The following is a 56,744-nucleotide window of genomic DNA, read 5'->3' as shown; positions in this document are numbered from 1 at the left end:
ATCGGGATCTTCGACGAACGGGGGACGGAACTCGGCGGGGAGGGGTTCCGCGGCTGGTCGGGCGGGTTCCGGACGGCGTTCAGCATCGCGCGGGACCAGGCGACGCCCGGGTACCTGCCCGGGCCGGTCAACGCCGGGACGTGGCACGTGGTGCTCGGCCCCTACCAGGTCGCGCCGCAGGGCCTGGACTACAGCGTGCAGGTCACCCTCCGGTTCGGCGCGCCGGGCCCGGCATTCACGCCGAGCTACCCGGCGGAGCGGGCCAAGGGCCGCGGCCGGGCCTGGTACCGCGGCGACTGCCACCTGCACACCGTGCACTCCGACGGCCGCCGCCTGCCGGAGGAGGTGGCCGCGGGCGCCCGGGCCGCCGGGCTGGACTTCATCGTGTCGACGGACCACAACACCAGCTCCTCGCACGGGGTGTGGGGCCCGCTGGCCGGACCCGACCTGCTGATCGTCACCGGTGAGGAGATCACCACCCGCAACGGACACTGGCTGGCGCTCGGCCTGGAGCCCGGGCAGTTCGTCGACTGGCGCTACCGCTCGCGGGACGACCAGTTCCCGCGCTTCGCCCGCCAGGTGCACCGCGCCGGCGGCCTGGTGGTGCCCGCGCACCCGTACTGCCCGTACGTGGCCTGCCAGTGGAAGTTCGGCTACGACGACGCCGACGCCGTCGAGGTGTGGAACGGCCCCTGGACGTACGACGACGAGTCGACCGTCGACACCTGGGACGGGCGGCTGGCGGTCGCGCTGCGCGAGAACCGCAGGTGGCTGCCGGCAATGGGCAACAGCGACGCGCACAGCGTGCCGCAGGTGATCGGCTCGCCGCACAACGTCGTGTACGCGGAGGACCTGACCCGGGACGCGGTGCTCGCCGGCCTGCGCGCCGGGCGCAGCTGGCTGGCCGAATCGTCCTCCGTGCAACTGGAGTTGACCGCGACCGGGCACGGGCGGCAGGTCGGGATCGGCGAGGAGCTGAGCGTCCCGGCGGATGCGCCGGTGGACGTGCGGCTGACGGTCTCCGGGGTGCCGGGCGGCACGGTGCGGCTGATCACCGACGAGGGCCAGATGCACCAGGAGTCGCTGCCCGCCGACGGCACCGGGACGGTGGTGTGGCGCACCACCGCCTCGCTCGCCGCGTACGTCCGGGCCGAGGTGCGCCACCCGAAGGCGGACGGCGCGCCGGGCAAGGGCAACGCGATGGGCCCAGACCTGCCGTGGGGCCCGATGGCCGCGCTCACCAACCCGATCGTCCTGCGGACGCGCTAACGGCAGCGGACGAGCCTACCGGCGGTTCCCGGAGCGCAACGGGAGCCGCCGGTCAGCGGCCTGACGGTCCGTCACCGGCGAAGAGGGTGTCCAGGGCGCGGTCGACCCGGTCGCGTACGGTCTCGCTGCCGGGCGGGACCAGGCGCAGGGTCCGGTGCAGCCACGGTGCGAGGGCGGCGGCGGGGGCCTGGAGGAAGGCGTCGCCGCCGGGGGAGCAGAGCATCAGGGTGACCACACGGCGGCCGGCCGAGGTGGTGGGCCAGATCCGGACGTCGCCGAAGCCGGTCGGCCGGAGCAGGCCCTGGACCAGGAGGTCGCGGGCGAAGAACCAGCCGACCGGCTGGGCCGAGTCGACGTGGAAGGAGACGTGCAGGGCGTAGGGGTCGTCGGCGGAGTAGACCAGCCGGGCCGGGAGGGGGAAGAACTCCTCGGGGGACAGCAGCAGTTCCATCACCAGGTCGAGGCGCAGCTCGGCGGGGCTCTCCATCGCGGTGTCTCTCCACTCGGTCCGCCGCGGCGGTTCCGGGCGGCTCTGCGCAGGAGGGTAGGGCCGCCCGGAGTGCGCGGCGGCGCCGTTGACCACCGATGCCACCAACGCTGTCGCCACGGACAGCCGGGCACCGCCCCGGCCTGTCGGGCCGGACAAACGCGTCCCCCGACCGCCGGACACGGCGTCAACCGGACCGGCACCGCTCACTCGTGGAACGTCCGTACGGCGCAGGCGGGCGCGGGCGCGATCACGGCGCGGAGCCGACGGGCGGGCAGGTCGGCGCGGTCACGTCCACCCGGTACGTGCTGCCTAGGCTCGCCGCATGGGCACCCCACGGACCGCACCGCACCCCGACCGGCCAGTGGACGAGGCACCGCGGTCTGACTCGGCCGGGCGGCTGGCCGCGCACCTGCTGGCGCGCCTCGCGTCGCTGACCGAGGAAACGGTCCGGCGGATCCGCGAGAGCATGAGCGTGTACCGCTCCGCCGGGCCGCTGCCCGCCGGGGACCTCGCCGAGTCGGTGCGCAGCAACATCGAGTTCACGCTGCGCCGGCTGGCCCGCGAGGACGCGCCGTGCCTGGACGCGCCGCGCCGCACCGGCCGGCTGCGCGCCGAGCAGGGCGTGCCGCTGGCGACCGTGCAGTCGGCGTTCCGGGTCGGCTTCGCCCACCTGTGGGAGACCATGGCCGCCGAGGCGCTGCGCCACGGGCTGGCCTCCGACGCGGAGTTGGTGCAGATGGCCACCGACGTCTGGCGGTTCAACGAGGAGTCGACCACCGCCATGATGAACTCCTTCACCGCGACCGCGGCGCAGCTGATGGTCCGCCGCGACCAGGAGCGCTCCGCCCTGGTGGACGTGGTGCTGCGCGGCGGCATGGGCAACCCCGGCTCGGTGCTGGAGGCCGCCGACATGCTCACCCTCCCGTACGACGGCACCTTCGCGGTGGTGGTCGCCCACGCGCCGGGTCTCGCCCGGCAGGCGCTGCCGGACATCGAACCCACGCTGCGGGAGCAGGACATGGGCTCGGCCTGGCGGCTGACCCCGGACGCGCACATCGGCATCGTCTCGATGCGGGCCGCCGGGGCGATCGACCTGCTGGTGGACACGCTGCGCCGGCAGACCGTCCGCCGGGCCGGGGTCAGCCCCTGCTACACCCGGCTGGACCAGACGCCGCAGGCGCTGCACCTGGCCCAGGTGGCGCTCGCGAGTTCGGCCCGGCCGGAGGAGACGGTGACCCTGTTCGACGCCAATCCGCTGCCGATGCTGGTGGCGAGCGCGCCGTCCACCGCGTCCCGGATCGGCAACCAGGTGCTCGGCCCGCTGCTGGACCTGCCCGCCAACCAGCGGGACCAGCTGCTCACCACCATGTCGACCTTCTTCACGGTGGACGGCTCCGCCGACAAGGCCGCCAAGCTGCTGTTCTGCCACCCGAACACGATCCGCTACCGGCTGCGCCGGATCGAGCAGCTCTCCGGCCGCTCGTTCGAACGCCGGCTGGACTCCGCGGAGTTGTACATCGCATTGCAGGCCGTCCTGCACCTGCCGGACGTGGTGCGCGACCCGCTGGAGTGACGCCGCGTCAACTCCCGTGGTGGGAGGAGTCGTTCGAGAGCCTCCGCGGCGGCTTCGGCGCGTGGCTCGCCGCCGCGGGTGGCGTCGTAGGCGCGGGCCTCCTGGTCGTAGTCGATCACGTGTCCCCCCGGGTGTGCGGCTGCCTCGGGCGGAGCGTAGCGGGTGGGTCGGCCGGCCGGGGGCGGGGAGTGGGGAGTGGAGAGCGGCCTGTGGGTCAGCCGAAGTCGGGGATGGGGTGGTCGGGTTCGAGGGCGGCGGCGATCCGCTGGGTGATCACGTGGGCGTTGTGGGTGGCGGGGGCGTTCGGGCCGTTGGTGGTGGAGACCGCGATGGCCAGGTGGTCGCAGGGGAGGTAGGCCTGGGCGGCGGAGTAGCCGAAGAACAGCGGGTGTTGGGCGATCCAGTCGCCGAGGACGACGACGCCCATGCCGTAGTGGGTGGCCTCGCTGTTGTGCAGGCAGATGTCCGCCGGGCAGCGGTCGGTGGCGTGGCCGAGGCCGACCGTGCCCGGGTCGAGCAGTTGCCGGTAGCCGGCGGGGGAGAGTAGTTCGCCGGAGCCGATCCCGGAGGCGGACCGGGCCAGGTCGCAGATGTCGGTGGTCTGGACGGCGCCGGGGGCGGTGGTCCAGGACGGGTTCCAGAAGGTGGACTCCTCGTACGTGCCGCGTTCGGCGGTGAACGCGTGCAGGACGGGGGTGGGGATGTCCGGGGTGAAGCTGTTGCTGGTCTCGGTCAGGCCGAGCGGGCCCAGCACCTTCTGCTGGAGCAGCACCTCCAGCGGAGTGTGGGTGATCTTCTCCAGGGCGGCGCCGAGCAGGACGAAGTTGGCGTGCGAGTAGCTCCAGTTGGTGCCCGGGTCGTACAGCAGGTCCTGGCGCAGCGAGATGTCGAGCAGCTCGTCGGCCGTCCACTGGCGGAACGGGTTCGCGTAGACGGACGGTCCGAAGTTCGGGTCCTTGACGTAGTCGATCAGCCCGGTGGTGGAGTTGCCGAGCATCCGCAGGGTGAACCGGTCGCCCCAGCCGTGCGGGAGGTCGGGCAGCCAGCGGCCGACGGTGTCGTCGAGGTCGACCACCCCCTCGTCGGCCAGCCGCAGCAGTGCGGTGCCCATGTAGGCGATCGCGATGTTGCCGTTGCGGAAGTGCATGTCGGGCTCGGCCGGGACGGCGGTCATCGACTCGCCGAGGGCGGCGGTGGTGATCTCCTGGCCGTCGCGGGTGACCCGCAGGATCACGGACTTGAGGTCGAACTCCTCCTTGGCCTGCTCGGCGATCCGGCGGATCTCGGCGGCCGGACCGCTCCCGGGGACCGGGGAGCTGACGCAGTGTCGGCGGTGGGCGTGGGCGTCGTCGCCCGGCGCGCCGGTGGCGGTGCCGACCGGGGCGCCGACGGTGAGGAGGGCGACGACGGCGCAGAGGCGCAGCAGGGTGTTCGGCCGAGAGGGTCTCATGGCCGCAGTATCGGCCGGTCCCTGACGGTCCCTCAGACACGCCCGGGCGGCGCGCAGGGAAGGTCACCCGTCAGGCGGGGGGGTTGACGTGTTGCGGAAATTTCTTGCGTACGGTGTCCGGACTTCGCCCGATGAATGCGCTATCCGGCGGCGTCATGAAGTCTTTACAGGCCGGTCATGGCTCAGTAATCTCCCTGGAAGTTCTTGCAGCTTCTTGCGCAAACTCCCCCACCCACTTCTGCCGCGAGGCAGTCCCCACCGCCCGCGGCCTGACCGAGGGACACTCCCTTGACCAGAAGAGCTCGGCACCGGCGGCGCCCCATCGCCGCCGTCCTGACAGCCGTCACGGCGCTCACCGCCGGACTGCTGACGACCACTCAACTCGGCCTCTCCGCAGGCGCGGTGACCGCGACCACGGCGGCGAGCAGCAACACCGCCACCGTCTTCTACTACACCAAGACCCGCAACTGGTCGACGTACAACCTGCATTGGGCGCCCGATGGGGGCAGCTGGACGACCGTCCCCGGCACCGCGATGGAGCCCGCCTGCACGGACTGGGTGAAGAGGACCGTGGACCTCGGCACCGCCACCGGTCTGCAGGCGACCTTCAACAACGGCACGGGCACCTGGGACAACAACGGCGGGAAGAACTACGCCCTGGGCACCGGCACCGTGGTGGTCAAGGACGGTGTGGTCGCCCACAGCGATCCGTGCGGCACCGACAACGGCGGTACCGCGTCGCCGAGTCCGAGCCCGAGCGCGTCGACTGGTGCGGCCGGGACGACGGTCTACTACTACACCAGGACCCGCAACTGGTCGGCCTACGACCTGCACTACGCCCCCAACGGCGGGACGTGGACCACGGTGCCCGGCGTGGCGATGGCCGCGGCCTGCACGGACTGGGTGAAGAGGACCGTGGACCTCGGCACCGCCACCGGCCTGCAGGCGACCTTCAACAACGGCACGGGCACCTGGGACAACAACGGCGGAAAGAACTACGCGCTCGGCACCGGGACGGTGACGGTGAAGGACGGGGTGATCGACGCCACCGACCCCTGCGGCACCACCGCCAGCCCGAGCCCGAGCCCGTCCGCGTCCGCCAGCGTGAGCCCGAGCGCCAGCCCGAGCCCGTCCGCGTCGGCCAGCCCCAGCACCAGCCCTAGTCCGTCCGGGAACAGCGCCACGGTCTTCTACTCGACCGCCGTGGTGGGGTGGAGCATCGTCAACCTGCACTACGCGCCGGCCGGCGGGGCGTGGACGGCGGTGCCGGGCGTCGGCATGACGCTCGCCTGCCCGGGCTGGTACAAGCGGACCGTCCCGCTCGGCAGCGCCGCGACGATGGCCGCCACGTTCAACAACGGCAACGGCACCTGGGACAACAACAACGGCGCCAACTACGTCGTCCCGGCGGGCTTGAGCACCGTGCAGAACGGCAGGGTCACCGCCAACGCGGCCGACCCGTGCGCCGCGGTGGTGCCGGACACCACCGCGCCGAGCGTGCCCGGCTCGGTGAACGCCAGTGCCACCGACACCTCGATCGTGCTGACCTGGGAGCCGTCCACCGACGACACCGGGGTGACGGGCTATCAGGTCACCCGCAGCGGCGGCACCAAGGGCAGCTCGGTGATCAACGTCGGCTCGACGGTGTACTCGGACAGCGGGCTGGAGGCGCGCACCGTCTACACGTACACGGTGAAGGCGCTGGACGCGGCCGGCAACGTGTCCGCCGCCTCCGCCGCCGCGGTCGCCACCACCGGTGACGCCCCGCCGGCCGCCAAGCCCGGCGAGATGATCGGCACCGACCCGCGCAAGGACCCGATCTACTTCGTGCTCACCGCCCGCTTCTACGACGGCGACACCTCCAACGACCGCGGCGGCAACCAGGACGTGAAGTCCGGCAACGCCGCCAACAACGACCCGATGTTCCGCAGCGACTTCAAGGGCCTGGTGCAGAAGCTCGACTACATCAAGGGCCTCGGCTTCTCGGCGGTCTGGATCACCCCGGTGGTGCTCAACCGCTCCGACTACGACTACCACGGCTACCACGGCTGGGACTTCTACCAGGTCGACCCGCGCCTTGAGTCGGCTGGCGCCTCGTACCAGGACCTGATCAACGCCGCGCACGCCAAGGGCATCAAGATCTACCAGGACGTGGTCTACAACCACAGCTCCCGGTGGGGCGCGAAGGGCCTGTTCGTGCCGACCGTGTACGGCGTCCGGGACGCGCAGTGGTCCTGGTACTACGACGAGAAGCAGCCCGGCTTCGAGTACGACGGCCTGACCGTCGAGCCGAAGAGCGGCAAGTCGTACTACAACGGCGACCTGTGGTCGACCACCCAGCCGTCCGGCCAGACCTGCGTCGGCTGGGGCAACCCCACCCAGTACAAGAGCCCCGAGGGCTACACCATCTACAACTGCCAGTGGCCGAGCCCGACGTCGGGCATGTTCCCGGCTCGCTACTTTCATAGCTGCTGGATCGGGAACTGGGAGGGCGAGGACTCGCGCTCCTGCTGGCTGGCCGACGACCTGGCGGACTTCAACACCGAGAACGCCGAGGTGCAGAACTACCTGATCGGCGCGTACGACAAGTACATCGACATGGGCGTGGACGGCTTCCGGGTCGACACCGCCGTGCACATCCCGCGGGTCACCTGGAACCGCCGGTTCCTGCCCGCGATCCAGCAGCGCGTCACCCAGGACTGGGGGCCGACGAAGGGTCAGAACTTCTTCGTCTTCGGCGAGGTCGCCGCGTTCGTCAACGACAAGTGGAACCGCGGCTCGGTCAACCACTCCGCGCAGTTCTACACCTGGAAGGAGCGCAAGGACTACACCGCCGACGACGTGCAGGCCGCGCTCGACCAGTACACCTACGAGGAGCAGCTCGGCACCGGCAACCAGCCGACGTCCACCAACGCGTTCCTGAACGGCAACGCCTACCACGCGCCCGACCACTCGAAGTTCTCCGGCATGAACATCATCGACATGCGGATGCACATGAACTTCGGTGACGCGCACAACGCCTTCAGCAACGGCAAGGACTCCGACGACTCCACCAACGACGCCACCTACAACGTGGTGTACGTGGACAGCCACGACTACGGGCCGAACAAGTCGTCCGTCCGCTACACCGGGGGCACCGACGCCTGGGCCGAGAACATGGCGTTGATGTGGACCTTCCGCGGCATCCCGACGCTGTACTACGGCTCGGAGATCGAGTTCCAGGCCGGGAAGACCATCGACTGCGGGCCGTCCTGCCCGCTGGCCACCACCGGTCGCGCCTACTACGGCGACCACGTCGAAGGCACCGTCGTCGCCTCCGACTTCTCCGTGGTCTCCGGCGCGAGCGGCCCCGTCGCCACCACGCTGCAGCAGCCGCTGGTCCAGCAGGTGCAGCGGCTCAACCAGATCCGGCGGGCGATCCCGGCGCTCCAGATGGGCCAGTACTCCACCGAGGGGGTGAACGGCGGCATGGCCTTCAAGCGCCGCTACACCGACGCCGCGAGCGGCGTCGACTCCTTCGCGCTGGTCACCGTCACCGACGCGGCCGCGTTCACCGGCATCCCCAACGGCACCTACCGGGACGCGGTTTCGGGCGACGTGCGGACGGTCACCGACGGCACGCTGTCCATCGCCGCACCCGGCAAGGGCAACCTGCGGGTCTACGTCCTCGATCTCCCGGGCAACCCCGCGCCCGGGAAGATCGGGACAGCAGGTCCGTACCTGAAGTAGTTTTTCTTCTCCAGCGGTCGGCGGGCGCGCTCAGGGGGCGGGCCCGCCGACCCCTGCTAGCGTGTGGTTCCGTGGCCGCAGCACGGGAGTTGACCGACGACGAGGGCACGCCCGTCCGGCTCGGACCGGTGCGCCGGGTGGTCTCGCTGGTGCCCTCGCTCACCGAGGCGGTCACGGTGACCGCGCCCGGACTGCTGGTCGGCGCCACCGACTGGTGCACCCACCCCGCCGGGCTCGACGCCGCCCGGATCGGCGGCACCAAGAACCCCGACGTGGCGCGGGTGCTGGCGCTCGCGCCCGACCTGGTGATCGCCAACGAGGAGGAGAACCGGGCCCCGGACCTGGCCGAACTCCGCGCAGCCGGGGCACCGGTGTGGACCACCCGGATCCGCGACCTGGACTCCGCGCTCGCCTCGCTCCGCCGCCTGCTCGTCGACGCCCTGCAGGCCCCGCCTCCCGACTGGCTGGCGACGGCGGACGCGGCGTGGCAGTCGGTGCCGCGACTGGACGGCGTGCCGGCCGTGGTGCCGATCTGGTGCCGCCCCTGGATGGTGCTTGGCCGCGACACCTTCGCCGGCGACCTGCTGCAGCGCCTCGGCGTCACCCTCGTCCACGCCGACCACCCCGAGCGCTACCCGCGCGTTCCCATCGACGAACTGCGCTCCTGCGGCGCCGAGTTGGTGATCCTGCCGGACGAGCCCTACCGCTTCACCGCCACCGACGGCCCGGAGGCGTTCCCCGGCCTGCCGCACGCCCTGGTGAGCGGGCGTCATCTCACCTGGTACGGACCGTCGTTGGCCGAGGCGCCCACGCTGCTCGCGGCGAGCCTGCGGAGCGGTTTCCCGCCACTGTCTTGAACCAGCGTTCATCCGGCCGTTGCCCGCGGCGGTGCGCGTCGCCAGCACAATGCACCAGCACACGGCGAACACACCGGGAGACAGCATGAACAGACGCCTCTACGCAGCCGCCAGCCTGGCCCTCGCGATGACCGTGATACCGGCCACCGCCGCCTCGGCGGACCAGGACGGTCCGGCCCGCGGCGCCCGCGCGCCGTTCACGCTCGCGGTCTACGGCGACGCCCCGTACGGCACCAGCCCGACCGACACCGCCGAGTTCCAGGCCACCCCGGCGTTCATCGCCTCGGTCAACGCCGACCCGGACGTCAGCACGGTCATCCACGTGGGCGACATCCACTCCGGCAAGCAGTACTGCACCGAGGCGTACGACCAGTCCATCGCCGCGCTGTGGAAGACCTTCGCCGACCCGCTGGTCTACACCCCCGGCGACAACGAGTGGGCCGACTGCCACAAGGCCGGCGAGGGCGGCGGCAAGTACAACGCGGCCACCGGCCAGATCGACCCGGTCCTCGACCCGGCCACCGGCCAGCCCGTCGACTACGCCGCCGGCAACCCGGCCAAGAACCTCGACCTGATCCGCAAGACGTTCTTCGCCCGGCCCGGCCACACCCTCGGCAGCGACTCGCTGCGCGTCCTCTCCCAGGCGCAGCTGCCGAACTGGCTGCACCCCGAGGACGCCACGTACGTCGAGAACGTGCTGTGGGTCAAGAACGGCACCCTGTTCGTCACGATCAACGTGCCCGGCGGCTCCAACAACGACGCCGACCCCTGGTACGGCGCGCCGACCGCCTCCCAGGAGCAGCTCGACGAGGCCGCCAAGCGCACCGCCGCCGACCTGCGCTGGCTGAACACCGCCTTCACCCTGGCCCACCTCGGCGGCGTCTCCTCCGTCGTGGTCACCACCCAGGCCGACATGTGGGACCTGGACGGCAAGACCGCCGCGCACGTGGCGAACTACGAGCCGATCATCTCCAGCCTGGCCTCGCACACCACCGCCTTCGGCAAGCCGGTGCTGCTGCTGATGGGCGACTCGCACGTCTACCGCTCGGACGACCCGCTGACCCAGGGCTCGGCCTGCACCGGCGACGCCGGCGTCTGCGCCGAGGACGCCTGGACGAGTCACCCGAGCTACAACGTCCCGAACTTCCACCGCATCGTGGTCCACGGCAGCACCGTGCCGCTGGAGTGGCTGAAGCTGACCGTCACCCCGGGCGCGCACAACCCGACCACCGCCACCTCCTTCGGTCCGTTCAGCTGGACCCGCATCACCAAGGGCTGATCCCCCCGCCCGCCCGGCCGGACCACCCCGCGCAGCGGCGGCGGTCCGGCCGGGCGGCGGCGCTTCCGGGTACGCCCCGTGACGCTCCGTCAGCGCGGGCGGGCCGGTGGGCGGGTGAAGACGCAGTCGCCGCAGAGGCCGCCGGCGGGGGTGCGGTAGTAGAGGCAGCAGGAGGTGCGGCGGAAGGCGAGCGGACGACCGGGCGGGGTGAGGGTGCCGGTGGGGGCGAGGGCCGGGTGGCTGAGGAGCTGCCTGGCGAGGACGGCGGCGACCGGCAGGGCGGTGAGCTGGCGTGCGGTGCCGACCAGCGCGGAGGCGGTGTTGCCCGCGAGCAGGCCCGGGGCGACGGGGGCGACCGTGCGGACGGCCTCGGCGAGCGGGGTGAGGTGGGCGTCCAGGACGGCGGCGGCGAGGGTGTCGGCCGTCGCGGGCTCGGGGCCGGCGGGCTCGGACAGCCAGAGGTCGAGCGGGCCCTGCGGCGGGAGGGTGAAGCGCGCGGCGTCCAGGGCGGGGGTGCGGCCGGTGAGCGCGGCGACGCCGAGGCCGACCGACCAGAGCCGGGCGGCCAGCCCCAGGTGGGCGGTGGAGGCGGCGACCCGGGGCTCGCGGGTCCGCAGGATCCGGCCGACCTCGGCGATCCGCGCGGCGAGCGGGCCGTCCGCGGCGGAGAGCTCGCGCAACGGGCGGGCGGCGGCCGGTGGTGGGTCCGTGCGGACGGCGAAGTACGGACCGAGCGCGGTGAGTCGGGCGGCCGTCAGGTGGTGCGGGTCGGGGGTCATGGCCGTCTCTCCGGTGCGGGTGCTGCCTGCGCCGTCGATGCTAGCCGCACGGCTGCCCGGTGCCCGAGCCGCCGTACCGGCCGGTAGCGCCGGCGCCGGGCAATGTGCCCTGGCGGCCGGCGGCCTGACGATCTATCGTCACGGGCGGCGCAGTCTGCCGGTCGGTCGTGACGCGAGGAGGATGCCGGGTGCGGTACCGGGAGTTGGGACGCAGCGGGGTTTCGGTGTCGGAGGTCGGCTACGGCGCGTGGGGCATCGGCGCCTCGGGCTGGATCGGGGCCGAGGAGGACGAGTCGCTGCGGGCGCTGCACCGCGCCGTCGACCTCGGCGTCAATTTCATCGACACCGCCCGTGGTTACGGTGAGAGCGAACGGCTGGTCGGCCGGGTGGTGCGGGAGCGCGCCGCCAACGGCGAGCGGGTGGTGGTGGCCACCAAGGTGCCGCCGCTGAACCGCCAGTGGCCCGCCGGCCGCGGCGTCGACCCGGCGGAGACCTTCCCCGGCGCGCACATCCGGCAGAGCGTCGAGACCAGCCTGCGGGCCAGCGGCCTGGAGCGGTTCGACCTGGTGCAGTTCCACGTGTGGAGCGACGAGTGGACCGGCCGCGGCGACTGGCTGGAGACCGTCACCGACCTCAAGGCGTCCGGCGCCATCGGGCTGTTCGGCGTCTCCATCAACGACCACGAGCCGCACAACGCCCTGGAGTTGGTGCGCAGCGGCGTGGTCGACGCGGTCCAGGTGATCTTCAACGTCTTCGACCAGTCCCCGCTGGACGAACTCCTCCCCGCCTGCCAGGAGCACGGCGTCGGCGTCATCGTCCGGGTCGCCCTCGACGAGGGCGGCCTGACCGGGCAGCTCGCCCCCGGCACGGTCTTCCCCGAGGGTGACTTCCGCCGCCGCTACTTCCGCGACGACCGCCTCGCCGAGGTCGATCGCCGGGTGAAGGCGATCACCGCCGACCTCGGCATCGACCGCTCCCAACTAGCCGAGACCGCGCTGCGCTTCGTGCTCAGCGCACCGGCCGTCTCCACGGTGATCCCCGGGATGCGCTCGGTCCGCAACGTCGAGCGCAACGTGCCCGTCGGCGACGGCGTCCCGCTCGGTGCCGAGCAGCTCGCCGTGCTGGCCGGGCACCGCTGGGTGCGCAACTACTACTCCTGACGGGCGGGACCGCCGAGGTGCGTGCGGCGGGCGGGGTTCGGTGGCAAGGTGGGGACCATGTGCGGTCGGTTCGTCTCCACCACTGATCCCAACGACCTCGTCGCGCTGCTGTCCGTGGCGCGGTGGAATCCCACCGAGGCGCTGGCGCCGAGCTGGAACGTGGCGCCCACCGATCCGGTGCCCGCGGTGCTGGAGCGGGTGGACCCCGAGAGCGGCGAGGTGGTGCGCCAACTGCGGGCGCTGCGCTGGGGGTTGGTCCCGTCCTGGGCGAAGGACCCGTCCGGCGGGGCTCGGATGATCAACGCCCGGTCGGAGACCGTCGACCAGAAGCCGTCCTTCCGCAAGGCGTTCACCGCCCGGCGCTGCGTGATCCCGGCGGACGGGTACTACGAGTGGAAGCAGGTCCCGGCCGGGGACGGCCGCAAAGCGTTCAAGCAGCCGTACTACCTCAGCACGGGCGAGGTGATGCTGATGGCCGGGCTGTACGAGTTCTGGCGGGACGCCACGCTCCCCGACGACAACCCGGCCGCCTGGCTGACCACCGCGACGATCATCACCCAGGACGCCACCGACAGCGCGGGCCGGGTCCACGACCGGATGCCGCTGACCGTCACCCGGGACGACCTCGGGGACTGGCTCGACCCCGCCAACACCGACCGCGCCGACCTGCACCACCTGCTGCACCGCCCCGCCGACGGCAACCTCCGCGTCCGCGCCGTCCCCACCACCGTCAACCGCGTCGCCAACAACGGCCCCGACCTGCTCGCCGACGCCCCGGACCCGCTGGGCCTGGCCGACTGACGCCCCGTCGCCTGCGGGCGGCTACGCTCCCGGACATGGACGAGCACGGGGGATTCGGGGCGATGCTGGCCCGACTGCTGGAGTACCGGGGGCCGGGCGCGGGGGAGTGGGCGGCGGGTCCGGAGTTCGACGGGGTCCTGGCGGGCGCGGAGCCGACGGAGGCATGGCTGCGACACCTCGCCCCGCTGCTGGGGCTGCACGAGGCGGATCTGCTGATCCTCGCGGGCCGGCCCGTCCCGGACGAGCTGGCGCCGGGTGATCCGGGGGCGGCGAGCTCGGTGGCGAGGCTGGTGCAGGACGCCGTGCACCTGACGCCGGAGCGGCGCGGCGAGGTGCTGCGCTTCGTCCGCGCCTTCCCTGCGGCGCCGCACACCGGCGGCGGGGAGTGGGACTGGACCGCCGGCGACCGGTCGGGGCCGGGCCATCGGCTGATGCGGATGGTCGCCTGCCGGAACCTGGCGCGGGCGGGCACGGCGTACGTCATGGCCGTGCTGACGCCCAGTTACCTGTCGGCGACCACCTGGGTCGGGATCGCCCGCGGCGCGGTGGAACTGACTTCGCGTCTGGTCACCGACATCGCGACGGTGCTGGGCATCGACCCGGGCGCGTTGGCCGCCCTGGTCGGCGTCGTCCTTCCCGAACCGCCGCCCGCCCGCGAGCCGGAGGCGGCGGACGGCGCCGCGCTGCTCTGGGCGGCGCGCCGGCTGTCCGCGGAACAGGCGCTGGAGGCGGCCGAGTTGGCGAAGCGGCTGCGCGGCGCCAACAGCAGCTACTACCAGGTCGACCTGCCGGGCACCCGCGCGGCTCAGCGCCTTCGGCGTTCCTGACGATCCGTCAGTCGGTGTCGCCCGAGCTGCGGTCGGAGCCCAGCCCGCGGCGGCGGCGCTGGGCGTGGCGGACCAGGGCGCCGGCCGCCAGGGTGGCGCGGGCGACGGGGCGGGTCCAGGTCGGGCCGCCGCGCTCGGCCCAGATCACGCAGGCGCAGCCGCCCAGGGTGAGCAGCAGGACGCCGATCAGGAGGGTGCCGATCATGGGATCCCCGTTTTCGTGGTGGTGTGTGTACCGTGCGGTTCGATGATCGCAGGTCGGGTCGGGCGGGGTGGTGGACGTCGGCCGGATTGCCGACGGCGCGGTGGCGCTCCGTCAGGGGCGGGTAGGGTGGGGAGTTCCGGCCGGAGCCGGGTCGGGTCGTGGGAGGGGTGCGGGATGGTCATCGAGGCGGTGCTGCTGGACCTCGACGGGACGCTGCTGGATCACGACGGCGCTTCCTCGGCGGCCCTGCTGGCGGCCGTCGCCGCCGAGTTCCCCGGGCGGTCGTTCGAGCGGTCCGAGGTGCTGGAGCACTGGCGCGAGCTGCAGGAGACCTTCTACGAGCGCTACGTGGCGCGGGAGTTGACGCAGCAGGAGCAGCGCCGCGCGCGGGCCGTGGGGCTGGCGGCGCGGCTCGGGCTCGGCGAGTGGACCGACGAGCGGGCCGACGCCTGGTTCGCGGGGTACCTGCGGCGCTACGAGCGGTCCTGGCGCGCGTACCCGGAGGTGCCCAGGGCGGTGCGGGCACTGGCGGCCGGCCGGCAGCTGGGCGTGGTCACCAACGGCGACGGCCCGCGCCAGCGTCGCAAGCTGCACGCGATGGGCCTGGGCGAGCTCGCCGAGCGGACCGTCGCGTCGTCGGAGGAGGGCATCGCCAAGCCGGATCCGGCCATCTTCCGACTGGCCTGCGAGCGGCTCGGCGCCGCCCCCGAGCGCACCGCGTACGTCGGCGACCGACTGGAAACCGACGCCCTGGGCGCGACCGACGCCGGCCTGCTCGGCATCTGGCTGGACCGCCACGACCTGGGCACCGACCGCCAGGTGCCGCGAGTCCGGGACCTGACCGAGGTCGCGGGCCTGCTCACCTGACGATCCGTCGGAGCGGCGGCGTGCGGCCTGACGGCTCGTCGGGGTGAGCCTGACTGCTCGTCGGCTTGGGCGGGCCTGACGGCGTGGGTCAGCCGGCGGCCGGGGAGTAGCCGCGGGCGACGATGCGCTTGGCGCCCTCCTCGTAGTAGCCGGGGTCGGCGGGCAGTTCGGTGTCGAGGCAGGTGACGTAGCGGTTGTAGAGGCAGAACGCCGCCGCGATCAGCACGGTGTCGTGGATCTGCTCGTCGTCGGCGCCGGCCGCCCTCGCCTCGGCCACCAGCTCCGGCGGCAGTGCCCGGACCGGCCCGCGGACGGCGGCGGCGATGCGCAGCAGGGCCCGCAGCTTGGGGGAGATGGGCGCCTCGTCGAGCCCGTGCAGCACCGCCTTCACCAGCTCCGGGCCGCCGTCGAGTTGCGCCGCGGCGAAAGCGCTGTGCGATCCCGAGCAGAACTCCGTCTCGTTGAGTTCCGAGGTGTACGCCGCGATCAGCTCGCGCTCGCCTCGGCTCAGCGCCAGGGACTGCGGGCTGCGCAGCAGCGTCTCGGCGAGCTGGTTCAACGGGGCGGCGGTGTCGGGGCGCTGGGCCATCAGGCCGCTGATGCCCGGGAGGTCGTTGGTGATGCTGATGTGGGGCATGGCTGTGGTCTCCGCAGGGTCGGCCGGACGGAACGGACGGTCCATGCTGAGGCCCCGGCCGACCGGATGCCCACTCCCGGCTTGCTCTCCTGGCCCGACCTCACCTCGTGCTGCTCGTGCCACCGCCCGCCACGCCCCGGCGACCGAACAGCCGGGACAGCCAGGAGCCGGAGCCGGAGCCCGAGCCGGTCGCGGCGGTGTCGGCGGCGCAGCTGCAGCGCTGGGCCTTCGGGACGCCGGACAGGACCTGGTCGACGTGCATGCCGCAGCCGGCGTAGGTGGCCTTGCCGCAGGACTTGCAGGTGACGCGTCGGCACATGGGTGGGGTTCCTCTCGAAGCGGGGCGCGGGGGTCGGGCGGTGAGGGAGGGGGCCCAACCTCACCCGCCGATACCCCCATGGGTATATCGTACGTCGGGTTCAACCGGGTGGACGACCACCGTCATTCCCCGGCGCGCCGTGCGCCGGGGTGAGTTGGATCGCACGCGAGGGAACCCGGCACCGGCGCGTCGGCGTCGTCGCAGGGTCGGGCCCGACCGGGCCGGGCACCGACGACCGAGTGGGGGAGCCCGGTGGCAGCCAGCGCGCGCAGGAGCGGCGGCGGGACGGACGTGCGGCGGCGCAATCTCGAACTGGGGCTGCTCCTGGTGGCCGTGGCGGTCTGCCTGGCCGGCTACACCAGCGCCAACCTGGCGCTGAACGACGCCCTGCCCGCGGGCCTGCTCCCGTACGGGCTCGGCCTGACCGCGCTCGCCCTCGCCCTGCACCTGGCGGTGCGGCGGTTCGCCGGCCACGCGGACCCGCTGATCCTGCCGCTGGCGGTCTTCCTCACCGGCTTCGGCCTGGTGCTGCTGGACCGGCTCGACCAGTCGTACGCGCTGTGGCACGCGCAGAAGGGCGACTGGCAGAAGCTGCCCGCCGCGCCCTCCCAGGTGCAGTGGACGGTGCTCGGCGCCGTGGTGGCGGTCGGGGTGCTGGTGGTGGTGCGCCACCACCGGGTGTTCCAGAAGTACGTCTACCTGCTCATGACGGGCGCGCTGGTGCTGCTGGCCGCACCCGCCTTCTTCCCCGGCGACAACTTCGGCGCCAAGCGCTGGATCGACCTCGGCGGACTCTCCTTCGAGCCCGGCGAGTTCGTCAAGGTCGCCATCACCGTGTTCTTCGCGGGCTACCTGACGGCCAATCGGGACGCGCTCTCCCTGGTCGGCCGCAAGGTGTGGGGCCTGAGCCTGCCGCGCGGCCGCAACCTCGGGCCGGTGCTGGCGATCTGGGTGGTCAGCCTGCTGGTGCTGATCTTCGAACGCGACCTCGGCACCTCGCTGATCTTCTTCGGCGTCTTCGTGGTGCTGCTGTACGTCGCCACCGAGCGCACCAGCTGGATCCTGCTCGGCCTGCTGATGGCCGTCGGCGGGGCGGCCGTGGTCGGCTCGCTGGAGCCGCACGTGCACGGCCGGGTGGAGGCCTGGCTGCACCCGCTCGACTACTACCTGCCGGTGCACGACAAGTCGCTGATCTCCGACCAGCCCGCGCAGGCGCTGTTCAGCCTCGGCAGCGGGGGCGTGCTGGGCACCGGACTCGGCCAGGGCCGGCCGTTCCTGATCGGGTTCGCCGGGCGCAGCGACTTCATCTTCACCACCATCGGGGAGGAACTCGGCCTGGCCGGGGCGATGGCCGTGCTGCTGGTCTACACGCTGTTCGTGCAGCGCGGCCTGCGCACCGCCGTCGGGCTCTCCGACCCGTTCGGCAAGCTGCTGGCCACCGGGCTCTCCGCCGCCGTCGCCCTGCAGGTGTTCGTGGTCGTCGGCGGCGTCACCGGACTGATCCCGCTGACCGGCAAGGCGCTGCCGTTCCTCGCCGCGGGCGGCTCCTCGCTGACCGCCAACTGGCTGCTCACCGCCGTCCTGATCAAGCTCTCCGACGCCGCCGGCCGCGCTCGGGCGGACGCCCGCCCGGCGTGACCCCGACGACGCCCACGCGGCTTGACCCGCACGGCCGTTCGCATGCGAGACTCCGCCCATGAGTGAGCAGACGACGATCGACGCGGCGGCCGCCGGGCAGTGGAAGCTGGGCGACCTGACGGTCCACCGGATGGGGTACGGGGCGATGCGGACCACCGGCAGCGGCGGTTTCGACCGCGGCACGGTGCGGCCCCGGGAGCAGTCGATCGCGGTGCTGCGGGAGGCGGTCGAGCGCGGGGTGAACCACATCGACACCGCCGCCTTCTACTTCTCGGCGCTGCGCTCCGCCAACGAGCTGATCAACAGCGCGCTCGCACCGTACTCCGAGGAGCTGGTGATCACCACCAAGGTCGGTCCCGGCCGGGACAGTTGGGGCGAGTGGCACTGGGCGGAGCCGGCCCAGCTGCGCGGCCAGGTCGAGGAGAACCTGCGCCAGCTCGGCCGCGACCACCTCGACGTGGTCAACCTGCGGCTGCCCAACCGGCCCGTCGACGTCGCCGAACACTTCGGCGCCCTCGCCGAGTTGCGCACCGCCGGACTGATCCGCCAGCTCGGCCTGTCGAACGCCTCGATCGAGCAGCTCGACGCGGCGCTCACCGTCGCCCCGGTGGTCTGCGTGCAGAACCGCTACGGGCTGGGCAGCCGCGACTCGGACGAACTGCTGCGCCGCTGCGGCGAGTCGGGCATCGCCTTCGTGCCGTTCTTCGCCATCGCGGGCGACCGGCGGGAGGGCGCCCTGGCCGAGCAGGCGGCCGGCGAGCACCCCGAGGTCGAGGCCGTCGCCGCGGCGCACGGCATCACCCCCGCCCAGCTGCGCCTCGCCTGGACCCTGCACCAGGGCCCGCACGTCCTCGCCATACCCGGCACCGGCAACCCCGCCCACCTGCGCGAGAACCTCGCCGCGGCCGCGGTCCGGCTCACCCCGGAGGACCTCGCCCGCCTGGACGCGGCGGGCTGACCGACCGTCAGGTGACGGGGCGCCGCGGGGCGCCCCGTCGACGGCTACTCGGCGGTCGGGCGCCGGTCCGCGGCGCGGTCGCTCGCGGAGGCGTCGAGCATGGCGACCCGGTCGACCACCTTGACGCGTTCGCGGCCCTCGGCGGCGCCCAGCTGCCGCTCGTGGGCGTCGAGGCGGTGCCAGCCCTCCCAGGTGGTGAAGTCGACGCCGCGCGAGCGCAGGAAGTCGGTGACGGCCTCCTCGGCGGGGTCGGCGGCGGGGCGCAGGCGGCCCGCGGAGTGGTCCTCGACCAGGCAGGCGACGGTCTCGTTGGCGTCGCCCTTGGTGTGGCCGATCAGGCCGATCGGGCCGCGCTTGATCCAGCCGGTGACGTACACCGACGGGAGCGGGGAGCCGTTCTCCTGGACCCGGCCGGCCTCGTGCGGGACGGTCGCGGAGAGCGCGTCGAAGGGCAGCTTGGGCAGCTCGTCGGAGCGGTAGCCGACCGCGCGGTAGACCGCCTGGACCGGCCACTCGCGGAACTCGCCGGTGCCCACCGTGTTGCCGGTGCCGTCGAGGCGGGTGCGCTCGGTGCGCAGCGCGACCACCCGGCCGTCGGCGCCGAGCACCTCGACCGGGTTCTCGAAGAAGTGCAGGTGGAGGCGGTGCGGGCGGTCGCCGATGTCGCGGATCGCCCAGTTCTCCAGGGTGGCGGCGACCATGTCGGCCTGCTTGTTGCCGCGCCGGGTGGCGATCGAGCCGTCGTCGTAGTCGATGTCCTCGGGGTCGACGACGACCTCGATGGTGGGGGAGTGGTCGAGCTCGCGCAGCTCCATCGGCGAGAACTTGGCCTGCGCCGGGCCGCGGCGGCCGAAGACGTGCACCTCGACGGCGCGGTTGGCGGCCAGGCCGGCGTGCACGTTCGGCGGGATCTCGGTGGGCAGCAGCTCGTCGGCGGTCTTGGCGAGGATCCGGGCCACGTCGAGGGCGACGTTGCCGACGCCGAGCACGGCGACCTGCTCGGCCTCCAGCGGCCACTCGCGCGGGACCTCGGGGTGGCCGTCGTACCAGGAGACGAACTCGGCGGCGCCGTACGAGCCGTCCAGCTCTATGCCGGGGATGGTGAGGTCGCGGTCGGCCTCCGCGCCGGTCGCGAAGACCAGGGCGTCGTAGAAGCGGTGGAGCTCGTCCAGCGACAGGTCGCCCGGGTAGTCCACGTTGCCGAGCAGGCGGACCTGCGGCTTGTCGAGCACCTGGTGCAGCGCGGTGATGATGCCCTTGATCCGCGGATGGTCCGGGGCGACGCCGTAGCGGATCAGGCCGAAGGGGGCGGGCAGCCGCTCGATCAGGTCGATGGAGACGCCGGGGGCGGTGGCCAGCTCGGACTTCAGCAGCGCGTCGGCGGCGTAGATCCCGGCGGGGCCGGCACCGACGATGGCCACCCGGACGGGGCGGGTCATGGGCGGGTTCTCCAATTCGCTTCGGGTTCGCTTCGGGGCGCGTGCCGCCAGCCTTCCGGCCGGCGGGCCGTCCCGGTACGGAGGTCCGGCTTATGTGGTCATAAGCCGGACCTATGGCCCCCCAAAGATCCGCCTATGCGGCGGTCCTTCAAGGATGCACCAGAGTGCACGGAAGCCGGCCGGAGCGGGTTCACCGGCCACACCGCCCGGGGTCACTCGTAGCGCAGCCGCAGCGACTCCTCCTCGGCCGCCAGGATGTGATCCAGCGTCAGGGCCGGGTCGTTCAGGTGGGAGAGGGTGATCTCCGCCGAGCTCGGCACCGCGTCGGGGGCGAGCCACTGCTCGGGGCGCCAGGCGGAACCGCGCAGCAGCGCCTTCGGGCAGTGCTGGTACACCTCGTCGGCGGCCACCACGATCGCCGTGCGCGGCGGCTTGCCCACGGCGGTGAGCTGCTCCAGCAGTCGCGGGTCGGTGCTGACGCAGGCCCGGCCGTTGACCCGCAGCGTGGACTCCCGGCCGGGCACCGTGAACACCAGGCCGGCCTTCCCGGTGGCGATGATGTTGTGCAGGCTGTCCAGCCGCCGGTTGCCGGTGGCGTCGGGGATGGCCAGGGTGCGGTCGTCGAGGACCGAGACGAAGCCGGGCGGGCCGCCGCGCGGGGTGGCGTCGCAGTTGCCGTCGGCGTCGTGGGTGGCGAGGAAGAGCAGCGACGAGCAGCCGATGAACCGGCGGGCCGCGTCGTGCAGGTGGTCCACCTGCTTGCGGCGCACCAGTTCGCTCGGCTGCTCGTAGACGGCCCGGAGTCGGGCGGGGTCGCGGATCGCGTCCGCGGCGAGGGCATCGAAGATCACGTCGGGCGACGCTACGCCGCCCGATCGTGCTCCGACACCCCGTCGGTGCCTCAGACGTGCAGCGGGACGGGGTGCACCTCGTCCGCGCGGTGCCCGGTGCGCTCGTGGACGCGCTGCACCGCTTCGGCGTCGGGTGCCGACGACAGGCAGTACACGGTGCCGGACTCCGGGTCGGCCCACGCCTGTTCGAAGCTGACGCCCTCCTCGCCCTGGACCGCCAGGTCCGCCTCGTGCGCGGCCTTCAACTGCTCGGCGGTGATGCCCGCCATTCCGTGGTGGACGTCCATGAACATCGCCATCGCGCTCAACTCCTCGAGCGGCCGAGTCCTCCACCGCGGAGGACTATTCCCTCCAAGACTCCTGCGGCGACGTGAACCAGGCCACACGGCGCATCCTTGCGGACCGGGCAAGGGGGCGTGGCAGAATACTCAGTGCAGTAGCAGTGACGTTCAGCGCACTCCGGGGTCGGTGAAAATCCGAACCGGCGGTTACAGTCCGCGACCCGTCCGCAGCCAGCGGCCGGTTGACCAGGTGAAACTCCTGGACCGACGGTTAAAGTCCGGATGGGAGGCGTGCGCGGCGGACGATTTGCAGTGACCACGGCCCACCCGAGGGCCGGGGTGTGCAGGTGCACGGAGTCGAACCCGTGCCATGGCGACGACGCCCTGGCAACCGGGTGCGTTCCGGCATCCCCGTCCGCAGTCAACTCCCTCGAGCCGCCCCGGAGTCCGCGCCCCAAGCGCGAGGAGAACCCGGGTGTTCACCGGCATCATCGAAGAGCTCGGCGAGGTCGTCTCCATCGAGGAGATCGGCGAATCCTCGCGAATCCGCCTGCGCGGTCCGGTCGTCACGGCCGACGCCCGGCACGGCGACTCCATCGCGGTCAACGGCGTCTGCCTGACCGTCCTCGAGAACAACGAGCAACTGGCCGCGCAGCCCGGCGAGTTCAGCGCCGACGTGATGGCCGAGACGCTGCACCGCTCCAGCCTCGGCGCGCTCCGCCCCGGCTCCCGGGTCAACCTGGAGCGGGCGATGTCGCTCGGCGCCCGGCTCGGCGGCCACCTGGTGCAGGGCCACGTCGACGCCACCGGCGCCCTGATCTCCCGCAGCCCCGGCGACCTCGACGCGGACGGCACCCCCCGCTGGGAGGTGCTGCGCTTCTCCCTGCCGCAGCCGATCGCGCGGTACCTGGTCGAGAAGGGGTCGATCACCGTGGACGGAGTGAGCCTCACCGTCGTCGAGGCGGCGCAGGACTCCTTCACCGTCTCGCTGATCCCCGCCACGCTGGAGATGACCACGCTCGGCGCCAAGGCCGTCGGCGACCCGGTCAACCTCGAGGTGGACGTGCTCGCCAAGTACGTCGAGCGGCTGCTCACCGCGGGCGCCCTGCCGGCCGGCCTCGCCGCGGGTGTGCGGGAGGACGCCAAGTGAGCGGCCTCGGAGAACTCACCTTCACCGCCTTCGGCGAGCAGGTGAAGTGGGCCGACATGATCGGCAACCTGATCGGCCTCGGCGCGCTCGCCCTCGGCTGGCGCCGCTCGGTGCTCACCTGGCCGGCGCAGCTGCTGGCCGGCGCCGTCCTGATCACCGCCTTCCTCGGCGGGCAGGTGCCCGGCCTGATAGGCAAGCAGGTGATCGTCGTGGTCACCGCCGTCTGGGGCTGGACGCAGTGGAACCGCGGCCGCGGCGACGCCGGTGACATCGCGGTGCGCTTCGCCACCTGGCGCGAGCGGGCCCTGCTGGTCGTCGCCACCGCGGCCGGCACCGCCGCCGTCACCGCGCTGTTCCACGCCGTCCCGAAGCTGTCCTGGGCCCCGCTGTTCGACGCCTACATCTTCGTCGGCACGCTCGCCGCGATGTACGCCCAGGCCCGCGGCTGGGTCGAGTTCTGGTTCGCCTGGCTCGCCGTCGACCTGATCGGCGTGCCGTACGCCTACAACCACGGCTACACCTTCACCGCCCTCACCTTCAGCATCTACTTCGTCCTGGTGCTGGCCGGCCTGGTCAGCTGGTGGACGAAGGCCCGCACCGCCCCCACCGCCTCGATCGCCAAGGGAGTCGCCGCATGAGCGCCCAGCACAGCGAACAGCTCGCCCTCGACCCGGTCGAGCGCGCCGTCGCCGACATCGCCCTCGGCCGCCCGGTGATCGTGGTGGACGACGAGGACCGCGAGAACGAGGGCGACATCGTCTTCGCCGCCTCCGCCGCCACCCCCGAGCTGATGGCCTTCACCATCCGCTACAGCTCCGGCGTGATCTGCGTGCCGATGACGGGCGACGAGCTCGACCGGCTCAAGCTGCCGCCGATGACCCAGGTCAACGAGGACCGCAAGGGCACCGCGTACGCCGTGTCGGTGGACGCCCGCGACGGCGTCTCCACCGGCATCTCGGCCGCCGACCGGGCCCGCACCGTCAAGCTGCTCGCCTCGGCCGGCACCGAGCCCGCCGACCTCACCCGGCCCGGCCACGTCTTCCCGCTGCGCGCGGTCGAGGGCGGCGTGCTGGTCCGCCCCGGCCACACCGAGGCCGCAGTCGACCTGGCCCGGCTCGCCGGCCTGCCCGCGGCCGGCGCCATCGCCGAGGTGGTCAACGACGACGGCACCATGTCCCGGCTGCCCGAACTGCACGCCTTCGCCCGCGAGCACGGCCTGGCGATCATCTCGATCGAGGACCTGATCGCCTACCGGCGCCGCACCGAACTGCACGTCGACCGCGCCGCCGTCACCGCACTGCCCACCGAGCACGGCGAGTTCACCGCCGTCGGCTACCGCGGGACGATCGACGGGGTCGAGCACCTGGCGCTGGTCGCCGGCGGCCTGGACGCCGACGGACGCCTCCCCGACGGCGAGGACGTGCTGGTCCGGCTGCACTCCGAGTGCCTCACCGGCGACGTGTTCGGCTCGCTGCGCTGCGACTGCGGCCCGCAGCTGGAGGCCTCGCTGGCCGCCGTCGCCGAGGCCGGCCGCGGCGTGGTGCTCTACCTGCGCGGCCACGAGGGCCGCGGCATCGGCCTGGCCCACAAGCTGCGCGCCTACCAGCTCCAGGAGGAGGGCCGCGACACCGTCGACGCCAACCTCGACCAGGGCCTGCCCGCCGACGCCCGCGACTACTCGATCGGCGCGCAGATGCTCGCCGACCTCGGGGTCCGCTCGCTCACCCTGCTCAGCAACAACCCGGCCAAGCAGACCGCGCTCACCGAGTACGGCCTCAAGGTCGCCGCCCGCCGCGCGCTGCCCACCGCGACCGGCGAGCACAACCTGCGCTACCTGCGCACCAAGCGCGACCGGATGGGCCACGACCTGCCGTGGCTCGACGACGACCAGAAGTAAGACCACCAGAGCAACCCCGCACCACCACCTGAGCAACCCCGCACCACCACCTGACGCACCATCGGAAAGCAGAGGAACACCCCATGGCCGGCCACGGAGCCCCCGTCCTGTCCCCGAAGAACTGCGCCGACCTGCGGGTCGCGGTGATCGCCGCGCAGTGGCACGAGCAGGTGATGAACGGACTGCTGGACGGCGCGCACCGCGCCCTGAAGGAGCTCGGGATCGACGAGCCGACCGTGGTCCGCGTCCCCGGCACCTTCGAACTCCCGGTCGCCGCGAAGCAGTTGGCCGAGCGCGGGTACGACGCCGTGGTGGCGCTCGGCGTGGTGATCCGCGGCGGCACCCCGCACTTCGACTACGTCTGCCAGGGCGCCACCCTCGGCCTGACCCAGGTCTCGGTGGACACCGGCGTCCCGGTCGGCTTCGGGGTGCTCACCTGCGACACCGAGCAGCAGGCGCTGGACCGGGCCGGGCTGCCGGACTCCGCCGAGGACAAGGGCCACGAGGCGGTCACCGCCGCGGTCGCCACCGCCGCCGCGCTGCGCTCGGTCTCCGAGCCCTGGCGCTGAGCCGACGTCCGCCCGCTGTCCACCGGACTGTCCACGGTGCGGGACCGTTTACCGTCCGTCAGCCCTGAACCCGTAAGGTGAGCTCATCATGGCTTCGAAGACATTCGAGGAGCTCTTCACCGAGCTCCAGCAGAAGGCCGCCACCGGCGACCCCGCGACCTCCCGTACCGCCGAGCTGGTGCGGGCGGGCGTCCACACGATCGGCAAGAAGGTCGTGGAGGAGGCCGCCGAGGTCTGGATGGCCGCCGAGTACCAGGGCGACGAGGCGGCGGCGGAGGAGATCTCCCAGCTGCTGTACCACCTTCAGGTGATGATGATCGCCCGCGGGCTGACGCTCGAAGACGTGTACAAGTACCTCTAGATCCACCCCATTTCAGTCAACGCGAAGGGTCCGCTCTCATGCTCCGCATCGCCGTCCCCAACAAGGGTTCGCTCTCGGGTCCCGCGGCGGAGATGCTCCATGAGGCCGGCTACCGGCAGCGCAAGGACGCCAAGGAACTCGTCCTGGTCGACCCGGACAACCAGGTCGAGTTCTTCTTCCTGCGCCCCCGCGACATCGCCGTCTACGTCGGCTCCGGCCGGCTCGACGTCGGCCTGACCGGGCGCGACCTGCTGCTGGACTCCGCCTCGGACGCCGAGGAGGTGCTGGCGCTCGGCTTCGCCGGGTCGACCTTCCGGTTCGCCAAGCCGGTCGGCACCGACTTCGCCGACGTGCAGCAGCTCGACGGGCTGCGGATCGCCACCTCGTACACCGGGCTGGTCGAGCAGCACCTCGCCGAGCACGGCGTGAAGGCCACCGTCACCAAGCTGGACGGCGCGGTGGAGACCGCCGTGCACCTGGGCGTCGCCGACGTGATCGCCGACGTGGTGGAGACCGGCACCAGCCTGCGCAACGCGGGCCTGGAGGTGTTCGGCGACCCGATCCTGATCTCCGACGCGGTGATCATCCGGCCCAAGGGCGCCGGCGAGGACGCCCGGGTCGAGCAGTTCCTGCGCCGGCTGCAGGGCGTGCTGGTGGCCCGCCGCTACGTGCTGATGGACTACGACATCCGCGCCGAGAAGGTCAGCGAGGCGGTCGCGCTCACCCCGGGCCTGGAGTCGCCGACCGTCTCCCCGCTGCACACCGAGGGCTGGGTGGCGGTCCGCTCGATGGTGCTCCGCAAGGAGGCCCAGCGGATCATGGACGACCTGTGGGCGATCGGCGCCCGTGCCATCCTGGTCACCAACATCCACGCCTGCCGGCTCTGACCCGCCGATCGCCGACCCGATCTGATCCGCCATCAGGCGGGGCCGCCCGCCGGCCCCGCCTGTCCTTGGAGCCACCCGTGACCGCCCCCGCCGCCGACACCCTGCCCGTCACCTGGGCCCCCCGCCGCAACCGTGCCGTGCTGCTGACGCTGTGCGCGGTGATGGTGCTGCTGTTCTCCGCGCTCGCCGTCGCGCTGCCGGAGAACTGGCAGTTCAACGACCGGGTGATGATGGTCTGCAGCGGGCTGCTGTTCGCCGCGGTCGCCCTGATGCTGGCCCGCCCCAAGGTGGTCGCCGACGCGGACGGCCTGACCGTGGTCAACTTCGTCCGCAGCCGCCGGCTGGCCTGGGCCGAGGTGGTCCGGGTCAACTTCCGGGCCGGCGACCCCTGGGTGGTGCTCGACCTCGCCGACGGCACCGCGCTCGCCGCGGTCGGCATCCAGCCCGCGGGCGGCCGCGAGCAGGCGATCCGGGCCGCCCGGACGCTGCGCGACCTGGTCGAGCAGCACGCCGCCGCGGCGCGCTGACCGCGGCGCGGCACGCCCCCGGACGGGCGGGTCGAACAAGATCCCGGAGCCGTTCGGGTATGGTCTACGCTGGTAAAACCGCGGCAAAGGCACCCGAATCCGCCCCGCCGCGATCACCCGCGACCAGAGGAGTGACACCTCCCCTCGATGGACGATCCGTCCGGTAGTACCCGCGCCGCCATGCAGCTTCCACGCCAGGGAAGGCGGGCGGCCCAGTGACCACCGCCTGGCTCCTGCTGCTCGCGGCCTTCCTGCTGATCCTCGCCAACGGCCTGTTCGTGGCCGCCGAGTTCGCGTTCGTGACCGCCGACCGGGGCGCCGTGGAGCGCGCCGCGTCCGCCGGCGACCGGCGCGCCAAGAGCCTCCTGCGGGCCCTGCACAAGTTGTCGTTCCAGCTCTCCGGCGCCCAGCTCGGCATCACCATCACCTCGCTGGTGGTCGGCATGCTCGCCGAACCGGCGCTCTCCACCCTGCTGCAGCCGGTCTTCACCGCCCTCGGCCTGCCGTCCTCGGCGGCGCGCGGCACCGCGCTGATCGTCGGCCTGGTGCTGGCCACCGTGATCCAGATGGTGATCGGCGAACTGGTGCCCAAGAACTGGGCGATCTCCCGCCCGATGCAGGTCGCCTACGCCGTGGTCGGCCCGCAGCGGGTGTTCTCCGCCGTCTGCCGCCCGCTGATCGCCTTCCTCAACGGCTCCGCCGACCGGATCGTCCGGGCCCTCGGCGTCGAACCGCAGGAGGAGCTCGGCCACGCCCGCACCCCCGACGAACTGGTCGCCCTCGCCCGGCACTCGTACCAGGCCGGCGCGATGGACGAGGAGTCGGCGACGCTGTTCGTCCGCACCCTGGGCCTGCGCGAACTCACCGCCGAGTCGGTGATGACCCCGCGGATCGACGTCGCCGCGCTCCAGCAGGACGCCACCGCCACCGACGTGCTCAACCTGACCCGGGCCACCGGCCTGAGCCGCTTCCCGGTCTACGCCGAGAGCCTGGACGAGGTCACCGGCACCGTCACCCTCAAGGACGCCCTCGCGGTGCCCGCCGAGCGCCGCGACCACACCCGGATCCGGCACCTCGCCGCCCCGCCGCTGCTGGTCCCCGAGACCATGCCCGCCGAGCGGCTGCTGGACCTGCTGCGCCGCCGCGAGCCGATGGCCGTGGTGATCGACGAGTACGGCGGCACCGCCGGCGTCGCCACCATCGAGGACATCGTCGAGGAGGTGGTCGGCGAGGTGCAGGACGAGCACGACCCCGCCGACACCCCCGAACTGCGCGCGCTCAGCCCGCGCGACGGCCTGCCGGTGTGGGACGCCGACGGCCGGGCCCGGCTCGACCAGCTCGCCAAGATCGGCCTGCAGGCGCCCGACGGCCCGTACGAGACCCTCGGCGGCCTGCTCGCCGACCGGCTCGGCAAGCTGCCCGCGGTCGGCGAGACGGCCGAACTCCCCGGCTGGGAGTTCACCGTCACCGCGGTCGACCGGCACCGCACCAGCCGGGTCGAGGTGCGCCGCACCCGCTCCGAGCACGACCGGGACGACGAGGACGGCCACCGATGAGCGCCCTGCAACTCGCCTTCTCGCTGCTCCTGCTGCTCGGCAACGCCTTCTTCGTCGGCGCCGAGTTCGCCGTCATCACGGTTCGCCGCAGCCAGATCGAACCGCTCGCCGAGGCCGGCGACAAGCGCGCCCGCACCGTGCTGCACGCGCTGTCCAACGTCTCCGCGATGCTGGCCGCCGCCCAACTCGGCATCACCGTCTGCTCGCTGCTGCTCGGCGCGCTGGCCGAACCGACCATCGCGCACCTGCTGGAGCCGGTCTTCCACGCGCTCGGCGTGCCCGACTCGGCGATGCACGTGCTCAGCTACGCCATCGCGCTGAGCCTCGTGGTCTTCCTGCACATGGTGATCGGCGAGATGGTGCCGAAGAACCTGGCGCTGGCCGGACCGGAGAAGGCCGCGCTGTGGCTCGGCCCGCCGCTCGACCGGCTGGCCCGCTGGCTGACCCCGGTGATCGCGTTCCTGAACGCCTTCGCCAACTCGGTGCTGCGGCTGTTCCGGGTCGAACCGAAGGACGAGGTGGACTCGGTCTTCACCAGCGGCCAGCTGCTGCTCCTGCTGGCCGACTCCGGCGAGGCCGGGCTGCTCGACGACAGCCGCCGCGAACGCCTGGAGGACGCCCTGGAGATGGGCGAGCGGCCGGTCACCGAGGTGATGCTGCCCGCCGCCGAACTGGTCACGGTGACCGGCGAGGTGACCGGCGAGCAGGTCCAGCAGCTCGCCGTGCGCACCGGCTTCTCGCGCTTCCCGGTGCTCGACGACACCGGCACCGTCCTGGGCTACCTGCACGTCAAGGACACCCTGGAGGCCGACGACCTCACCGTGCCCGTCCCGGCCCGGCTGTGGCGGCCGATCACCGTGCTGCGCGCCACCCTGCCGCTGGACGACGCCGTCGCGGTGATGCGCCGGGCCGCCGCCCACCTGGCGGCGGTGGTCGACGCCGACGGCCGCCAGCTCGGCCTGGTCGCCCTGGAGGACGTGCTGGAGGAACTGGTCGGCGAGGTCCACGACCCCGACCACCGCCCGCCCGCGGCGGCCTCGCGCTGACCCCGCCCGCGGTGCCGCGCCCGCCGGGGCGCGGCACCGCACCGGCTACGGGGTGACCGTCACCGTCACCGAGGTGAACCCGAGCGAGGTCAGCAGGTTCTGCAGCATCTGCTTGGTGTTCGTCTCGGCGGTGGTGATCAGCCCGGTCTCCTTCGCCGCGGTCTGGATCTTGTCGACCGCCAGCAGCTCCACCTTGTGCTGGTCCTCGGCGGTGTCCGAGGAGAAGAAGTCGCCGATCCGGTCGAACAGCCCGCGCTGCTGGGAGACCACGTACGAGCGCTTCACGTCCAGTGCGGCGTCCGCGAGTTGGGCGTGCGGTATGACGATGGTGGCGCTGAGGCGGTCGGCGGAGACCTTCACCGAGTCCGGGCCGAGCTTGCCGAGGTCCACGTAGGAGTCGACGGTGCCGCCGCCGACGTACAGGGTGCGCGAGCCGAGCAGCGCCGACGGCAGGAACCGGGCCTCCTTGTCCAGGTCGATCACCACCTGGAAGTTGCCGGTCGCCGCGTTGTAACGGCTCATGTTCTGCACGGACTTGAGCAGCACCGGACCGCTCCGGTCGATGGTCTTCTCCTCGAACGGGTTGACCAGACCCGGCAGCCAGCCGAGCTTCCCGGCGCCCAGGAACAGCGCCGCGATCACCGCCAGCGTGATCGGCAGGGAAAGGTACCAGGGCACACGACGCAGCACAGCCGCTCCTCCTCGAGGGGCCGGGTCCTCCACCCGACCCTCGCGCGGCACCTTAGTCCCCGTCACTGACGGCCGTCGATCAGTTCGCCGTACGCCTGGAGGAGATCCGGCAGCCGGAGTGTGGCGAGATCGTCCCGGGTGGGGACGGAGAGCTGGCCGGAGAGGCGCAAGTCCCGGTAGGCGCAGGACTTCTCGTACAGGGTGCGGATGAACCGGCCGTTGCCGAGCTCGTCGATCCAGCCCTCGCCGACCACGTGGCCGCAGATCGAGGCCAGCTCCTCGGCCGCGTCGACGTCCCAGGCGTCGCCGTCGGCGAGCGCCAACTGCGCGCCGATGTCCGCGAGTTCGGCGGGACGGTAGGACGGGAAGTCGACCCGGGTGGTGAACCGCGAGTTCAGGCCCGGGTTGGCGGCCAGCAGCCGGTTCATCCCCTCCGGGTAGCCGGCCAGGATCACCACCAGCCGGTCCCGGTTGTCCTCGGCCCGCTTCAGCAGCACCTGCAGCGCCTCGTCGCCGTACGCGTCGCCCTTGCTGTAGCCGGAGTTGGCCAGCGAGTAGGCCTCGTCTATGAACAGCACCCCGTCCAGCGCCGAGTCGATCAGCTCGTTCGCCTTCACCGCGGTCTGGCCGAGGAACTCGCCCACCAGGTCGGCACGCTGAGCCTCCACCAGGTGGTCGCCGGAGAGCAGGCCGAGGGCGTGGAAGACCCGGCCGAGGATCCGCGCCACGGTGGTCTTGCCGGTCCCGGAGGGCCCGGAGAAGACGAAGTGCCGCTTCGGCGGCTGCACCGGCAGGCCGCGGTCGGCGCGCAGCCGCGCCATCCGCAACTGTGCGGACAGCGCCCGGACCTGACGCTTCACCGGGTCCAGGCCGACCATCGCCTCCAGTTCGGCCAGCGCCTGGTCCAGCTCCATCCGGGCGGCCGGCCGCGGGTTCGGCCCGGCGGGCGGAATTGCCGCCGCCGCGGGCCAGTTGCCCAACCGCTGGGGTAACTGCGGGGCCTCGGTGACCCGTTCGGCGAGCTGGCCGCCGCGCGGCTCCCCGGCCGGCTGGGCCCGCTCCGGCTCGCCGCCCTCCGGCTCGGCCGCCGCGAGCTGCTCCGGCTCGGCGAGGTCGAGCGGCTGGTAGTCGCCGCTCTCCAGCAGCCCGTCCTCGGTGGCGATGGCGGCGAGCCGCTGCGCGGTGTCCATGAACGACGGGTCGGCCCGGTGCACCGCCCGGTACAGCGGCAGCGCCGCCGCGCTGCGCCCGGCCCCCTCGTACGCCCGGCCCAGCCAGTAGCGCAGCTCCTTGCGCTGCGGCTGCTCGGACCGGCAGCGGGCCAGCGAGGCGGCCAGCGGGCGCTGCGCCTGCGCGCACATGTCGAGGCGGACCCGGGCCATCCCGGCGAACAGGCCGGCCTCGATGCCCAGCACCGGGTCGTCCAGCAGCCGGTCGGTGTCCCGGATCAGCTGCTCCCAGTCCTTCAGCAGGTAGGCGCGGCAGGCGTGCAGGAAGCGCACCGCGGGGTCCCGCTCGGGCGGCGGGCAGTCGGTGAGCGCCTGGTCGAGCTCGGCGAGGTGGCGGCCGTCCAGCCAGTGCGAGGCGTGCGCCAGGGCCAGGTCGTGCTCGGTCTCCAGCACCGGCTGCACCCACCAGCCCAGCCAGTACCAGGAGCTGAGCGGCCGCCGGTGCCGGTCGCGCTGCTCGCCGAACCGGTCGCGGTGCCGCTGCATCGCCAGCAGCGCGCCCGCGGTGTCGCTGCGCAGCGCGTGCAGGCCCAGCCAGGCGTCGGCCATGCCCGGGTCCAGCTGCACCGCGGCCCGGAACTCCTCCTCCGCGCGGGCGTACGAGCCGGCCGCGTAGGCGTCCATGGCGCGCGTCCAGGCGCGGTCGGCCTCCGGCTCGGGCCCCGCCTCGGCGGGCCCCTTGCCGCCGGAACTCTCCACCGTCACTGACGCCCCCCGCCAGACCTCGGGACGCATACGCGCCTGCGTGGCATGGTACCGGCGCAGCGGAGATCCGGAAGGGTGCCGCACCGTTCAAATGGCGAGAGACAGCCGGGTGTTGGCGCGGCGGAGGGTGCCGGAGAAGGGAGAACGGCGCCTCCGGCTCACGGGGGAACAAGCCGGAGACGCCGTGTCTGTGGTTGCGGAATCAACTAATCTCCGCGACACGCAGAACTTAGATCCTCACGACGTCGCAGGTCAAGGCGGGTTCTACCGGTTCACTCAGGGTGCTCCCGGCGATTCGGCCGGTGACCCCGTCGACCCGCAGCGCGGCGTACGGACGGCTCGGGTCGGCGGCGAAGTGCGCCCGCTCGGCGCGTACCCAGCCCGCCCAGAACTCGGCCAGTTCCGGCCCGTCCCGGCGCTCCCCGCGGGCCTGCGCGGCCGCCTGGTCCAGCTCCATCCACAGCAGCGCGGCCAGGTGCGGCCGGACCGCCCGGCGGCCCGCGCCCACGCCCTCCAGCAGCACCACCGGGGCCGGCGGCACCGCGCGGGTGTCCGCGAAGCGCCGCCGGGTCCAGTCGTAGACGCCGTGCCGGGCGGTCTCGCCGCGGGCCAGCGGGTCCAGCAGCTGGGCGCGCAGCCGCTCCACCCAGCCGAACGGCTCGGCGTGCGTGGCCAGGTCGTCCAGGTGCACCACGGGGGCGCCGCCCAGCTCGGCGGCCAGCCGTTCGGCGAAGGTGGTCTTCCCCGACCCGGCGTGCCCGTCCACCGCGACCAGTCGCACCGGCCCGAGCGAGGACGGCAGCGCGCGCAGCCCGGCGGCGAGCGCGGGCAGGTCGGGGAAGGCGTCGGGGGTGCTCATACCGGCCAGCCTACGGGTTGGCATGAACCGGTTCAGTAGAGCCGTGGGTGATCCCGGAGGGCACCGGCGGTGCGGCGCCCTCGCCGAGACGTCGGACTCAGGCCGCGCGGCGGTCGCGCTGCACGGGCAGGAACGCCCGCACCGCGCGGTGGGCCCCGGCGTGCGAGAACGGCTGGGTGCGCCAGTCCAGCGCGGTGGGCAGCGCCACCAGCGACTCGAAGCCGTCCTGCGCCTCGTGCTCCTCGCACTCGGGCAGGTCCGCGGTGGGCGCGCCGGTGCCCCGGCAGATGGCGGGGGAGAAGGGGTGCCACGCGGAGGGCAGCACCGCGTGCTGGGGGAGGCTCTCCTCGTCCCCGATCAGGGCGATCGGGCGGTCGCACTCCGGGCAGTGCACCCGGACGATGTCCCAGGTGTCGGCCGCGCCCGGGTCCGCCCCGAAGGCGGGCTCGGGCGCGCTGCGTTCGTCCTCGACGTCGGGACGCTGGTCGGTGGAAGGCATCGGATCCCCCTCGGATCGGGCCGGAGTCTCTCGTTAGTCCGGGCCACCACCAGCACTTCCCTGTGACGGGGGGTCATAACCCTGCACTCCGGCGCACGATGATGCATCGTCTGTGTCCTTGGCCACATTCCGTTGGCATGTGCCCCCCGAATGCGCCCCCCGTGAGCTGTCTGCACAGCCCCCGCCGCATCGAGTAGGTTGACGCCTTGTGGAGGAACTCGACCAGCGCATCGTCCAGCTGCTGCTGCAGGACGGACGGATGAGCTACACCGACCTGGGCAAGGCCACCGGCCTGTCCACCTCGGCCGTGCACCAGCGGGTGCGCAGGCTCGAGCAGCGCGGCGTGATCCGCGGCTACACCGCGATCGTCGACCCCGAAGCGGTCAACCTGGCGCTCACCGCGTTCATCTCGGTCAAGCCCTTCGACCCCAGCGCCCCCGACGACACCCCCGAGCGCCTGGAGGGCCTGCCCGAGATCGAGGCCTGCCACAGCGTCGCCGGCGACGAGAACTACATCCTCAAGGTCCGGGTCCCCGGCCCCGGCGACCTGGAGGACCTGCTGGCCCGGATCCGTACCGCCGCCGGCGTCTCCACCCGCACCACGGTCGTCCTCTCCACCCCGTACGAGGCGCGCCCCCCGAAGCTCTGACCCCGCTGTCCGGAGTGCGAGACTGGTCGCCATGACCGAACGCACCGTCCGGACCGTGCTGCTGCGCGGCGGAAACGTCTACAGCCCCGCCGACCCGTTCGCCACCGCCATGCTGGTCGAGGGCGAGCACATCGCCTGGGTGGGCAGCGACGGAGCCGCCGAGGCGTACGCCGACACCGCCGACGAGATCGTCGAGCTGGACGGCGCGCTGGTCACCCCCGCCTTCGTCGACGCCCACGTGCACGCCACCGCCACCGGCCTGGCGCTCACCGGCCTCGACCTCACCGGCACCCCCACGCTCGCCGAGGCCCTGCACCGGATCGGCCGGTTCACCGCCGACTACCCCGGCGGCGTGCTGATCGGCCACGGCTGGGACGAGACCCGCTGGCCCGAGCGCCGCGCCCCCTCGCTCGCCGAACTCGACGCCGCGGCCGGCGGCGCCGCGCTCTACCTCTCGCGCACCGACGTGCACTCCGCGCTCGCCACCACCGCGCTGCGCGCCCTGGTCCCGGCGCTGACCGCCGCGCCCGGCTTCGACGCCGACGGCCCGCTCACCCGCGACGCCCACCACGCCGTCCGCCGCGCCGCGCTGGCCCACCTCACCCCCGAGCAGCGCCGCACCGCGCAACTCGCCACCCTGCGGCGGGCCGCCGAACTCGGCATCGGCGCGCTGCACGAGTGCGCCGGCCCGGACATCTCCTCCGAGGACGACCTCACCGCCCTGCTCGACCTCGCCGCCCGGACCCCCGGCCCCGAGGTGTACGGCTACTGGGGCGAGCTCGGCGCCGTCGACACCGCCAAGCGGCTCGGCGCGGTCGGCGCCGGCGGCGACCTGTTCGCCGACGGCGCCCTCGGCTCGCACACCGCCTGCCTGCACGACGCGTACGCCGACGCCCCGCACACCGGCACCGCCTACCTGACGGCCGCTCAGATCGCCGACCACGTCACCGCCTGCACCGAGGCGGGCCTGCAGGCCGGGTTCCACGCCATCGGCGACGCCGCGATCACCGCGGTCCTCGAGGGCGTCCGGGAGGCCGGGACGCGGCTCGGCGCGGCCCGGGTGAAGGCCCTGCGGCACCGCGTCGAGCACGCCGAGGCGCTCTCCTACGAGACCGTCGCCGCGTTCGCCGAACTCGGCCTCACCGCCTCCGTCCAGCCCGCGTTCGACGCCGCGTGGGGCGGACCGTCCGGCATGTACGCCGAGCGGCTCGGCGCGGAGCGGGCCGCGGCGCTGAACCCGTTCGCGGCGATGCTGCGGGCCGGCATCCCGCTGGCCTTCGGCTCCGACGCCCCCGTCACCCCGCTCGACCCGTGGGGCACGGTGCGGGCCGCCGCCTTCCACCGCACCCCCGAGCACCGGATCTCGGTCCGCGCCGCCTTCACCGCCCACACCCGCGGCGGCTGGCGCGCCCTCGGCCACGACCAGGACGGCGTGCTGGTCCCCGGCGCCGTCGCCTCCTACGCGATCTGGGCCACCAGCGACCTGGTCGTCCAGGCCCCCGACACCCGCATCGCCGGCTGGTCCACCGACCCCCGCTCCGGCACCCCCGGCCTCCCCGACCTCACCCCCGGCGAGCCCCTCCCCACCTGTCTGTGCACGGTGGTCCGCGGCGAGACGGTGTACACGCGTCCCTAGGACGCACCACCCGGGGCCCTGCGGGGTGCGCGAGGGGCAGTCCCCCGTTTGGCTTATCCTCGGTGGACGTCGTCCGAGGTAGAGAGGTCGTGCGCAGGTGGCACTGCCCGTTTCGCAGGAGCGCCCGGGGGCCCGGGGGTGGTGGGTCCGGACGGGGCTCGCCGCGGGGAGCGGGCTGGCCATGGCGCTGGCGTTCCCGCCGTACGACCTGTGGCCGTTGTCGATCGTCGGGGTGGCGGGGCTCGCGCTGCTGACCCGGGGGCGGCGGGCCCGGCACGGGGCGTGGCTGGGCTTCGCGTTCGGGGTGCCGTTCTTCGTGGTGCTGCTGTCGTGGCTGCGGGTGATCGGCTGGGACGGCACGGTCGGCCTGTCGGTGATCGAGGCGGGCTTCGTGGCGCTGATGGGCGCCGGGCTGGCGCTGACCTCGAGGCTCAAGGGCTGGCCGCTGTGGGGCGCGATGCTCTGGGTGACCCAGGAGTGGGCGCGCGACCGGCTGCCGTTCGGCGGGTTCCCGTGGGGCCGGCTGGCGTTCGCCAACACGGCCAGCCCGTACACGCCGCTGGCGGCGCTCGGCGGCGCCCCGCTGGTGACCTTCGCGGTGGCCCTGACCGGCACCCTGCTCGCCTGGGCGGCGCTGCGCCTGCGTTCGGCTCGTAGGACGGCCACCGTGCCGCCGGTGCGCGCGGCGGCGTTCGGCTCGCTCGGCGCGGTCGCGCTGGTGCTGGTCGGCTACCTGGTGCCGGTGCCGACCGGGGCGGCCGACACCGTGAAGGTGTCGATCGTCCAGGGCAACGTGGACCGCCCCGGCATGGACTTCCTGGGCCGCCCGATGGAGGTGCTCAACAACCACGCCTCCGCCACCGAGCAGCTCGCCGCGGACATCGCGGCCGGCAAGGTCGCCAAGCCGGACGTGGTGATCTGGCCGGAGAACGCCTCCGACCTCGACCCGTTCACCGACCCCGCCGCGCGGGCCCGGATCGACGAGGCCGTGCAGTCGGTCGGCGTGCCGACCCTGGTCGGCGCGCTGGTGGACGGCCCCGACGCGCAGCACGTGCAGAACGAGGGCATCGTCTGGGACCCGGTGACCGGCCCCGGCGACTCGTACACCAAGCAGCACCCGGTGCCGTTCGGCGAGTACGTGCCGTTCCGCTCCGAGCTGTCCCAGGTGATCACCCGCCTGCAGCGGGTCGCCCGGGACTTCTACCCCGGCAAGGGCAGCGGCGTGATGCAGCTCGGCCCGGCCAGGATCGGCGACGTGATCTGCTTCGAGGTGGCGTACGACGAGATCGTCCGCGACACCGTCAACCAGGGCGGGCGGGTGCTGGTCGTGCAGACCAACAACGCCACCTACGCCAGGACCGGGCAGACCGAGCAGCAGCTGGCGATGTCCCGGCTGCGGGCGGTGGAGCACGGCCGCGCGGTGCTGATCGCGGCGACCAGCGGCGTCAGCGCGGTGATCACGCCGGACGGCTCGGTGGTGATGCGCAGTCAGGAGCTCGACCAGGAGGTGCTGAACGCGGTGGTCCCGCTGCGCGACGGCACCACGGTGGCCGACCGGGTGGGCGCGGTCCCGGAGTGGGTGCTGGCCCTCGGCGGGCTGCTGGCCTGCGGCGTCGCGGTGGCGGCCGGGGTACGGCGGCGCCGCGCGGTCGGAACACCGCAGGACGCCGACACGTTGTCCACGGTGGCGCCGTAGACGCGGCCGGAGACTCCGGCCGGTGCGGAAGAGCGGCACCGCGATGGAGTGGATTCGTACCGTGACCCAGCAAGCAACCCCGTCCCGTCCGGCGCGCCGCGGGCGGCTCGCCAGGATCATGCCGCTGCTGATCGCCGCCTGGGTGGTGCTGGAGATCTGGCTGGTCACGGTGGTGGCCGGCGCGATCGGCTGGTTCCTGACGCTGGTGCTGCTGCTCGCCGGGGTGTTCCTCGGCGGCGCGGTGATCAAGCGGGCCGGGGCGCGCGCCTTCCGCGCCGCGGTCGAGCAGTCCCGCGACCCGCAGTCCGCGCAGCCGCAGACCGGCACCAGCATGACGGTGCTGGGCGGCCTGCTGCTGATCCTGCCGGGCTTCCTGTCCGACCTGGTGGCGGTGACCTTCCTGCTGCCGCCGACCCGCGCGCTGTGGCGCACCCTCGGCCGCCGGGTCACCGGCGCCGCGCTGCGCTCCACCGCCCCGCTCGGCACCGACACCTTCGCCGACGCCGCGCGCCTGCAGGAGCAGCTGCGCATCCACCGCCCGGACGGCAAGGTCATCCAGGGCGAGGTCGTCGACCCGCCGACCGGCCCGCAGGGCCCGGACACCGCCTACCGCCCGCCGATCACCCCGTGAGTCTCGCCGCCTGAGACGTGGGAAAGGTCTGAGACGTGGGAAAGCCGAAGGGCCCCGGAATCCGGGGCCCTTCGGCAGTGGTGCGGTGTTCGCGCTTGCTGTGTTCGCGCTTCTCGGGGACCTGCTACGCGGACTTGCGCGAGTCGCGCGGGTGGACGGCGAGGTTCATGCCGCCCGAGCGGAGCACGGCCAGCCGTTCGGCCAGCACCTCCTCCAGCTCCTCGCGGGTCCGACGCTCCATCAGCATGTCCCAGTGGGTGCGGGTGGGCTTGGTCTTCTTCTCCTCCGGCTCCTCGCCGTCGAGGAGCATGGCCTCCTGGCCACAGAACCGGCACTCCCACACCGAGGGGATCTCCGCTTCCACGGAGAACGGGACCTCGAAGCGGTGTCCGTTCTGACATGCGTATTCGACGGTCTGGCGCGGCGCCAGATCAATACCGCGGTCGGTCTCGTAGCTCGTCGCCCCGAGTCGCGTGCCGCGGAGAGCTCGCTCGCTCATGAATCGTGCCTCCCGGGCTTCTTGCCCACAGGACTAGTGGTCGCTGTCTTCGTCGGTGGGTCCAACGTTCGGCCTTCGACGAAGATTCCCGTCCCGGGACATGCGTCGCCTGTCGTGCCGCCCCTGTTTGTACCCATGGTCGCCCGATTTGTCACATCTGAGCGGTGATATCACCCGGCGTGTCACATTTTGTACACACTCTGACCGGAACAGGGAAGCGACACGGCGGCACCTTTCCCGGGTTGCTTCACCACACCGGACGGGGCTGCCCCGGCGCGCCGTCCTTGGACAGCTCCACCGACAGGTCCACCCCGACCGGCTCGACCACCACCTCGGCCGGCACCGGGTCGGGCGCGGCCGCCTCGGTGCGGGTGTCGCGGTGCGGGAGCAGGGCGATCACCGCGTCGCGCAGCCGGGCGGGGGCCTCCTCGTCCAGCGGGTCGACGGTGACCGGGACCTGGACGCGGACCGGGGCGGCGGTGCCGATCCGGGCGTAGCCGCGGCCGGGCGGGGTCTGCGCGGCGGGCGCGATGTCCAGGGCCACGCCGAGTGCGGCGGAGCCGGAGTCGGCGGTCACCGGGCCGAGCACCACCCGGGCGCGGGTGCAGGTGCGCACGGTGGGAGAGATCCGGTCGCGGGCCTCCAGGTCGTCGACGAAGACCACCGTGACCCGCGCCGCCCGGCCATGGCGCAGCGGGACCTCCAGCAGCTCCTGCGGGTCGGTGCGGCCCTCGGCGTGGGCCAGTTCGGACAGCTCGGTCGGGTGGTCCAGCAGGATCCACAGCGGACGGGTGACGTCCTCCGGCGCGGCCACCCCGTGGTGGCGGGCCGCGTTCAGCGCGACCAGCCGGCGCTCGGTCTCCTGCGCCACCCACTCCAGCGCGGCCAGCGCCCCGTGCAGGCTGGTCTCCACGGTGTGCACGCCCGGGCGGTTGACCAGGCAGGCGTGCTCGCCGGTGCCCGCGCCGTCCACCACCACCAGGTCGCCGTGCGGCAGCGCCTGCAGCGCGATCGAGCGCAGCAGCGTGGAGGTGCCGAACCCGGCCGCGCCGAGCGCCAGCAGGTGCGGCTCGGCGGAACGCGGCCCGACCCGCCAGACCACCGGCGGCTGCTGCTCGGTGACCAGCCCGTCCTGGCTGATCGGAATGCTGCGGTGGCTGCCCGAGCCGTCGGTGAAGCCGAGGACGATCTCGCCCGGCGCGGTGACGAAGCGCTGCGCGACGATGTCGGCGGGCAGCGGTGCCAGCGCCGTCACCCGCAGCCGGTTGGACTCCTCGTCCCAGTCGAAGCGGTACTCCCGGGTGCGGCCCGCCTTGCCCTGCACCACCTGCTCGATCCGGGCCCGGGCGGCCGGCTCGGTGTCCGTGAAGTACGGCGGGTAGGCCAGCTCCAGCGCGGCGAGCTTGCCGTCCGCGTCGAACTCCCAGCTGCCGAACGCCTGCTTGTAGCTGCCGTCCAGGCTGTACATCGGGCAGACGTCGTCCAGCCCGCCGAGGTACGGGGTGAGCGCGGCGTACAGCGCGGTCAGCTTCACGTCCGCGACGTCCGGCTCGGGCGTGCGCGGCGCCCTGGGACTGCGGCCGACCCAGGCGGCGGAGGCGACCAGCGCGACGACCGCCAGCAGCGGGCCGTGCGGCAGCAGGAAGACGCCGACCAGCACGGCCACGGCGACCAGCAGCGTCGGGCCGCGCCGCTCCTTCGGGGTGGCCGCCCAGCGGGCCTTCGCCCAGTCGGCGTGGCGGCGCAGGCCGCGCCCGATCAGCGCGAGCGGGGCGAACATGTCGGCGGCGTGGTCGCCGGCGGTGCGGGCGAGGTCGCGGCCCCGGGTGAGGTGGCGGTTGAGGGGCATGGGGGGCTCCGAGGACGGGTGGGACGGGGGGACGGCCGGCCGGGGCCGGATGTGGCGAAAGGCCCGGGCGGTGGGATCCGCGCCCGGGCCGGGAAGAGCTGGGCCCGTCAGAACTTCAGGCCGCCGATCAGACTGGCCAGGCTCGCACCGCCCGCCTGGATGCTCGGCGCGATCGAGGAGCCCGCGACGTAGAACCCGAACAGCGCACACACCAGGGCGTGGGAGATCTTCAGCCCGTCCCGGCGGAAGAACAGGAAGGCGATGACGCCGAACAGAACGATGCCGGAGATGGAGAGAATCACGGGATGCTCCTCACGAGGGGCGGGGACAGTGTGACGGAAAGTCTCTTTATCGTGACAAGAAGTAACGGCTGATGCGGTGCGGCAAACGGGTGGATCTGTCCGGACCGACCGGATCGGCGGTATACGTCCAGCGGGCCGGACCCGGCGCACTCAGGCGTCCCCACGCCGGGCGCCACTCCTCCCGGCGTGCTCGGTTTTCGCTCGAACGGCCGTCTGGAACCACACTCGGGTGGCGTCCGATAGCGTTCTCGATTGGCACGACCACGACGCCGGAAGCCCCCGCGGGGCCCCGAACTGAGAGGCAGCACGCCATGACCGAGTCCACCCCGTCCACCGCAGGCCAGCCCGACGCCGAGGTGATCGCCCTGGCCGGCAAGCTGTTCGACGCCGCCCGCGCGGGCGACGCCCAGCTGCTCGCCGCCTACCTGGACGGCGGCGCCCCGGCCAACCTCTCCAACGAGGGCGGCGACTCCCTGCTGATGCTCGCCGCCTACAACCAGCAGGCCGCCGCGGTCTCCGTGCTGCTGGAGCGCGGCGCCGACCCCAACCGGGCCAACGACCGCGGCCAGACCCCGCTGGCCGGCGCCGTCTTCAAGGGCTCGGTGGAGATCGTCGACGCCCTGCTCGCGGCCGGCGCCGACCCGCACGGCGGCGTCCCGTCCGCCCTCGACGCGGCCCGGATGTTCGGCAAGCACGAGCTGATCGCCAAGCTCACCGCCCCCGCCGCGGGAGCCTGAACCCGGCTCGTACCCTAGGTACCCATGGAGATCCGCACCACCGGCTTCGGACACCCCGACGCCCAGCAACTCGCCGCCGAGGTCCAGCAGGAGTACGTCCGCCGCTACGGCGAGGGCGACCTGACCGTCATGGCCACCGACCACTTCGACCCGCCCGCCGGGCTGTTCGTGGTCGGCTACCTGGACGGCCGGCCGGTGGCCTGCGGCGGCTGGCGGGCCAAGGAGTCCGACGCCGACGGACTGCGCGCGGGCGACGCCGAGCTGAAGCGGATGTACGTGGTGCCCGCCGCCCGCGGCAAGGGCTACGCCCGCGCCGTGCTGCGCCACCTGGAGCGGACCGCGGTGAGCGCCGGCCGCACCCGCCTGGTGCTGGAGACCGGCGACCAGCAGCCCGAGGCGATCGCGCTGTACGACTCCGAGGGGTACCTGCCGATCCGGAAGTTCGGCTACTACAAGGACTACGAGAGCAGCGTCTGCATGGGCAAGGAGCTCGCCGACGTGCTGTAACTTTCGCTCCGCGCACGGCAGTCGCAGCGGCCGCGACCCCGCCTGACGGGGCCGCGGCCGCTGCGCGTCCGCCCGCTGCGCCGCAGGTCGGGGCGGGGGCGTCGAAGCACCGTCGAACCGGTGTCGAATCCGGGCCGTCCGACGGTCCGCCGGGTGCCGTGCGGGGTCCGTTGCCGGGGCCGGAGCGGGGACCGTACGTTCCGGATCCCACCCACCCCCGGAAGGACGAACCCATGGCTGCAGCAGTGCGCCGCCCCGGACCGGAACGGCGGCCCGAGCGCCGCGAGACGCCCCGCCCCGGCCGCCGCGCCCTCGCCGCGCTGGCCCTCGCCGCGGCCGGCGGCCTGCTGGCCGCCGCCGTCGGCAGCTCGGCCACCGCGGCCGGGCCCACCCTGCGTGACCTCGCCGAGGCCAAGAGCCGGTACGTCGGCACCGCCCTCGCCGTGTCCAACCTCTCCAACTCCACCGTCGCCGGCCTCGCCGGCACCCAGTTCGACATGGTCACCCCCACCAACGAGATGAAGTGGGACACCACCGAGGCCTCCGACAACAACTTCAACTTCGGCCCCGGCGACCAGATCGTCTCCTTCGCCAAGGCCCACAGCATGCGGGTCCGCGGCCACACCCTGGTCTGGCACAGCCAGCTCCCGTCCTGGGTCTCCAACCTGCCCGCCGCCCAGGTCCAGGCCGCGATGGAGGACCACGTCACCACCGAGGCCACCCACTACAAGGGCCAGGTCTACTCCTGGGACGTCGTCAACGAGCCCTTCAACGAAGACGGTTCGCTGCGGTCCAGCCCGTTCACCAACGCGATGGGCGTCGGCTTCATCGCGGACGCGCTGCGCACCGCGCACGCCGCCGACCCGAACGCCAAGCTCTACCTGAACGACTACAACATCGAGGGCCTGGGCGCGAAGAGCGACGCCATGTACCAGCTGGTCTCCTCGCTCAAGTCGCAGGGCGTGCCGATCGACGGGGTCGGCTTCGAGAGCCACTTCATCACCGGTCAGGTCCCCAGCAGCCTGAAGGCCAACATGCAGCGCTTCACCGCGCTGGGCGTGAACGTCGCCGTCACCGAGCTCGACGACCGGATGCCCGTCCCCGCCAGCTCCGCCAACCTCGCCCAGCAGGCCACCGACTACGCCAACGTCTTCAACGCCTGCCTGGCCGTCACCGGCTGCGTCGGCGTCTCCCAGTGGGCCGTCGGCGACCCCGACTCGTGGATCCCCGGCTTCTTCTCCGGCTACGGCGCGGCCACCATGTACGACGACAACTACCAGCCGAAGCCCGCGTACAACGCCGTGGCCACCGCGCTCGGCGGCTCGGTCAGCGCCAGCCCGTCGCCCTCCGGCTCGCCGTCCTCCTCCGCGTCGCCCTCGCCCTCGTCGTCACTCTCTTCCTCGCCTTCGTCCTCGCCGTCCGGTGGGGCCGGGTGCAAGGTGAGCGCGGTGGTGAACGGCTGGAACACCGGGCTGACCGAGAACCTCACCGTCACCAACACCGGCTCCACCGCGGTGAACGGCTGGGCGCTGACGTTCACCCTGCCCGGCGGACAGGCCGTCACCAACTCCTGGAACGCGACCATCGCTCCGGCCTCCGGGCAGGTCACCGCCACCAACCTGAGCTACAACGCGGCCATCGCCCCCGGCGGCACCGCGAGCTTCGGCTTCCAGGCCAACCACACCGGCAACGCCGCGGCCGCCACCGGCTTCACCCTGAACGGGGTGGCCTGCACGACCGGCTGACACCGGTCCGTACCACGGGTGCGCGGCAGGAGCGGGTCGGCGCTCCCGCCGCGCACCCGTCCGCGCGCCGCGGGGAAATTGCCTGGCGGGGCGGGGGCGGGTCCGGCAGGGTGGCTGGCGATGAGCACTTCACGAACGACCGGTGGGGCGGACGCCGCTGCTGCCACGGGCGGCGAGCTGGCCGACGGCGAGCTGCGGCGGATCGCCGCGCGGCTGGTGCGGGTCCGCGGTGTGGTGGGCGTCTGCCTCGGCGGCAGCCGCGCGCGGGGCGCGGCGGCGCCCGGGTCCGACTACGACCTGGGCCTCTACTACCGGCCGGGCACGCTCGACACCGAGGCGCTGCGCCGGCTGGCCGCCGAGCTCTGCGGTGCCCCCGTCGAGGTCGCCGAACCCGGCGGCTGGGGTCCGTGGGTGGACGGCGGGGCCTGGCTGGAGATCGCCGGCGCCCGCGTCGACTGGATCTACCGCGACCTCGCCCGGGTCCGCCACTACGCCGCCGAGGCCCGGGCCGGCCGCTACGAGACCGGCGTGCAGCCCGGGCACCCGTACGGGGTGCCGTCCTACGCCTACGTCGGCGAACTCGCGCTCGGCCGGGTGCTCGCCGACACCGACACCGAACTGACCCTCCTGCAAGCCGAACTCGCCCCCTTCCCACCCGCGTTGGCCGCCCGCCTGGAAGCCGACGCCGCCTGGGAGGCTCCCTTCCTGCTGGCGAACGCCCGCAAGGGCGCGAAGCGCGGCGACGCCGCCTACGTGTCCGGCTGCCTGTTCCGCACCGTCGGCCTGCTCGCCCACGCCCTGCACGGCCGAGCCGGCCGCTGGCTGATCAACGAGAAGGGCGCCATCACCGCCACCGCCCGACTCTCCTGTGCCCCACCGGACTTCGCCCACCGCGCGCAGTGCCTCTTCACCCCCGCCGCCACCGACCCGACCGCCCTCGCCGCCCTCCTGGACGCCGCGGACGCGCTGACGGCGGACGTGCTGGGAGGTGGGGTCGCATGAGCGCTGCGGTCGAACTGACCACCGCGCGGCTGCGGTTGAGGCAGTGGCGGGAGGACGACCTGGAGCCGTGGGCGGCGATGAACGCCGATCCGGAGGTGCGGCGGCATCTCGGGCCGGTGCTGACGGGGGAGCAGGCGGTGGCGTCGATGGCGGGGTTTCAAAGGGAGTTGGGGGAACGGGGCTGGGGCTGGTGGGCGGTGGAGGCGGTCGACGGCGGGGAGTTCCTGGGCTTCGCCGGGCTCGACCCGGTCGATGAGGAGATGCCGTTCGACGGGGTGGAGATCGGCTGGCGGCTCAAGCGCGCCGCCTGGGGCCACGGCTACGCCACCGAGGCGGCACGCGCCGTCCTGCGGTACGGCTTCGAGGAGTTGGGCCTGCCGGAGATCCTCGCGGTCACCGTGCAGGACAACCTCCGCTCCCGCGCGGTGATGGAGCGGCTCGGCATGACGTACGACCCGGCCGACGACTTCCTCGACCCGACCGTCCCGCCCGGACCCCTCCAGCGCGGCGTGCTCTACCGCCTCGCGAGGCCGAGTAGCTGACGGTACGTCAACCGCCCGAGGAATCACGGTGATCGACTTCGGCTCGGGGCCGCCGATGATTATCCTCTCTGCTGACGACGGAACGACCGTCGCACGGGGCGGGGGAGCAGTGGTGGACGAGCCGGGGCGTGCGGAGCTGGACTCGCTGGTGTTCTGGGTCACCGACGGCGAGGAGCCAGACGGCGAGGGCGGTGCGGAGACCATGGGCGTCTTCGGCCGCGGCCGGGAGGCGGTGCTGCGCCGGGTGCCGCTCGGTCCGCTGCGCAGGAACCTGGACGAGACGGTCGGTGCGTTGCAGGAGCTGTTCGAGCGGATCGCCGAGAAGGGCGGACCGCTGCCGCTGAAGGAAGTGCAGCTCAGCTTCGAGGTGTCGGCCGCCGGCGGGATCCAACTGGTCGGCACCGGCCAGGTGCAGGGCACCCGGGGGATCACCTTCGTCTTCGGTCGCTGAGACCGCCCGGTGGCGGGTTTCGCGGCGCTGCTGATCGGCGCCAGCGACTACGAACAGCGCGGCATCACCCCGCTGCCGTTCGTCCGGGGCGACCTCGAGCGCCTCGGCGAGGCGCTCACGGCGCGCGGTGTGCGGGTGGTGACGCCGCGTCCGCGCGGGCAGGTCAGCGCCAACTTCGTCAACGGCGAGGTCAGCGACTTCCTGCGGCAGGCCCGGAGCGGCGACAGTCTGCTGATCTGCCTGACCGGCCACGGCCTGCACGCCAACGGCCACGACTACCTGATCCCCGAGGACCTGCACCCCGCCGTGACCCCGCTGTGGCGCGGCTGCGTCGCCATCGACTGGCGCCAGGAGGTGGAGAACACCCGCGCCGCGCAGGTGCTCTTCCTGATCGACGCCTGCCGCGAGGGCGTCCAGCAGGACACCATGGGCGCCGTCGGCTGGGCCAGCGGCAAGGCCCTCGCGGTCGCCGGCCGCAAGGTCGCCCACCTGTACGCCTGCTCGCCGGGCCAGGTCGCGCTCTTCGTCGGCGCGCGCCGCTCCTCCCCCGAGGGCTCGTTCAGCCTGTTCTCCCGCGCGGTCCGCGACGTCCTCGCCGAACACCCCGCCCCGCTCGACCTCGAACAGCTCCGCATCGCCACCCAGGACCGCATCGACCGCCTCCACCGCGACCACGCCAAGCCGGGCCCGCCCCAGCGCATCCGCGTGCTCACCGACGTCGACCAGACCGCGTTCCAGGTGGCGGGCCCGCTGCTGATCGAACCACCGCCACCGGTGGCGGAGTTGACCGCCGCGGTCGGTGAGGTCCGGTCGATGGCGCCGGACTTGGCGGCCCCGCCCGCGCCGAGCGATCCGCGCGAGCTGCTGGCCGCGGCGCTGCTGGACGTCCTGGGCTACGGGCGCACCGAGCGCCTCGCCCAGTTCGCCGCCGTCGGCCCGGCCGGCGACCTGGTGGAGCTGGGCCTGCAACTGCGGCCGGAGGTCGTCGAGGTGATGTGGGCGGCCGCGGCCCGCGCCCGTCCGGTCGACGGGTTGGTGGAGCTGGCCGGTCTGCTGTGGGACCGCGGCCAGCGGTCGGCCGGCGAGCAGTTGGTGGTGGCGGCGGTGCAACTGCGCGCGGCCGAGGAGCTGTTCGCGGCGCTCGACGCCGCCGTCGGAGAGCCCGGCCACCGGTTGCGGGCGGTCGCGCTGGACGGGCTGCTGCGGCTGCCGGCTCATCAACTAGCGCAAAGCATAAGGGGGTTGCGGGAGGCCGGGCGGGCCGAGACGGTCGAGCTCGCACTCTCCGGGCCTCGAACGGTGGAGGAGCTGCCCGACCTGCTGGCCGCGCTCGTTGCGGCCGGCCTGCACGCGGAGGCCGAGCGGCTGCTCGCGGAGGCCGCGCGGGACTGCGCCGCCGAGGAGATCGACTTCCTGCTGCGCTCCCTGCCCGAGGACGGTGCGGCCGGTCGCACCGGCGTGGTCGGCGCGCTGGCCACCGGCGCACTGGACCGGCTGGTCCGCTGGGCGGCGTTGCGCGGGCCGGACGACCCGGGGGCGTTCGTGGCGTCGGTGCTGGGTGCGGCGGTCCGGCAGCGGAACGACCTGCCCGCGCTGCTGATCGCGTTGCGGGAAGGGGCCGGTCCGGAGCAGGTGCAGGCGGCCAGGCTGGTCTGCGCCGGACTCGAAGCGGTGCGCCTGGAGGCCCTGGTGGGGCAGCTGCTGGAGCTGGGCGAGACCGCCGAGGCGGGCGAGCTCGTGGCGTTCGGCCTGACCTCGTTCCGGCCCGTGGAAGCGGCCCGGCTCGCGGCGGCGCTGTACGCGGGCGGGCAGGCGGAGCAGGCCGGGAGCCTGCTCGCCGCGCTGGCGGGGGCCGACGTGCCGGAGATGGGCGCCTTCCTCCAGGAGGCCGGGCAGGGCGCCCTGCTGGACGCGGCCGTCGAGCGGCTGGCCGACACCCTCGCCCCGGAACGCGTCGCCGACCTGGTCGCCGACCTGAGGGGGCGTCAACTTCTCTCGCTGGCCGAAATCCTGCGCGGCGCCGTGCTCTGGCGGCGCCCGGCCGCCGAGCTGCTGATCCTCCTGGCGACCGCGCGTGAGGAGGACCGTCCGGGACTGGTCGAACGGATCGGCGCACTGCCGCACCCCGCTGAGGACCTGGCCACGCTCATCGCGATGCCCGGCCACCCGGAACTGCAGGCCGCGTACGGGCCGGCGATGGCCCATGCGGCGATTCCCGCTCATCGCGGGGAGGCGCGGACCGAGGTGCTCGGCGAGCTGTTCGCCCGTCAGGGCGATGCCGCCGACCTGATGATGCGGCAGCTCGCCGAGTCCGGACCGGGCTCGGACCACCTGCGCGTGGTCCTGTGGCTGGCGGACCACGGCCATCCCGCACGGGCCACGGAGCTGGTGCAGTACGCCGGCACGACCCGCGGACCGGAGAAGGCGGCCGAGCTCGCGCTGGGCCTGCTGACCTCCCGATACCCGGACCTGGGCCGGCGCCTGCTCGTCCGGTTCGCCCAGGACGCCTCGGGCTCGGACGTGGTGCGGCTCGCCGAGACGCTCGGGCACCACCGCATCGGTCCCGTCCCCGAGGCCATCGCGGACCCCGAGGGGTACCGGGAGACCGCCCGGGAGGGCCACGCGCTGCTGCAGCGGCACGCCGGGCAGCGAGGCGTACCGGCCTTCGCCGACCTGCTGCTGGCCGTCGACTCCTGGTGGGGCGACCACGACGTCCAGATCGGCGTCAGCCGTGACCAGTGGCTCGCGGCGCCGCTGGACCCCACGCTGCTGCTTCGTGCCTTCCTGGCGGCCCGCCAGGTCAGCGAGGCGGGCACCCTCCTCGAGCTGCTCGCGACCGGGGGCACGGTCGGACCCGTGCTGGCCCCTGCGGTCTGGACCCACGCCGCCGCGCTGTTCAAGGCCGCTCGACTCTCCCAGCGGCCCGCGCACGTGGCGTACCTCCTGACGGCCTTCGGGGGAGTGCCGCCGCGCCGGTTCCCGGCGCTGCAACGGGTCCTGGTCGAACTTCGGGCGGACGACGGCACGGTGGACGCGGCGCGGATCCTGGAGCAGGTGGCGCGGCGCGAGTCGGTGGAGGACCTGGGCGCGCTGCTGCTCTACCTGCACCGGAGGCTCACCCACGTGGCCGACTTCGCCGCGGTGTCCCGGATCGCCGCGGAACGACCGAACGACCAGGTCGCGCGGATCGTGGCGAGCCTGCGGGAGGAGCCGCGCGCGCAGGCCGCCTTCCTGCTGGCGTACGCGGTGACGGTGACCTGGGACCGTTCGCGGAAGCTGATGGTCAGTCTGGCCGCACAGGGCCAGAGCGAGTTGGCGACCACGCTGCTCAGGGCGGCGCCGTGGAACCGGACCCCGGTGGCGCTGGCCGACCTGCTGACGGAACTCGCACCGGCACTGGCCGACACCCGGCAGTCGGAGCCGGTGCCGCTGCTGGCCGCGGTGGTCGACGGGCAGGAACTCGAGGTGGTGGCGGCGCTGGTGGCCGCCGGCGCCGACCTGCGCCCGCGGGAACTGGCGCTCACCGGGATCGCCCGCTCGGCGAAGGTGGTGTCGCTGTGGGAACTGATGCTGGCTCGGGGCTGGTACGGGGACGCGGCCCGACTGACCACGCTCGTCGAGAGCGGGCCGGGGGCCGACCCGGCGCACTGGTACGAGGACCTGGTGGCGTCCGGGGTCGAGGTCGACGCGGCGGAGTTCCTGCGGGCCGCCGGTGCGGGCGGGACGCCACCCGACCTGTTGCGGGGAGCCCACTCCTACGCGGCCAGGGCGGCGGCGGCGATGTTCCGCCCGCCGGAGGACGTGGCGGTGATGCTGGCGGTGGTGGCCGACATCCACCACCGGGTGCCCGAGGTCAGCGGGGTGCTGGCGCTGGCCCGGCCGGTGCCCGAGCTGGCGGAGATCCTGCACCTCGCGGCGTCCGGCCGGGGCAGGCCGGCGCTGCCGCTGGTGCTGTCCACGGCGATCGACCGGCGACGGATGCGCCGCGTCGTCGACCTGGTGGAGGAGGCCGGCCGGCCCGAGCGGGCGGGCCTGCGCGAGGAGTTGGCCACGGCGGTGCTCGAAGGCCGCGGCGCGCCTGTGAACCTCACCGCGGTGTGGGACGCCGGGCACCGGAAGACCGTGCTGGACCTGGCGGACGCCATGGTGGCGGCGCCCGCCCGGCTGGTGGATCCGCTGGCGGTGTACCTGACCGCCGGCTGGATCCCACCGGAGGCGGCCGAACCGCTGGTGGACACGTACTGCCTGCGGCGCACCCCGGCCGATGTCGCCGCCCTGCTGCTCAGCCTGCAGAAGCAGCCGGCCGACGCGCTGGTGAGTCGGGGGCTGATGGTGCTCGCGGTCCTGCGGAAGCCGGAACTCGGCTCATACGAAGGAGAGTTGGCGCGCCATCCGGGAGGCCGCCAGCTCGCGGCGCGGCTGCGTGCCGTGACCCGCGATCTGGCGGAGGACGGGCCCCCGCCTGAGCCGGGGCGCTGGCGCTTCTGGCGGCGGGAGGAGTGACCCCGGGCGCAGTGCCCTGGGACCGCTCCTCCCGTCCGTCGCCGCCGAGAGCGTCTGACGCGCCGTCGGATCAGGAAGGGCTCCGGGTCAGCCGACGGTCAGGGTGAACGGGCCGGCCAGGGGGGTGTAGCCGTCGTTGGCGAGGTAGTAGGCGTCGTAGCGGCCGGGGCTGGTCAGCTTGCCGGTGGGGAGGGTGACCGCGCCGCTCTGGTTGGGGGTGTAGGCCCAGGCCAGGGAGGACTGCGAGCCCGGGGTGACGCCGGCCGGGTAGATGCCGACCCAGTTCTTGGCGCTGATCTGGGCGGTGGTGGGCAGGGCGTAGCGGAGGGTGACGTTGCCGCCGCCGGTGACCGCGTTCAGGTCGCCGGTCAGCGTCGGCACGGTGGCGGTGGACGGCGCGAAGGCGGCGTTCAGCGGCGTGGCGTAGGTGTCGTTGCCGGTCAGGCCGGGGAGGTCGAGCGCGGACTCGATGGTGCGGCCGATGCCGTAGTGGTCGTAGTGCAGGGGGCTGCTGGTGCCGGCGGGGACGGTGCCCTGGGAGCCGACCACGACGGTGGCGACGTGGTTGTAGCTCTCGTTCTGGCTCTCGTCCCAGGTGAGCAGGAGCAGGGAGCGCTGCTGGGTCCACGCGGGGGAGGACAGCACCGGGGCGAGGGTCTGGTTCAGCCAGCCGTCCTGGACCTTCAGGCTGGTGGCGCTGCCGTTGCCGGAGGCCTCGCCGTCGTAGTAGTCGTCGGCGGCGATCCAGGAGAAGTTCGGGGTGGTGGCGGCCGACTTCAGGTCGGTGGTCAGCTGGGTGGTGTCGAAGAGGTGGGCCGCGCAGCGGGCCGGGTTGCCGCTGATGTCGGTGTAGTTGATGAACGGCGCGTCGTCGGGCATGTACTCGCTGTCGTACGCCTTGGTGGTGTTGCAGGGGGTGCCCATGCCCTGCTCGTAGGCCTTCCAGCTCTTGCCGGCCGCCTCGATGGTGTCGCCGAGGTTGCGCTGCGGGGAGTTGATGTTGGGCCAGTACGTGGCGCCCTTGGTGTAGGTGTCGCCGCCGGCGATCGCCAGGTAGTTCTCGTCGCTCGGGTGGTAGACGCCCCGCGCGTCGGTGAGGGTGGCGCCCCGGGACATCAGGCTGTGGATGAACGGGGTGTCCGCGGGGTCGTTCATGATCTGCGCGTAGTCGGTGTTCTCCATCATGACGACGAAGACGTGGTCGTAGCCGGGCACGCGGGAGGCGGGCGGGGTCACCGGCGCGGGCGCGGCGACCGGGGTGTTCAGGGTCAGCGAGAGGTTGTCCAGGTAGCCGGACTCGTTCGAGGTGGACAGGAACTGCACCTCGACCTGGATCGACCTGGTCCCGGCCGGGACGGCGCCGCCGGTGCTGCGGGACAGGAACTTGGTGGCCAGGCCCCGGTCGGTCGCGGAGACCGTCGGCAGCTTGGCGGTCGCGCCGAGCGGGTGGCCGCCCGCGTCCCGGAAGTGCAGGCCGACCGCGACGTACCCGCCGTAGACCGTCCAACCGCCCAGCCAGCCCGAGAGGTTGTAGCTCACGCCACCGCCGTCGATGGCGGTCGCCGCGGACGAGACGTCGACGATCTGCGACATCGAGCCGTCGCCGAAGTTGCCGGGGCCGAAGAACGCCTTGCCGGGGACGTTGCCGTCGCCCGGCAGGCCGAAGGCGGCGGTCGAGTGGCACATCTGGTCCACGGCGCCGGCCTGCACCGTCCAGCCGGGGACGGTGGAGGCCGCGCTCCAGTCGGTGGTGCAGTAACCGCCGCTCTCGGCATCGCCGTTGACGATCAGGTTGCCGCTGCTGCCCGCCGCCTGCGCGGGGGCGGCGACGACCAGCGTGCCGAGCAGGGGGAGGGCGGCGAGCAGCCCGCCGAGTGAGCTCCGACGCAGTGCCATGAGAGGTACCTCGTCCCGTTGGTGAGGGTGGATGCCATGGCGGTCTGCCATGAACGGGACATGAATACCGGCCGGTGTCGTCCACCGGAAGAACTCCGGCCCAACTTGGCCAAACAACTTCGCGATCTCGATAACGGTTGGCGTGCGCGCCTTCCGGAAGTGGTGGCGGCTGCCAGTGGGAGGAACCACCGGTGGGAGCCCGACGGTGAGGTGCCGTCAGATCAGTTGGCAGAAAGTCGGACGAGCCTCTGACCTGGACAGCTCGAGGCGACGACGGGTCCGAGCGACGGACGCTCCTGCGAGCGCATCCGGCTGCGGGCCGTGGATCGCTTCGAGGGCGGGGAGGGATGGCGCTCTCGTCGGCACCGGTCATCCTCCAGCCGACGCAGTAGCGCACCGTGCGGTGGTCAGTGGTTCGAGGTACTGGAGCAGGCCGTGGGTGGCCCGCTGAACCCGAGGGCGGGGCGGAGCCGTTGAAGGGAGTGAGGCCGTCTTCCCCAGAGGGTCTCGCATGTAGGACAGGTGCGGTCCGGGGTCCCTGAACCCCGGACCACCACGAGAGAGGGGCCGCCCCCAGGGGCTGCCCCTCTCTCCTGGCGTGCCCGCCACGGTGCTGAGGGGCGCCCAGCTTGCCGCCCACGCCGAATATGCCGACCGCGGCTCCGATGTCGGCGGACCAGGCAGCGGAGCGGACCGCGGACTGCCTCGTCCCCATCGCGCGGTGCACCGGTGATGGGGCGGGCCGGGGTGACCGTTCGGCCGGACGACGCCCCCGGCTGAACCCGGCCGTCTGCTCACCCGTGAAGCGTGGCGACGGACCGTTCGCGATCAGATGCGCAGGAGACCCACCGTGAGACGCAGACACCTCGTGGCCGTCGGGCTGACCCTGATGCTCGTCCGGCCCCTGGGGGCGGCGGCCGCGGCGACCGGCGGGCACACCGAGGCGTTCGTGGTGACCTTCTGCGCCTCCCCCGACAACGACGCGCCCGGAACCACGACGACTGCCTGCCCTGCGGTACACCAGCACGCTGGTGGCACCGGTACGTTCGCCGACCCGATGACGCCGGCCTCGGACCGGTACGAGCTGCCGGTCGGCACCGTCGTCCACAGTCCTGCTCCGGTGCCGGCGGTCATGAGTTCGGGAGCCTCGGCGGTCGAATCGGTCACGGGCTCCGAGTCCGCACAGTCGCCCGCCCCGAGTACCTCCGTCGCGCCGCCCGCGTTCCCGGCTGCGCCGACCTCGTTCGCGGGCTCGTCTCCTCGGGAGCGGCTCGCCGGCTCGGGACGTTCTGTCCTCGCGCCGATGATCCTCGGCGCCATGCTCCTGGGTCTTGGCCTCGTCGCTCTCGTGATCGCGGTTCGGCGGTCGACTCGGCACCGGTGATGTGCGACGGGTGCGAGCCGATACCCCATCAGAACGGGGTCGAGATTGCCGACACGGAACGAGGTGGCGTGGGGTGGTGGAGGTGCGGACGGTGTGGGCCACGCCGGCGGACGGCACCCCGGACGGCGGCTGCCGGAGTCACTTTGGATGCCCCTGGCCGGACTCGCCGGGGGCCAGTAGCCTGAGGCCTGGTCGGAGCGGGTGCACGGGCGCGCGAGTGCGTCGGTGACGGGGACGGGCGGACGGCGGGAAGCGGGTCGGATGCGGGTACTGGTGCTGGGCCGCGTCGAACTGCGGGACACCGACGGCCGGTTGGTGGAACTCGCCGGTGCCAAGCGCAGGGCCGTGCTGGCGCTGCTGGCCGTGCGGCTGGGCCGGGTCGTCCCGCTGGAGGACTTCGCCGCCCTGCTGTGGGAGGGCGATCCGCCCGCGCAGTTCCGGGCGGTGGTCCAAGGCCATGTCGCCGCGCTGCGCAAGAGCTTGAACGGTTCGCAGCTGGTTCTGGAGACCCACTCGGCCGGCTATCTGCTCCGCGGGCCCGCCGACGCCGTGGACGCCCAGGAGTTCGTGGAACTGACCGACCAGGCGGCACGTGCCGGAGCGGAAGCCGGGCAGCTCCACCGGAAGGCACTCCATCTGTGGCGCGGAGCGGCGCTGGCCGACCTGCCCGCCAACACAGCCCGCGAACGGCTGGCCGCGCCGCTCGAGGAGGCCCGTGCGCAGACCCTCGAGGCCTGGGCCGCATACGAACTGGCCCGGGGGGACGGCCAGTCGATGGTGCCGCTGCTGGAGTCCGCCGCGCTCGCCCAGGATCTGCGCGAACCGACCGTCCGCCTGCTGATGCTCTGCCTCCACCAGGCGGGCCGCCAGGCCGACGCCCTCGATGTCTACCAGCGCACCCGGGAACGGCTGGAAGGCGAGTTCGGCATCGAGCCGGGCCCCGGCCTCGCCGAGGCACTGGCCACCGTGCTCGGCCGGAGCGAGACCGACGGGGCAGGGCCCGCCGACGAGCCGGCGGAGTTCCTCGTGCCCAGGTTGCTGCCACGCGAACCGGTCGGATTCGTCGGGCGCGACAAGGAGTGCGACTGGCTCGACCGAGTCTGCGGCGCCCGACCCGACCGTATCGGCGTCGCGGCCGTCGTGGGCCCGGCCGGAATCGGCAAGAGCGCGACGGTGGTGCGATGGGCACGCTCCCGCTCCGACAGCTTCCCCGACGGTCAGCTCTTCATCGACCTGCGCGGCTTCCACGCCGGCGGCTGCGTGCCCGCGGAGGAGGCGCTGGCGCGCTTCCTGGTCGCCCTCGGCGTGCCCGAGCGTCAGATCGCCGACGACCTGGAGGGCCGCGCGGCGCGCTACCGGGAGGAGACCGCCGGTCGGCGGCTGCTGGTCGTGCTCGACAACGCGGCCGACACCGAGAACGTCGGGCCGCTGCTCCCGGCCGGCAGCGGCTCCGCCGTCGTCGTCACCAGCCGCAACGACCTACAGGACCTGGCGGTCGCCGAGGGCGCCGAACTGCTCACCGTCGGTACGCTCCCCCGTGACGAGGCGCTCGGGCTGCTCGGCCGGCTGCTGGGCCAGAGCCGGGTGGCCGCCGAGTCTGCCGCAGCCGACCGGTTGATCGACCTCTGCGGCAGCGTTCCGCTGGCCCTGCGGGTGGCCGGGGCCCGGCTCGCCGCCCGGCCCGGGTGGGCGTTGGCCGATCTCGTCGCCGAACTCGACGACCGGGCCACCCGCCTGCGCCGCCTCGACACCGGCGGCGGCGCCGGTGTCGGCGCAGCACTCGATCTCACCGTGGCCGCCCTCTCGCCGGAGGCCGCCCGGCTGCTGGCACTGCTGGCGCTGCACCCCGGGCAGTCCGTCGACGCGTCGAGCGCCGCCGCCCTGCTGGGCAGCTCGCTCGCGGTGACCCGCCGTGCCCTGGGCGCGCTCGCCTCGTACTACCTCGTCACCGAGACGAGCCCCGGCCGCTACGACCGGCACGACCTGATCCGCCTCTACTGCGAGGAACTGCTCGCCCTGGCCTGCGGCCCCCGCGAACAGGCCGAACGGTTCGGCGCCCTGCTCGACGGCTACCTCGCCGCCACGGCACAGGCCGCCGGACTGCTCGCCGGGCCGCACGAGTGGGTCGCGACACCCGCGGGCGACAGTCCGCCGACCCTGCCCCGGATGGTGGACGGCCGCAGGGCACTGGCCTGGTTCCGGGCCGAGGAGCCCGCGATCCGAGCGCTCGTCGAACGCGCCGCCGACACCGGCGACCACGACCGCGCCTGGGGCATCGCGGTGAACTGCACGGCGCTCTACTACGGCGCGGCGCCGCTGACGGACTGGCTGCGCTGCGCCCAGGCCGGGGCGCGCGCCGCCGAGCGGAGCGGGCAGCCGCTCGGCCGGGCCGTGGCCGGCACCGCGCTGGTGCTCGCACTCAGCGAGAGCGGCCGGGCCGATGAAGCCCGCCCACACATCGACCGCGCTGTCGCGGCGGCGGAGGAACTCGGCGACTGGTATCACCGCACCCGTGCCCGGCTGGGCTCCGCCGTGCTGAATCTGCGCCTCGGGTTGACGGACCAGGCCCTGGCCGACTGCGACGCCGCCCGGCGCATCGACCGGAGCACCCCCGAAGGCAGCGCAGGCATCGCGCGCGGCCTCGACGCCGAGTGCGCGTGGCTGGAAGCCAGGGTCAGGCTCCGGGCGGGCGAGGCCGGTGCTGCGCTGGAGTGCGCGCGCGAGGCTCGGGAGACGCTCGGCGACGAAGCCGCCGTCGTCTCCAATCTGTACCTCTCCATCCTGCTGGTCGAGGCCGAGGCCCTGGGTGCGCTCGGCCTCAGTGTCGAGGCCGAGCGGGCCTGGATGTACGTGGTGGACCTGTGCCGAACCGCCCAGGGTGCCCACCTGCTCGCCCGGGCGCTGCAACTGGCGGGCGAGTTCTTCGCTCGGCAGGGGCGAGCCGAAGCCGCCCGCGACCATCTGCTCCAGGCCGCCGAGCTGGTCCGGGCCCGCGGCAACCGGCCGCTGGCCGATCGGTTGGCCGAGACGGTGCGCCGCCTTCAGGGCTGACCGGGCGGCAGGAGCCGGTGAGCGACCGTCCCGGTGCGGGTGAACCGCTACTCGAAGGGCGAACGTTCAGCCTGGCAAGGCCCGGCCGTGCCGTCCGAACTCGGTGGTGACCAGGTCCTCCCATCTGTCCCTCCACCGGCCGAGGGTGCTCAGGTGGCGTGGAGGAGAGCCAACGAGTGAGGTGCTGTTGTCGTGTCGATCAATCCTTCGCCTGAGATCGCGGGGTTCTTCTCGTTCGTGACGGGGATGCCGTGGCCGGAGGCGGATGAGGATCTGATGC

The 56,744-nt window shown here is 73.3% G+C and carries 50 protein-coding genes and 1 riboswitch (1 of these 51 running past the window's edge); of the genes, 33 read left to right on the top strand and 17 right to left on the bottom strand.

Annotation, left to right across the window (positions count from 1 at the left end):
- Positions 1-1,269 carry the 3' portion of a CehA/McbA family metallohydrolase gene (locus ACWD4U_RS18765; protein ID WP_449787231.1) on the top strand. It extends 273 nt beyond the left edge of the window, so only the last 1,269 of its 1,542 coding nucleotides appear in the window; its start codon lies beyond the left edge, outside the window; the stop codon is at positions 1,267-1,269.
- Between the two features lie 52 nt (positions 1,270-1,321).
- Here ACWD4U_RS18765 and ACWD4U_RS18760 read toward each other — a convergent pair whose 3' ends face one another.
- Positions 1,322-1,756 (bottom strand): SsgA family sporulation/cell division regulator, encoded by a 435-nt coding sequence (locus ACWD4U_RS18760; protein WP_363454766.1) that lies wholly within the window; start codon positions 1,754-1,756, stop codon positions 1,322-1,324.
- A 325-nt stretch (positions 1,757-2,081) separates the two neighbouring features.
- Between ACWD4U_RS18760 and ACWD4U_RS18755 the strand changes: the two genes are divergently transcribed.
- Positions 2,082-3,332: a PucR family transcriptional regulator gene (locus ACWD4U_RS18755; RefSeq protein ID WP_363454768.1), complete on the top strand. Its 1,251-nt coding sequence runs from the start codon at positions 2,082-2,084 to the stop codon at positions 3,330-3,332.
- A 214-nt stretch (positions 3,333-3,546) separates the two neighbouring features.
- Here the strand turns inward: ACWD4U_RS18755 and ACWD4U_RS18750 are convergent, their stop codons facing one another.
- On the bottom strand, positions 3,547-4,782 hold the full coding sequence (locus tag ACWD4U_RS18750; RefSeq protein ID WP_363454771.1) for a serine hydrolase domain-containing protein: 1,236 nt from the start codon (positions 4,780-4,782) through the stop codon (positions 3,547-3,549).
- 288 nt (positions 4,783-5,070) lie between these two features.
- On the opposite strand from ACWD4U_RS18750, the gene ACWD4U_RS18745 reads away from it, so the two are divergent.
- The 3 genes from ACWD4U_RS18745 to ACWD4U_RS18735 all read left to right on the top strand — a co-directional run bounded on the left by ACWD4U_RS18745 (position 5,071) and on the right by ACWD4U_RS18735 (position 10,647).
- Positions 5,071-8,511, top strand: coding sequence for a carbohydrate binding domain-containing protein (locus ACWD4U_RS18745; protein WP_363454774.1), 3,441 nt, complete (start codon positions 5,071-5,073; stop codon positions 8,509-8,511).
- A gap of 128 nt (positions 8,512-8,639) precedes the next feature.
- Positions 8,640-9,368 (top strand): helical backbone metal receptor, encoded by a 729-nt coding sequence (locus tag ACWD4U_RS18740; RefSeq protein ID WP_363454849.1) that lies wholly within the window; start codon positions 8,640-8,642, stop codon positions 9,366-9,368.
- Positions 9,369-9,453: 85 nt separating this feature from the next.
- On the top strand, positions 9,454-10,647 hold the full coding sequence (locus ACWD4U_RS18735; protein WP_363454777.1) for a hypothetical protein: 1,194 nt from the start codon (positions 9,454-9,456) through the stop codon (positions 10,645-10,647).
- A gap of 89 nt (positions 10,648-10,736) precedes the next feature.
- Here ACWD4U_RS18735 and ACWD4U_RS18730 read toward each other — a convergent pair whose 3' ends face one another.
- The gene (locus ACWD4U_RS18730) at positions 10,737-11,426 is read right to left on the bottom strand and encodes a (2Fe-2S)-binding protein (RefSeq protein WP_363454780.1); all 690 of its coding nucleotides are present in this window, start codon (positions 11,424-11,426) and stop codon (positions 10,737-10,739) included.
- 188 nt (positions 11,427-11,614) lie between these two features.
- Here ACWD4U_RS18730 and ACWD4U_RS18725 point away from each other — a divergent pair, with 188 nt between their 5' ends.
- Genes ACWD4U_RS18725 through ACWD4U_RS18715 form a run of 3 tightly spaced genes read left to right on the top strand, consistent with a single transcriptional unit; the run spans position 11,615 to position 14,214 of the window.
- Complete coding sequence (locus ACWD4U_RS18725; RefSeq protein ID WP_363454783.1) at positions 11,615-12,586, top strand: aldo/keto reductase; 972 nt, start codon at positions 11,615-11,617, stop codon at positions 12,584-12,586.
- Positions 12,587-12,643: 57 nt separating this feature from the next.
- Entirely contained in the window at positions 12,644-13,387 is a 744-nt protein-coding gene (locus tag ACWD4U_RS18720; RefSeq protein WP_363454786.1) for an SOS response-associated peptidase, read from the top strand.
- Positions 13,388-13,422: 35 nt separating this feature from the next.
- Positions 13,423-14,214, top strand: coding sequence for a hypothetical protein (locus tag ACWD4U_RS18715; protein WP_363454789.1), 792 nt, complete (start codon positions 13,423-13,425; stop codon positions 14,212-14,214).
- 7 nt (positions 14,215-14,221) lie between these two features.
- Here ACWD4U_RS18715 and ACWD4U_RS18710 read toward each other — a convergent pair whose 3' ends face one another.
- Positions 14,222-14,419: a hypothetical protein gene (locus ACWD4U_RS18710; protein ID WP_363454791.1), complete on the bottom strand. Its 198-nt coding sequence runs from the start codon at positions 14,417-14,419 to the stop codon at positions 14,222-14,224.
- Between the two features lie 174 nt (positions 14,420-14,593).
- On the opposite strand from ACWD4U_RS18710, the gene ACWD4U_RS18705 reads away from it, so the two are divergent.
- Entirely contained in the window at positions 14,594-15,286 is a 693-nt protein-coding gene (locus ACWD4U_RS18705; RefSeq protein ID WP_363454794.1) for an HAD family hydrolase, read from the top strand.
- Between the two features lie 88 nt (positions 15,287-15,374).
- Here the strand turns inward: ACWD4U_RS18705 and ACWD4U_RS18700 are convergent, their stop codons facing one another.
- Both ACWD4U_RS18700 and ACWD4U_RS18695 read right to left on the bottom strand, forming a co-directional pair.
- Positions 15,375-15,923 (bottom strand): carboxymuconolactone decarboxylase family protein, encoded by a 549-nt coding sequence (locus ACWD4U_RS18700; RefSeq protein WP_363454797.1) that lies wholly within the window; start codon positions 15,921-15,923, stop codon positions 15,375-15,377.
- Positions 15,924-16,023: 100 nt separating this feature from the next.
- Positions 16,024-16,242: a hypothetical protein gene (locus ACWD4U_RS18695; RefSeq protein ID WP_363454800.1), complete on the bottom strand. Its 219-nt coding sequence runs from the start codon at positions 16,240-16,242 to the stop codon at positions 16,024-16,026.
- A 252-nt stretch (positions 16,243-16,494) separates the two neighbouring features.
- On the opposite strand from ACWD4U_RS18695, the gene ACWD4U_RS18690 reads away from it, so the two are divergent.
- Entirely contained in the window at positions 16,495-17,880 is a 1,386-nt protein-coding gene (locus tag ACWD4U_RS18690) for an FtsW/RodA/SpoVE family cell cycle protein (RefSeq protein WP_363454803.1), read from the top strand.
- Between the two features lie 58 nt (positions 17,881-17,938).
- Positions 17,939-18,838 (top strand): aldo/keto reductase, encoded by a 900-nt coding sequence (locus ACWD4U_RS18685; protein WP_363454806.1) that lies wholly within the window; start codon positions 17,939-17,941, stop codon positions 18,836-18,838.
- A 44-nt stretch (positions 18,839-18,882) separates the two neighbouring features.
- On the opposite strand, the gene ACWD4U_RS18680 is transcribed toward ACWD4U_RS18685, so the two are convergent.
- The 3 genes from ACWD4U_RS18680 to ACWD4U_RS18670 all read right to left on the bottom strand — a co-directional run bounded on the left by ACWD4U_RS18680 (position 18,883) and on the right by ACWD4U_RS18670 (position 21,427).
- Positions 18,883-20,277, bottom strand: a complete 1,395-nt coding sequence (locus ACWD4U_RS18680) for an FAD-dependent oxidoreductase (RefSeq protein WP_363454808.1) — start codon at positions 20,275-20,277, stop codon at positions 18,883-18,885.
- A gap of 212 nt (positions 20,278-20,489) precedes the next feature.
- The gene (locus ACWD4U_RS18675) at positions 20,490-21,128 is read right to left on the bottom strand and encodes an MSMEG_1061 family FMN-dependent PPOX-type flavoprotein (protein WP_449787230.1); all 639 of its coding nucleotides are present in this window, start codon (positions 21,126-21,128) and stop codon (positions 20,490-20,492) included.
- A 50-nt stretch (positions 21,129-21,178) separates the two neighbouring features.
- Positions 21,179-21,427 (bottom strand): SCO4226 family nickel-binding protein, encoded by a 249-nt coding sequence (locus ACWD4U_RS18670; RefSeq protein ID WP_363454811.1) that lies wholly within the window; start codon positions 21,425-21,427, stop codon positions 21,179-21,181.
- Positions 21,428-21,579: 152 nt separating this feature from the next.
- Positions 21,580-21,707, top strand: a riboswitch (FMN riboswitch).
- A 177-nt stretch (positions 21,708-21,884) separates the two neighbouring features.
- Here ACWD4U_RS18670 and ACWD4U_RS18665 point away from each other — a divergent pair.
- The 9 genes from ACWD4U_RS18665 (at position 21,885) to ACWD4U_RS18625 (ending at position 29,402) form a co-directional block, all read left to right on the top strand.
- Positions 21,885-22,559 (top strand): riboflavin synthase, encoded by a 675-nt coding sequence (locus tag ACWD4U_RS18665; protein WP_363454814.1) that lies wholly within the window; start codon positions 21,885-21,887, stop codon positions 22,557-22,559.
- Between the two features lie 56 nt (positions 22,560-22,615).
- A complete protein-coding gene (locus ACWD4U_RS18660) occupies positions 22,616-23,197 on the top strand; it encodes a nicotinamide mononucleotide transporter family protein (protein ID WP_363454855.1) in 582 nt (193 codons plus the stop codon).
- Complete coding sequence (locus ACWD4U_RS18655; RefSeq protein WP_363454817.1) at positions 23,194-24,456, top strand: bifunctional 3,4-dihydroxy-2-butanone-4-phosphate synthase/GTP cyclohydrolase II; 1,263 nt, start codon at positions 23,194-23,196, stop codon at positions 24,454-24,456. Before ACWD4U_RS18660 ends, ACWD4U_RS18655 begins: the two co-directional genes overlap by 4 nt.
- 83 nt (positions 24,457-24,539) lie before the next feature.
- Entirely contained in the window at positions 24,540-25,025 is a 486-nt protein-coding gene (ribH, locus tag ACWD4U_RS18650) for a 6,7-dimethyl-8-ribityllumazine synthase (protein WP_363454820.1), read from the top strand.
- Between the two features lie 88 nt (positions 25,026-25,113).
- Complete coding sequence (locus ACWD4U_RS18645) at positions 25,114-25,386, top strand: phosphoribosyl-ATP diphosphatase (protein WP_363454823.1); 273 nt, start codon at positions 25,114-25,116, stop codon at positions 25,384-25,386.
- A 38-nt stretch (positions 25,387-25,424) separates the two neighbouring features.
- Entirely contained in the window at positions 25,425-26,273 is an 849-nt protein-coding gene (gene hisG / locus ACWD4U_RS18640; protein ID WP_363454826.1) for an ATP phosphoribosyltransferase, read from the top strand.
- Positions 26,274-26,350: 77 nt separating this feature from the next.
- On the top strand, positions 26,351-26,800 hold the full coding sequence (locus ACWD4U_RS18635; RefSeq protein WP_363454829.1) for a PH domain-containing protein: 450 nt from the start codon (positions 26,351-26,353) through the stop codon (positions 26,798-26,800).
- 215 nt (positions 26,801-27,015) lie between these two features.
- A complete protein-coding gene (locus ACWD4U_RS18630; RefSeq protein ID WP_363454832.1) occupies positions 27,016-28,356 on the top strand; it encodes a hemolysin family protein in 1,341 nt (446 codons plus the stop codon).
- Positions 28,353-29,402 carry a hemolysin family protein gene (locus ACWD4U_RS18625; protein ID WP_363454835.1) on the top strand — a complete coding sequence of 350 codons (1,050 nt, stop codon included), beginning with the start codon at positions 28,353-28,355 and terminating at the stop codon, positions 29,400-29,402. The genes ACWD4U_RS18630 and ACWD4U_RS18625 overlap by 4 nt, the downstream gene beginning before the upstream one ends.
- A gap of 45 nt (positions 29,403-29,447) precedes the next feature.
- Here the strand turns inward: ACWD4U_RS18625 and ACWD4U_RS18620 are convergent, their stop codons facing one another.
- From ACWD4U_RS18620 to ACWD4U_RS18605, 4 genes are all read right to left on the bottom strand, one after another.
- On the bottom strand, positions 29,448-30,092 hold the full coding sequence (locus ACWD4U_RS18620; protein ID WP_363461161.1) for a DUF4230 domain-containing protein: 645 nt from the start codon (positions 30,090-30,092) through the stop codon (positions 29,448-29,450).
- A gap of 62 nt (positions 30,093-30,154) precedes the next feature.
- Positions 30,155-31,945 (bottom strand): AAA family ATPase, encoded by a 1,791-nt coding sequence (locus tag ACWD4U_RS18615; RefSeq protein WP_363461163.1) that lies wholly within the window; start codon positions 31,943-31,945, stop codon positions 30,155-30,157.
- Between the two features lie 310 nt (positions 31,946-32,255).
- On the bottom strand, positions 32,256-32,885 hold the full coding sequence (locus ACWD4U_RS18610) for a uridine kinase family protein (RefSeq protein ID WP_363461159.1): 630 nt from the start codon (positions 32,883-32,885) through the stop codon (positions 32,256-32,258).
- Between the two features lie 97 nt (positions 32,886-32,982).
- Complete coding sequence (locus tag ACWD4U_RS18605) at positions 32,983-33,384, bottom strand: hypothetical protein (protein ID WP_363461157.1); 402 nt, start codon at positions 33,382-33,384, stop codon at positions 32,983-32,985.
- 208 nt (positions 33,385-33,592) lie between these two features.
- Between ACWD4U_RS18605 and ACWD4U_RS18600 the strand changes: the two genes are divergently transcribed.
- The 4 genes from ACWD4U_RS18600 to fxsA all read left to right on the top strand — a co-directional run bounded on the left by ACWD4U_RS18600 (position 33,593) and on the right by fxsA (position 37,996).
- Positions 33,593-34,033 carry an Lrp/AsnC family transcriptional regulator gene (locus ACWD4U_RS18600; protein ID WP_363461155.1) on the top strand — a complete coding sequence of 147 codons (441 nt, stop codon included), beginning with the start codon at positions 33,593-33,595 and terminating at the stop codon, positions 34,031-34,033.
- 31 nt (positions 34,034-34,064) lie between these two features.
- Positions 34,065-35,669 (top strand): amidohydrolase, encoded by a 1,605-nt coding sequence (locus tag ACWD4U_RS18595; RefSeq protein WP_363461153.1) that lies wholly within the window; start codon positions 34,065-34,067, stop codon positions 35,667-35,669.
- A 97-nt stretch (positions 35,670-35,766) separates the two neighbouring features.
- Entirely contained in the window at positions 35,767-37,365 is a 1,599-nt protein-coding gene (gene lnt, locus ACWD4U_RS18590; RefSeq protein ID WP_363461151.1) for an apolipoprotein N-acyltransferase, read from the top strand.
- A gap of 61 nt (positions 37,366-37,426) precedes the next feature.
- Positions 37,427-37,996: an FxsA family membrane protein gene (gene fxsA, locus ACWD4U_RS18585; protein ID WP_363461149.1), complete on the top strand. Its 570-nt coding sequence runs from the start codon at positions 37,427-37,429 to the stop codon at positions 37,994-37,996.
- Between the two features lie 124 nt (positions 37,997-38,120).
- Here fxsA and ACWD4U_RS18580 read toward each other — a convergent pair whose 3' ends face one another.
- The 3 genes from ACWD4U_RS18580 to ACWD4U_RS18570 all read right to left on the bottom strand — a co-directional run bounded on the left by ACWD4U_RS18580 (position 38,121) and on the right by ACWD4U_RS18570 (position 40,646).
- Positions 38,121-38,495 (bottom strand): RNA polymerase-binding protein RbpA, encoded by a 375-nt coding sequence (locus ACWD4U_RS18580; protein ID WP_100887323.1) that lies wholly within the window; start codon positions 38,493-38,495, stop codon positions 38,121-38,123.
- Positions 38,496-38,742: 247 nt separating this feature from the next.
- On the bottom strand, positions 38,743-40,344 hold the full coding sequence (locus ACWD4U_RS18575) for a hypothetical protein (protein WP_363461147.1): 1,602 nt from the start codon (positions 40,342-40,344) through the stop codon (positions 38,743-38,745).
- A gap of 107 nt (positions 40,345-40,451) precedes the next feature.
- Positions 40,452-40,646: a hypothetical protein gene (locus ACWD4U_RS18570; RefSeq protein WP_014134294.1), complete on the bottom strand. Its 195-nt coding sequence runs from the start codon at positions 40,644-40,646 to the stop codon at positions 40,452-40,454.
- Positions 40,647-40,957: 311 nt separating this feature from the next.
- On the opposite strand from ACWD4U_RS18570, the gene ACWD4U_RS18565 reads away from it, so the two are divergent.
- The 7 genes from ACWD4U_RS18565 to ACWD4U_RS18535 all read left to right on the top strand — a co-directional run bounded on the left by ACWD4U_RS18565 (position 40,958) and on the right by ACWD4U_RS18535 (position 50,133).
- Positions 40,958-41,383, top strand: coding sequence for an ankyrin repeat domain-containing protein (locus tag ACWD4U_RS18565; protein WP_363461144.1), 426 nt, complete (start codon positions 40,958-40,960; stop codon positions 41,381-41,383).
- A 24-nt stretch (positions 41,384-41,407) separates the two neighbouring features.
- Entirely contained in the window at positions 41,408-41,890 is a 483-nt protein-coding gene (locus ACWD4U_RS18560) for a GNAT family N-acetyltransferase (protein ID WP_363461142.1), read from the top strand.
- Positions 41,891-42,123: 233 nt separating this feature from the next.
- Positions 42,124-43,635: an endo-1,4-beta-xylanase gene (locus tag ACWD4U_RS18555; protein ID WP_363461140.1), complete on the top strand. Its 1,512-nt coding sequence runs from the start codon at positions 42,124-42,126 to the stop codon at positions 43,633-43,635.
- A 120-nt stretch (positions 43,636-43,755) separates the two neighbouring features.
- Positions 43,756-44,637, top strand: coding sequence for a nucleotidyltransferase domain-containing protein (locus ACWD4U_RS18550; RefSeq protein WP_363461138.1), 882 nt, complete (start codon positions 43,756-43,758; stop codon positions 44,635-44,637).
- Complete coding sequence (locus tag ACWD4U_RS18545; RefSeq protein ID WP_363461136.1) at positions 44,634-45,179, top strand: GNAT family N-acetyltransferase; 546 nt, start codon at positions 44,634-44,636, stop codon at positions 45,177-45,179. Before ACWD4U_RS18550 ends, ACWD4U_RS18545 begins: the two co-directional genes overlap by 4 nt.
- Positions 45,180-45,291: 112 nt before the next feature.
- Entirely contained in the window at positions 45,292-45,630 is a 339-nt protein-coding gene (locus tag ACWD4U_RS18540; RefSeq protein WP_363461134.1) for a Pepco domain-containing protein, read from the top strand.
- A 9-nt stretch (positions 45,631-45,639) separates the two neighbouring features.
- Entirely contained in the window at positions 45,640-50,133 is a 4,494-nt protein-coding gene (locus tag ACWD4U_RS18535) for a caspase family protein (RefSeq protein WP_363461132.1), read from the top strand.
- A gap of 87 nt (positions 50,134-50,220) precedes the next feature.
- On the opposite strand, the gene ACWD4U_RS18530 is transcribed toward ACWD4U_RS18535, so the two are convergent.
- Complete coding sequence (locus ACWD4U_RS18530) at positions 50,221-52,029, bottom strand: alkaline phosphatase family protein (RefSeq protein ID WP_363461130.1); 1,809 nt, start codon at positions 52,027-52,029, stop codon at positions 50,221-50,223.
- 868 nt (positions 52,030-52,897) lie between these two features.
- Here ACWD4U_RS18530 and ACWD4U_RS18525 point away from each other — a divergent pair.
- Both ACWD4U_RS18525 and ACWD4U_RS18520 read left to right on the top strand, forming a co-directional pair.
- Entirely contained in the window at positions 52,898-53,413 is a 516-nt protein-coding gene (locus tag ACWD4U_RS18525) for a hypothetical protein (protein WP_363461128.1), read from the top strand.
- 261 nt (positions 53,414-53,674) lie between these two features.
- On the top strand, positions 53,675-56,464 hold the full coding sequence (locus ACWD4U_RS18520; RefSeq protein ID WP_363461126.1) for an AfsR/SARP family transcriptional regulator: 2,790 nt from the start codon (positions 53,675-53,677) through the stop codon (positions 56,462-56,464).
- Positions 56,465-56,744: the final 280 nt, after the last annotated feature.

The sequence above is a fragment of the Kitasatospora sp. NPDC002522 genome (assembly GCF_053595195.1).
The sequence above is the reverse complement of the archived record's forward strand: the minus strand, read 5'-3'. Positions and strand labels throughout refer to the sequence as shown.

Excerpts from the sequence above, each read along its gene's own strand:
- ACWD4U_RS18760 (WP_363454766.1), bottom strand. The coding sequence starts at position 1,756 with ATGGAGAGCCCCGCCGAGCTGCGCCTCGACCTGGTGATGGAACTGCTG.
- ACWD4U_RS18755 (WP_363454768.1), top strand. The coding sequence starts at position 2,082 with ATGGGCACCCCACGGACCGCACCGCACCCCGACCGGCCAGTGGACGAG.
- ACWD4U_RS18750 (WP_363454771.1), bottom strand. The coding sequence starts at position 4,782 with ATGAGACCCTCTCGGCCGAACACCCTGCTGCGCCTCTGCGCCGTCGTC.
- ACWD4U_RS18735 (WP_363454777.1), top strand. The coding sequence starts at position 9,454 with ATGAACAGACGCCTCTACGCAGCCGCCAGCCTGGCCCTCGCGATGACC.
- ACWD4U_RS18730 (WP_363454780.1), bottom strand. The coding sequence starts at position 11,426 with ATGACCCCCGACCCGCACCACCTGACGGCCGCCCGACTCACCGCGCTC.
- ACWD4U_RS18720 (WP_363454786.1), top strand. The coding sequence starts at position 12,644 with ATGTGCGGTCGGTTCGTCTCCACCACTGATCCCAACGACCTCGTCGCG.
- ACWD4U_RS18715 (WP_363454789.1), top strand. The coding sequence starts at position 13,423 with ATGGACGAGCACGGGGGATTCGGGGCGATGCTGGCCCGACTGCTGGAG.
- ACWD4U_RS18710 (WP_363454791.1), bottom strand. The coding sequence starts at position 14,419 with ATGATCGGCACCCTCCTGATCGGCGTCCTGCTGCTCACCCTGGGCGGC.
- ACWD4U_RS18705 (WP_363454794.1), top strand. The coding sequence starts at position 14,594 with ATGGTCATCGAGGCGGTGCTGCTGGACCTCGACGGGACGCTGCTGGAT.
- ACWD4U_RS18700 (WP_363454797.1), bottom strand. The coding sequence starts at position 15,923 with ATGCCCCACATCAGCATCACCAACGACCTCCCGGGCATCAGCGGCCTG.
- ACWD4U_RS18695 (WP_363454800.1), bottom strand. The coding sequence starts at position 16,242 with ATGTGCCGACGCGTCACCTGCAAGTCCTGCGGCAAGGCCACCTACGCC.
- ACWD4U_RS18685 (WP_363454806.1), top strand. The coding sequence starts at position 17,939 with ATGAGTGAGCAGACGACGATCGACGCGGCGGCCGCCGGGCAGTGGAAG.
- ACWD4U_RS18680 (WP_363454808.1), bottom strand. The coding sequence starts at position 20,277 with ATGACCCGCCCCGTCCGGGTGGCCATCGTCGGTGCCGGCCCCGCCGGG.
- ACWD4U_RS18670 (WP_363454811.1), bottom strand. The coding sequence starts at position 21,427 with ATGGCGATGTTCATGGACGTCCACCACGGAATGGCGGGCATCACCGCC.
- ACWD4U_RS18660 (WP_363454855.1), top strand. The coding sequence starts at position 22,616 with ATGATCGGCAACCTGATCGGCCTCGGCGCGCTCGCCCTCGGCTGGCGC.
- ACWD4U_RS18655 (WP_363454817.1), top strand. The coding sequence starts at position 23,194 with ATGAGCGCCCAGCACAGCGAACAGCTCGCCCTCGACCCGGTCGAGCGC.
- ribH (WP_363454820.1), top strand. The coding sequence starts at position 24,540 with ATGGCCGGCCACGGAGCCCCCGTCCTGTCCCCGAAGAACTGCGCCGAC.
- ACWD4U_RS18645 (WP_363454823.1), top strand. The coding sequence starts at position 25,114 with ATGGCTTCGAAGACATTCGAGGAGCTCTTCACCGAGCTCCAGCAGAAG.
- hisG (WP_363454826.1), top strand. The coding sequence starts at position 25,425 with ATGCTCCGCATCGCCGTCCCCAACAAGGGTTCGCTCTCGGGTCCCGCG.
- ACWD4U_RS18625 (WP_363454835.1), top strand. The coding sequence starts at position 28,353 with ATGAGCGCCCTGCAACTCGCCTTCTCGCTGCTCCTGCTGCTCGGCAAC.
- ACWD4U_RS18615 (WP_363461163.1), bottom strand. The coding sequence starts at position 31,945 with ATGGACGCCTACGCGGCCGGCTCGTACGCCCGCGCGGAGGAGGAGTTC.
- ACWD4U_RS18610 (WP_363461159.1), bottom strand. The coding sequence starts at position 32,885 with ATGAGCACCCCCGACGCCTTCCCCGACCTGCCCGCGCTCGCCGCCGGG.
- ACWD4U_RS18605 (WP_363461157.1), bottom strand. The coding sequence starts at position 33,384 with ATGCCTTCCACCGACCAGCGTCCCGACGTCGAGGACGAACGCAGCGCG.
- ACWD4U_RS18595 (WP_363461153.1), top strand. The coding sequence starts at position 34,065 with ATGACCGAACGCACCGTCCGGACCGTGCTGCTGCGCGGCGGAAACGTC.
- ACWD4U_RS18580 (WP_100887323.1), bottom strand. The coding sequence starts at position 38,495 with ATGAGCGAGCGAGCTCTCCGCGGCACGCGACTCGGGGCGACGAGCTAC.
- ACWD4U_RS18575 (WP_363461147.1), bottom strand. The coding sequence starts at position 40,344 with ATGCCCCTCAACCGCCACCTCACCCGGGGCCGCGACCTCGCCCGCACC.
- ACWD4U_RS18565 (WP_363461144.1), top strand. The coding sequence starts at position 40,958 with ATGACCGAGTCCACCCCGTCCACCGCAGGCCAGCCCGACGCCGAGGTG.
- ACWD4U_RS18560 (WP_363461142.1), top strand. The coding sequence starts at position 41,408 with ATGGAGATCCGCACCACCGGCTTCGGACACCCCGACGCCCAGCAACTC.
- ACWD4U_RS18555 (WP_363461140.1), top strand. The coding sequence starts at position 42,124 with ATGGCTGCAGCAGTGCGCCGCCCCGGACCGGAACGGCGGCCCGAGCGC.
- ACWD4U_RS18550 (WP_363461138.1), top strand. The coding sequence starts at position 43,756 with ATGAGCACTTCACGAACGACCGGTGGGGCGGACGCCGCTGCTGCCACG.
- ACWD4U_RS18545 (WP_363461136.1), top strand. The coding sequence starts at position 44,634 with ATGAGCGCTGCGGTCGAACTGACCACCGCGCGGCTGCGGTTGAGGCAG.
- ACWD4U_RS18530 (WP_363461130.1), bottom strand. The coding sequence starts at position 52,029 with ATGGCACTGCGTCGGAGCTCACTCGGCGGGCTGCTCGCCGCCCTCCCC.
- ACWD4U_RS18520 (WP_363461126.1), top strand. The coding sequence starts at position 53,675 with ATGCGGGTACTGGTGCTGGGCCGCGTCGAACTGCGGGACACCGACGGC.